This window comes from Caulobacter sp. 05L422 (assembly GCF_056397765.1).
This window is the reverse complement of sequence record NZ_JBFTOB010000005.1, coordinates 163,314-213,085: the sequence shown is the minus strand read 5'-3', so window position 1 is coordinate 213,085 and position 49,772 is coordinate 163,314. Positions and strand designations below refer to the sequence as shown.

Sequence of the window (49,772 nt, the reverse complement as noted above, 5' to 3'; positions counted from 1 at the left end):
GGGCCAATGGGCAATACACGCGCTTTGTCCCCGTTCGACGCCGACGGCGGGCGGGCTCCCCAACGACAGGAGTCCCCGGACACGCTGAAGTAACCCCCTCCAGCCCAGTCCCGCTCGATCGCCCCCCGCCGCCGCATCGGTCGCTGGCCATGCGCCCTTTCCCTGCGACGAGGTGGGATCAGGATACGGGCGGTTTGGAGGATGAGGATAAGTTCGGGTCGAGAAAGTTCAGGGCGTTGAAATCGCTGGGCTTCATCCGCTGAGCGCCGAGCATGGACGCCTCTTGTCCCCTCTCTCCAAGAGAGAGGGCGCCAATCAATCGGGCGCTTGTTTCGACGCCCACGCTCTGTCAGCCGCATGGTGGTTTCTGATGAAGTAAGTAAGAATTTCCTTCACGACTGAAGCCTGGGGTGCACGGCTGCAATCTTCGCGGCTTGCGCGAGGCGTTGCGGTCATCGCCGTCAGTCGTCGGGAGGGCTCGCATATCAAAGATATTTGAACTGTCCGTGGGCAGCTCAGATGTTGTCTCGGGGTTATCGTGAAAATCCCGCCGCGATGTGGTGTCCTGATGAAAGCGCCAATCCGAGAACTTGATCCGATTACAGCGGTAACTAGACTGTATTGACGGCTTTTGACCGCGATAACTAGATTGCGAACTGCTGAAAACTTCGACATCGTCCTGTCATCGAGCGTCCCTAGGCTGGATCAAGATCGCGGCCGTGCTGAAAGCGCCTAGAACACTCGGCCGACCCAATCTCAAGCTTAGCGGCCACCGCCCAGAATAAGACCCCCTTCGGAGGAAACGCATGACCACCCTGACCGTGGGCGATCTCGCCCTGATCGGCTACAGCGCCGACACCGCCGGCAAGTCGTTCTCGTTCGTGCTGCTGCAGGCGGTCGACGCGGGCACGGTGATCAGCTTCACCGACAACGGCTGGTTCGCGGCGGGCGGGTTTCGGGGCGGCGAGGGGACCTTCACCTACACCGCCCCGGCCGGCGGCGCGGCGGCGGGGACGGTCATTACGGTCACGGGCCTGACCGGCTCGTTCAATCCGTCGACCTCGGGCGACCAGATCATCGCCTACCAAGGCGCGGCGACCAGCGCGACGCCGCTGTTCGCCCTGGACTTCGCCGACGGCAACGCGACCTACGCCGGCGACGCGACCAACTCCAACACCTCGGCCATCCCCACCGGCCTGTCGGCGGGCGGCACCGCCCTGGCGTTCTCGCTCGACAACGGCGCCTATGTGGGGACGACCACGGGGACCAAGGCCGAGATCCTGTCGGCCATCGGCAATTCGGCCAACTGGTCGCTCGATGACGGCAACCCGGTGGCCTACAAGACCGGCTTCACGGTCACCGACGGCGGCGTGCCCAGCGCCAACGTTTCGATCAGCGACGTGACCCTGACCGAGGGCGATTCCGGCGACCAGGTGATGACCTTCACGGTCACCCGCACCAACACCACCGGGGCCTTCACCGTCGACTACGCCACCGCCAACGGCTCGGCCCTGGCGGGCGGCGACTATGACGAGACCCACGGGACCCTGACCTTCACGGCCGGCGGCCCCGCCAGCCAGACCGTCTCGGTGACGATCCACGGCGACGCGACGCCCGAGCCGAACGAGGCCTTCGCCGTCAACCTGTCGAACCTGGTGGTGACCAGCGGCGCGGCCGCCCTGGTCGACGCGGCGGGGCAGGGTTCGATCGTCAACGACGACTTCGCCCCGGTGGCGATCTACGACATCCAGGGCGCGGGCCACATCTCGGCCTATGACGGCCAGACGGTGTCGACCCAGGGCGTGGTGACGGCCATCGACACCAGCGGCTCGCGCGGCTTCTGGATCCAGGACGTGACGGGCGACGGAAACGACGCCACCTCGGACGCGGTCTTCGTGTTCACCAACGCCATCCCCACCGTCCATGTCGGCGACCTGGTGAAGGTGACCGGCACGGTCGACGAATATAACGGCGGCGTCGCCACCAACCTGACGATCACCGAGATCACCGCCCCGACCGTCAGCGTGATCGGCACGGGCGCGGTGGCCTCGACGGTGCTGGGCGCCGGCGGCCGGGCCATCCCCAACACCGTGATCGACGACGACAGCCTGTCGAGCTTCGATCCGGCCCACGACGGGGTCGACTTCTACGAGTCGATCGAGGGCATGGTGGTCACCATCCACAACGCCCAGGCGGTGGACGCCACGACCACGGGCCAGACCTGGGTGGTGGCCGACGGCGGGGCCGGCGCCACCGGCCTGAACGACCGCGGCGGGGTGACCATCTCGGACGGCGACTTCAATCCCGAGCGGATCCTGGTCTATGCCGACACCGGCGTGAACCCGGACTTCAACGCCGGCTACGTGCTGGGCGACCAGTTGGGCGACGTCACCGGCGTGGTCAGCTATTTCGGCGGCAAGTACGAGGTGATCCCGCTCTCCGTCGAGAACATGGTCAGCGGCGGCCCCCTGCCGCAGGAAACCACCTCCCTGACCGGCGACGCCAGCCACCTGAAGATCGGCGCCTACAACCTCGAAAACATCTCGCCGCAGGATCCGGACGCCAAGTTCCAGGCCCTGGCCGACGACATCGCCCACAATCTGGGCGCGCCCGACATCATTGGCGTCGAGGAGATCCAGGACGCCGACGGGTCGGGCAACGGCACGAACTACAGCGGGGCCGACACCCTGAACAAGCTGGTGGCGGCCATCGAGGCGGCCGGCGGCCCGCGCTACAGCTGGGTCGAGATCGCCCCGACCGCCAACAACACCACGGGTGGCGAGAGCAACGGCAACATCCGCAGCGCCTTCCTCTATCGCGAGGACCGGGTGGACTATGTCGAGGGCTCGGCCCGGCTGGTCCAGGACACGACCGGCCCCGCCAACGCCTTCAACAACAGCCGCAATCCGCTGGCCGCCGACTTCATCTTCCACGGCGAGACGGTCACCGCCATCGACGTGCACAACTATTCGCGCGGCGGCAGCGATCCGCTGTTCGGCGCCAACCAGCCCGCCGCCAACAGCGGCGACGACCGCCGGGTGGACCAGACCACGGCGGTGCGCGACTACGTCGCCACCCTGCTGGCCGCCAATCCCGACGCCCACGTGGCGGTGATGGGCGACTTCAACGGCTTCCAGTTCGAGCAGACCCTGACCCTGCTCGAGGCCAACGGCGCGCTCTACAACCTGGTCCGCACCCTGGCGCCCGAGGACCAGTACTCGTACCTGTTCGAGGGCAACACCCAGCAGATCGACCACCTGCTGGTCTCGCAAAGCCTCAAGGGCGGGGCGGTGTTCGACAACGTCCACCTCAACACCGGCCAGGCGGCGATCGACCAGCCCACCGACCACGACGCGGTGCTGGCCCTGCTGTCGATCAACACCGCCCCGGTGGCGATGCTGGACGGCGTGTTCACGGTCTCCGAGGACGCGATCCTGACGGTCGACGCCGCGCACGGCGTGCTGGCCAACGACAGCGACGTGAACAGCGACGCCCTGACGGCGGCTCTGGACCACGGCCCGACCTACGGGACGCTGGTGCTCAACGCCGACGGCTCGTTCGTCTACACGGCCAACGCCAACTACAACGGCGCCGACGCCTTCACCTACACGGCGCATGACGCCTATGGCGGCGTGTCGGGCGTGGTGACGGTCCAGCTGGGCGTCGAGGCGGTCAACGACGCGCCGGTCGGCGCGGCCGACGCGGCCTCGGTCGCCGAGGACGCCTCGATCCTGGTCAACGTGCTGGCCAACGACCACGACATCGACCTGGACGCCCTGAGCATCGCGGCCCTGTCGGGGACCAAGTCGGCCCTGGGCGCCTCGATCAGCATCGAGAACGGCCAGGTGCGCTACGTGGCGGACGCCGACAGCTTCGATCAGCTGGCCGCCGGCAAGTCGGTGGTCGACAGCTTCACCTACACCGCCTCGGACGGCCACGGCGGCTACAGCGCTCCGATCACGGTCAACATCACGGTGGGCGAGGCGGGCGACAACCGCACGCTGTCGGGCAATCTGATCAAGGCCAACAGCTTCACCGATGTGGGCGAGAAGGACACCAGCTACACCGGCGGCCTGCTCAACGACGTGATCAACGGCGGCGGCGGGTCCGACCACCTGTACGGCGGCGCGGGCGTCGACCGCATCAACGGCGGGACCGGCCGCGACACGCTGGACGGCGGTCTGGGCAACGACTTCCTGACCGGCGGGGCGGGAGCGGACGACTTCGTGTTCAACCTGCTGTCGGGGACCGACCACATCACCGACTTCAACCCGGGCGAGGACCACATCGTCACCCCGCTGCGCGGCCAGTTGGGCGGCCTGTTCGACAGCCATGGACCGGCCAAGGCCCTGGGCATCCTCGACGACCTGATCGATCAACTGCTGAAGCCGACCTTCAAGGACGTCGACACCAACGGCGACCGCCATGCCGACGCCGTGCAGATCAGCGCCATCGGCATGGGTTCGGTGATCCTCGACAACTGGACGATCACGTCCCTGACCCAGCAGGGCTACCTCGATCCGCAGCACCACGTGGTCGGCGACTGGCTGCTCTAAGCCGTCAGTGAACGGTTCCCGTCGGGGCGTTGGCCTCGACGGCGACGGTCGCCAACACGGCGCGTCGGTCGTCCAGCACCTCGACCAGCAGGCTGCCGTCCTGGGCGAACTCGTCGGCGTTGTCGCGCAGCCACTCGCCGGCGATCCGCGCCGCCTCGATCTTGGCGGCGTCGAGATCGTCGAAGACCTCGCCCTCGTCGTCGGTCAGCACATGGCCGTCGCTGAGCTGAAAGAAATAGCGCATCGGTTCGAACCTTCCTTGGGAAGGGAAGTCTCGCCGACGAGTCCGGTTCCGGCCGCTACTTCGCCCCCTCCCGCCGGGCCGCGTCGCGTTCGGCGCGTTCCTTGAGCTCCTCGTCGAGGGTGGCGGTGTCCCAGGCGCCGGCGGCGTCGCCGGGGCGCAGGCGGGCCAGGTCGGCGTTGAGCAGCTTGTCCATGGTCTGGGCCGCGTCGCGCGAGGCCAGGATATAGGCCTCCTCCTGGCCCCAGACGGGACGCAGGTCCTCGAACGACTTGCGGTCGTGGCGGCGGAAGATCGCGCCGGCCCGATGGGCGCGGTGGGCGCGGTAGCCCAGCTTCTGCAGGGCGGTGGTGCCCAGGGCCAGGGCCGCCTCGAAGGTCTCGCGCTCGACCGCGTCGGCGCCGTTGGCCAGCAGGTCGTAGGCGTGGCGGCGGTCCCAGGCCCGGGCCAGGATCACCAGGTCGGGGAAGGCCTTGCGGGCGGTCTCGACCAGCTCGACGGTCTTCTCGCGATCGTCCAGGGCGACGATCAGCATCCGGGCCCGCTCGATGCCGGCGGCGCGCAGCAGGTCCATCCGCGTGGCGTCTCCGTAGTGCACCCGGCGGCCGAAGCGGCGCAGCAGGTCGATCTGCTCGATATCGCTGTCCAGCACGGTCGAGCGGAAGCCGTTGGCGGTCAGCAGGCGGCCGGTGATCTGACCGAACCGGCCGAAGCCGGCGATGATGATGTCCGGCTCGCCGTCGTCGAAGGCCCCGGTGTCGGGGACCTGCTTGGGGATGGCCGCGTCCATCATCTGGGCGATGCGCTCGTAGAGGATCATCGCCACCGGGGTCAGGGCCATGGAGACGGCGACGGCGGCGGTCAGCAGGGCCGCCAGGGTCGCGCCGATCACGCCCGCCCCGACCGTGAAGCTGAGCAGCACGAAGGCGAACTCCCCGCCCTGGGCCAGGGCGGTGGCGACGGCGGCCGCGCCCCGCGCCGGGGCCCCGAACAGCCGCGCCAGGCCGAACACGACCAGGAACTTCAGGACCATCAGGCCCAGCACCAGGCCGATCAGCACCAGCGGCTGGCTGGCCACCAGCCTCAGGTCGATGCCGGCCCCGACGGTGATGAAGAACAGGCCGAGCAAGAGGCCCCGGAACGGCTCGATGTCGGACTCCAGCTCGCGGCGGAACTCGCTCTCGGCCAGCACCACCCCGGCCAGGAAGGCGCCGAGGGCGGGCGACAGGCCGACGGTCTGCATGATGCTGGCCACGCCGACGACGATCAGCAGGGCCGCGGCGGTGAAGATCTCGCGCAGCCGGGCCTCGGCGATGAAGCGGAAGATCGGCCGCACCAGGTAGCGGCCGCCGCCGACCACGGCGCCCACGGCGACGAACACCGCGATCCCTTGCGCCCATGGCGGCAGGTGGGCGACCAGGCTGCCGGCGCCGTGGCCGGCGGCTTCGGCGTGGATCGGCGGGGCGATGGTCGCCAGGGTGGGCAGCAGGGCGAACATCGGGATCACCGCCAGGTCCTGCAGCAACAGGATCCCGAAGGCGGCCCGTCCGACCGGCCCATGCCTCAGGCCCTTCTCGTCCAGGGTCTGCAGCACGATGGCGGTGGACGACATGGCCAGCACCATCCCGACGGCCAGGGCCGTCTGCCACGGCAGGCCCAGCAGCATCGAGACGCCGGCGATGGCGACCGTGGTGCCCACGACCTGGGAGCCGCCGAAGCCGAAGATCGCCTTGCGCATGTCCCACAGGGTCGAGGGCTGGACCTCCAGCCCGATCAGGAACAGCAGGATGACCACGCCGAACTCGGCGAACTTCATCACGTCGGTCTGCTCGCCGACCAGCGACAGGGCGAACGGCCCGATCACCACGCCGGCGATCAGGTAGCCCAGCACCGAGCCCAGGCCCAAGCGCTTGGCGATCGGGACGGAGATGACGGCGGCGCCGAGATAGACCAGGGCTTGCAGCAGGAACGGCATGGATCAGGCCCCCAGTTCGGCGTCGGCGGGCGCGGTCAGCAGCGAGGCGACGCGGGCGCGGTAGCGCTGGGCCTCGGCCTTGAGCTCTTCGTCGTCCTTGATCGCCGCGCCGTGCACCACGAAGGGCGTCTCCCAGACCATGCCGCACAGATAGGCGGTCTGCTCCAGCGGGCGCAGATATTCGTCCAGGGTGAAGCGGTTGTAGCCGTGGGCGTGATAGGCCTTGGCCGCCCCGCCGGTGGTGCAGGCGGCGAACAGCCGCTTGCCGGCCAGGGCGTTGCCGTCCAGGCCGTAGGCGAAGCCGTGCAGCCACACCAGGTCGAACCACTCCTTCAGGAGGGCGGGCGTCGAGTACCAGTAGAGCGGGAACTGCACGGCGATCACGTCGTGCGCCACCAGCCGTTCCTGCTCGGCCTCGATGTCGATCGCGAAGTCCGGATAGGTCTCGTAGAGGTCGTGGAAGGTGACCCCTTCGACGCCCTTGGCCGCCTTGGCCAGGGCGCGGTTGGCGCGAGACCGTTCAAGCGCTGGGTGCGCCAGGGTCAACAGCACGCCCGAGGTGGCGGGCGTCGCGAGCCCGATGCTAGCTTCCCCGGGGTTAGCCTGATCCGTCACGCCGAAACTCCACGCATCGAAATTTTATTCATCAAGGGTTGAATTTCTCCGTCCGGCGGCTCAGAGCAGTCGCCGAACGTCGCTCCGGGAGGAACCATGGTCGACAAGGTGAAGTCCACAGCCGCCGAAGCGCTGGCGGGTCTTTTATTCGATGGCATGACCATCATGGCCGGAGGCTTCGGCCTGTGCGGCATTCCCGAGAACCTGATCGCGGCGATCCGCGAAACGGGCGTCAAGGACCTCACGGTGGTCTCCAACAATTGCGGCGTCGACGGCTTCGGCCTGGGGATCCTGCTGGAGAACCGCCAGATCAAGAAGATGATCTCGTCCTATGTGGGTGAGAACAAGCTGTTCGAACAGCTCTACCTCAGCGGCGAGCTGGAGTTGGAGTTCAATCCGCAGGGCACGCTGGCCGAACGCATCCGCGCCGGCGGGGCGGGCATCCCCGCCTTCTTCACGCGCACCGGCTACGGCACCCTGGTGGCCGAGGGCAAGGAAACCCGCGAATTCGACGGCGAGATGTACGTGATGGAGCGCGGCCTGACCGCCGACCTGTCGATCGTCAAGGCCTGGAAGGCCGACGCCGAGGGCAACCTCGTCTACCGGAAGACCGCCCGCAACTTCAATCCGATGATGGCCACGGCCGGCAAGGTCACGGTCGTCGAGGTCGAGGCGGTCGTGGCGATCGGGGCCCTGGACAAGGACAACATTCACACGCCCGGCATCTATGTCGACCGCCTGATCAAGGGCGCGAAGTTCGAGAAGCGCATCGAACGCGTGACCACCCGCCCGAAGGAGCAAGCGTAATGGCCTGGACGCGTGACCAGATGGCCGAGCGGGCGGCGAAGGAGCTGCAGGACGGCTTCTATGTGAACCTCGGCATCGGCATCCCCACCCTGGTGGCCAACTACATCCCCGAAGGCATGTCCGTGACGCTGCAGAGCGAGAACGGCATGCTGGGCATGGGCCCCTTCCCCTATGAGGGCGAGGAGGACGCCGACCTGATCAACGCCGGCAAGCAGACGATCACCGAGCTGGACTCCAGTTCGTACTTCTCGTCGGCCGACAGCTTCGCGATGATCCGCGGCGGCCACATCGCCCTGTCGATCCTGGGCGGCATGCAGGTGTCGGAGACCGGCGACCTGGCCAACTGGATGGTGCCCGGCAAGATGGTCAAGGGCATGGGCGGGGCCATGGACCTGGTGGCCGGCGTCAAGCGGGTGGTGGTGGTCATGGACCACTGCGAGAAGTCCGGCGCCCCCAAGCTGCTGCACCGCTGCTCGCTGCCCCTGACCGGGGCTGGCGTGGTCGACCTGCTGATCACCGAGCTGGGCGTGTTCGAGATCAACCGCGGCAAGACGGCCGTGAAGCTGATCGAGCTGGCGCCGGACGTGACGGTCGATGAGGTGAAGGCCAAGACCGAGGCGGCGTTCGAGGTCGGGGTCTAGCGGCTCACTGACTTGCCCCCACCTGACCGCTGCGCGGTCTGTCCGCCCCGGGGGCGGAGGACGCACCTCTTCCCCCTCTGGGGGAAGACGGCCGAAGGCCCGTAGGGGGCAAGTGTTAGCCGCTGAAAAGTATCAAGGCGTCGGTTCCGGATCCGGCGGCAGCCCGGTCACCGGATCCCTCGGCACGGGCGCGAAGCCCTGGGCGATGAACAGGTCGGTCCGGCGCGAGCGCTTCTTGTCCAGCCGCACACGGACGATCTGCAGGTCGGAGGTCGCCTTGAAGTCCTGGCGGATCTTGGCCCGGTAGGTGCCTTCCAGGCTGGCGATCAGCGCCCGGCGGCCCAGGGCGGCGTCGAGCGGCGCCTCGGCCTCGGCCTGGTTGCGGGGGGCGATCTCGTGCACCCACATCCGCAGCGGCGGGGCGGCCGAGGTGCCGAAATAGTCGCGGCCGTAATAGGCGGCCACGTTGTAGAGGAAGCGGTCGTCGACGGCGACGGCGGTCACGCCGCCGCGCAGGGCCTGTTCCTCGCGCGTCCGCTCGATGATCGCCTGCACCGTCTGGTCCCAGCCGCGCGCCCGCTTGAAGGCGTTGGCCATGCCCATGGCCTCGGCCGTGCGCGGATCGATCACCCAGACCAGGAACAGCGCCGCCAGCACCGTCTGCAGGGCCAGACCGCCGATCAGCCAGCGGCGGGCGTCCCAGCGCAGCAGCCACGCCGCGACCAGCACCGAGCCGGCGACATAGGCCGCGCCCGCCCAGTTGGCGTTGGCCCGCGAGACGAACGCCTGGGCCGCCACGGTGACCAGCGGCGGCAGGGCGAAGCACAGCAGCATGATGTCGGCCTGCGCCAGGCGCCTGCGGAACGCCAGCAGCAGGGCGCCGCCGCCCAGCACGCCGAACGGCACGGGTCCGAACACGCCGAACTGCGAGCCGACGAACTGGACCAGCTCGATCGGGTTGAACAGCCTGCCGGCCTTCCAGTTGGCGTTGGCCGCCGTGTGCTCCAGCGTCGAGAAGTGGTGCTGGTAGTTCCACCACATGTTCGGGGCGAAGACGACGAACAGGGTCGCGAAGAAGGCGATCGCCATGACCGGGGTCCAGGCGCGCCGGGCCTCGCGTGACAGGAACAGATGAGCGGCCAGGCTGGCCAGGGCGTAGATCGCCGCGTACTTGCTCAGGAACGCCATGCCCAGCGCCGCGCCCATGCCGGCGGCGATCCAGATCCGGGTGCGGGGCGAGGCGTGCGGCAAGGCGACGCAGGCCCAGATCATCAAGGCCAGGAAGAACAGCAGCGGCGTGTCGGTGGTGATCAGCACCGACGACAGCTGGATGCCGGGCATCAGGATGAAGATCGCCGCGGCGGCCAGCCCGATCCAGTTTCCGTTCCGCTCGTCGCCGTAGAGCCGCGTGGCGATGCGCGAGATCACCAGGGCCGTGCCGGCGTTGAGCAGGGGCGAGCCGATGCGCAGCCAGGCCTCGGCGTCGCCGCCGATTCGCGTGGTCGCCCAGATCAACCAGGCGATGACGGGAGGCTTGGAAAAGTAGCCGAAATCGAGGTGGCGCGACCAGAGCCAGTACTGGGCTTCGTCCGGGTACAACTCCAGGGGGGTGACGAACAGCGCGACGACTCGCAGAACCGTCAGAACCCCGACCAAGATCAGGGTCAGGCGCCAGATTCGCGCCTGGGTCGCCCGCGCCGTTTCATCAAGGGCCACGCTGATTTCTCCCGCATAAGTAAGAGGACGCTGACTAAATCTTCCGCAAGCGGGCCCCCGGAGCGCGTTTATCCGCGATCGTGGCCTTTCCGTCACCAAACCTTCTAAATACGTCGCTAAAGAGCCTCTCAATGACATGGCTCGGCGGGCTTCATGCACCCCGTCGCGGCTTGAACGAGGGGATTAGATCAAGATGATGACGAAAAAGCTCGCCTGTCTGGCGTCGACCGCGCTGGTCGGCTGCCTGCTCAGCGCCACCGCCGCCATGGCCCAGTCGACCGGCACCGACGCCGTCGAACAGGTCGTGGTCACCGCTTCGAGCCTGAAGAACCAGAACGGCGCGATCGTTCAGCAAGTGGTTCCGAAGTCGCGCTCGACGATCACTCAGGACTTCATCGCCCGCCAGGTGCCCGGCCAGACGATTCTGGACTCGCTGAACCTGCTGCCCGGCGTGAACTTCTCCAACAACGACGCCTACGGTTCGGCCGGCGGCGACATCACCATCCGCGGCTTCGACTCGCAGCGCATCGCCCTGCTGCAGGACGGCATTCCGCTGAACGACAGCGGCAACTACGCCATCTATCCGAACCAGCAGATGGACTCGGAACTGATCTCGAAGGTCGACGTCAACCTGGGCACCACCGACGTTGACAGCCCCACGGCCGCGGCCGCCGGCGGCACCATCAACTACGTGACCCGCAAGCCCACCGACGAGTTCGGCGGCGTGTTCGAAGCCCAGGCCGGCGACGGCAACTTCCGCCGCTTCTTCGGCGTGATCGACACCGGCAAGGTCGGCCCCTGGGGCACGAGCGCCTGGTTCAGCTACGCCGACGCCATCAACGACGTGTTCAACGGCCCGGGCAAGATCCACAAGAAGCAGCTCAACGCGCGGATCTATCAGCCGATCGGCGACAACGGCGACTTCGTCAGCCTGATCGCCAACTACAACGAAAACCGCAACAACTTCATCAACCGCATGACGCTGGCCCAGTTCCAGGCCGGCACCGGCGTTGGCTACGCCCGCTCGACCTGCGCTCGTCCGACCCCGGTCGCCGGCACCGCGCAAACTGACTCGGCCTCGACCACGAACCCGCCCCCGACCGGCGGCGGTTCCTGCTACCTGAACAACATCAACCCGTCGAACACGGGCAACATCCGCGGTCAGTCGCTGTTCCACATCGGCGAAAACTTCATCCTGACCGCCGACCCCTACTTCCAGTACACCCTGGCCAACGGCGGCGGTCGCGGCCTGTTCAACGAAAGCGGCACGGGCACCGGCAGCGGCCTCATCCGCGGCAACCGCACGACGGGCGGCCAGGACCTGAACGGCGACGGCGACATCCTCGACTCCGTCCTGCTGTACGCGCCGAACACGACGAACACCCGCCGTTACGGCATCACCTCGTCGCTGATCTGGAAGTTCGCCGAAGGCCAAAGCCTCCGCGCGGCCTACACCTACGACGAAGCCCACCACCGTCAGACCGGCGAATACACGTCGTTCGCCACCGACGGTAAGCCGAACGACGTGTTCGGCGGCAAGGACGGCTACGGCACGCCGATCAAGCTCTCGGACGGCAGCATCCTGCGCAAGCGCGACCGCGTCTCGGTCGCCACCCTGAACCAGATCTCGGTCGAGTACCGCGGCAAGTTCATGGACGACAAGGTCCTGTTCAACGCCGGCCTGCGCGCCCCGTTCTTCAAGCGCGAACTGAACAACTTCTGCTACCAGGCCGACACCTTCACGGCCTACTGCACCAACCAGACCCCGACCGCGGTGGCCGGCACCGACGACGGCAACGGCCAGACCCTGGTCACCCTGCCGGGCCAAGGCACGACCCAGTACGGTCGCCCGCGCGAGTTCACCCGCAAGTACGACAAGCTCCTGCCGAACGTCGGCGCCAGCTACGCCCTGACCGACCACCAGTCGGTCTACGCGACCTACGCCGAAACCCTGTCGGCGCCGCGCACCGACGACCTGTACGACAAGAAGCTGACCAACCCGAAGGCGGAAGTCTCGCACGTCATCGACGTGGGCTACCGCTTCCAGTCGCCGACCATCCTGCTGTCGGCTTCGCTCTGGGCCAACAACTTCAGCAACCGCATCGAGCGCGCCTTCAACGAGCAGGACAACATCGCCTTCTCGGTCAACGTCGGCGACGTGAAGCAAAAGGGCTTCGACGCCCAGTTCGGCTTCAAGCCGGAAGACTACCTCAGCTTCTACGCCTCGTTCTCGTACCAGGACTCGGAACTGCAGGATAACATCCCGGGCACCGCCCTGGGTTCGCTGCTGCTGACCAAGGGCAAGCAACTGTACGAAGCCCCGAACTACCAAGGCGCCGTTCGCGTCGACTGGGACATCACCGAGGCGCTCAGCGTCGGCGTCCAAGCCAAGTACGTCGGCGAGCGTTGGACCAACCTGACCAACACCGAAAAAGTGCCGAGCTACGCTCTGCTGGACCTGGACGCCCGCTACATGCTGGACGGCTTCCTGGACGGCGTCGGCATGAAGAACACCTACATCCAGCTGAACGTGAAGAACCTGGCCGACGAGAAGTACCTCGGCGACCTGGCGGTGAACCCCTCGGGCACCGGCCTGGGCCAACCGGGTTATCCGCGCACGGCCAGCATCACCCTGCACGCCGCGTTCTAAGAACGGCGTACAGCGGACTAGAGAATGGGGGCGGTCCGGAAACGGGCCGCCCTTTTTCTTTTGTCGCAGCAGTTTGCTAGAAGAGCGGCTTGACCCGAGGGCCGTCCCGGCCCATTTGCGCCTCCCGTTTCGTTCCAGGTTCCGCACATGACCCCGACCGTCCCCGCCGAGTGGGCTCCGCACCGCGCCATGTGGGTGGGTTTCCCCAGCCACGCCGAGCTCTGGCAGGAAGATCTCGACCAGGCCCAGGACGAGGTCGCCGCCCTGGCGCGCGCCCTGGCCGGTCCCGGCGGCGAACGCGTGCGCCTGATGGTGGTCGGCGACGAGGCCGAGGCCGCCGCCCGAGCGCGCCTGGCCGACACCACGGTCGAGATCGTCCGAGGCCAGTTCGGCGACATCTGGCTGCGCGACACCGGCCCGATCTTCGTCGACACCGCCAACGGCCCGGTGGCGGCCGGCTTCCTGTTCAACGGCTGGGGCGGCAAGTACGAGATGGAGGGCGACGACCTGGTCGCCGAGCAGATCGCCGCCGCCAGCGGCGCGCCCCTGTCCCGCAACGCCTTCGTGCTCGAGGGCGGCTCGCTGGACCACGACGGCATGGGCTGTGTGCTGACCACCCGCCAATGCCTGCTGAACGAGAACCGCAACGGCGACTTCGACGAGGCCAAGGCCTCGGCCGCCCTGGCCGCCTCGCTGGGCGTCAAGAAGGTGCTGTGGCTGGGCGACGGCCTGCTGAACGACCACACCGACGGCCACATCGACAACCTGGCCCGCTTCGTCGCGCCGGGCGTGGTGGCCTGCCCGATGGCCTTCGGGACCGACGACCCCAACGCCGAGGTCTACGCCGAGACGGCGCGGACCCTGGCGGCCATGACCGACGGCCGCGGCTCGCCCCTGCAGGTGGTGCGCATTCCCTCGCCGGGCCGCATCCTGAACGAGGACGGCGAGATCGTCCCCGCCTCGCACATGAACTTCCTGATCGCCAACGAGGCGGTGATCGTGCCGATCTACGCCGAGGAGTCGGGCGCCTTCGCCGTCGAGGTGATCCAGGGCCTGTTCCCCGAGCGCGAGGTCATCGGCCTGCCCTCGACCGCCATCCTGACCGGCGGCGGCTCGTTCCACTGCATCAGCCAACAGGAGCCCGGCGAATGACCCGCACCCTCAGCGTCGCCGCGATCCAGACCTCCTACGGGATGGACCTGCAGGCCAACATCAAGAAGACGGAAGCCTTCATCCGCGAGGCCGCCGCCGGCGGCGCGCAGGTGATCCTGCCGTCCGAACTGTTCCAGGGGCCCTATTTCTGCGTCACGCAGGAGGAGCGCTGGTTCGAGCAGGCCCATCCGTGGCGCGAGCACCCGGTGGTCAAGGCCATCGCGCCGCTGGCCGGCGAGCTGGGCGTGGTCATCCCGATCTCGATCTTCGAGCGCGAGGGCCCGCACTATTTCAACAGCTTGGTGATGGCCGACGCCGACGGGTCGATGCTGGGCCTCTATCGCAAGAGCCACATTCCCGACGGTCCCGGCTACCAGGAGAAGTACTACTTCCGGCCGGGCGACACGGGCTTCAAGGTCTGGGACACGCGCTTCGGCCGCCTGGGCGTCGGCATCTGCTGGGACCAGTGGTACCCCGAGGCCGCCCGCGCCATGGCCCTGATGGGCGCCGAGGCCCTGTTCTACCCGACCGCCATCGGCACCGAGCCGCATGACCCCAGCCTCAACACGACCCTGCCCTGGCAGCGGGCGATGCAGGGCCATGCGGTGTCGAACGTGATCCCGGTGGTCGGCGCCAACCGCATCGGCTTCGAGCCTTGGGACGGCTACCCGAACGGCGGCCAGACCTTCTACGGCTCCAGCTTCGTGGCGGATCATCGCGGCGACCTGATCAGCGAGCTGGGCCACGCCGATGAGGGCCTGGTGACCGGGACCTTCGACCTGGACTTCCTGCGCACCCACCGCGCGGCCTGGGGCTTCTTCCGTGATCGCCGGCCGGAGCTTTATGGGGCGCTGGCGACGGGGCGGCCGGCGTAGCTCAGCAACTCACCCACTTGCCCCCACCTGGCGGCTGCGCCGCCTGTCCGCCCCCATAGGGGGCGGAGGACGTCCTCTTCCCCCTGTGGGGGAAGACGGCCGAAGGCCCGTAGGGGGCAAGTGTTAGCCGGCAGAGCACCCCGTCGGCGCGCCCTGCAGCCGCGACGCCGCCACCTCGGCCCGGGCCTTCTCCAGATCGCTCATGAACGCCGGATCCTGGTGCAGCCGCGACACCATCGCCGAGCCCAGATACCGCCCCGCCTCGATGTCGCTCTGATAGTGCACGCCGCAGATGATCCGGCTGTCGCCGAACTCGCGACCGCGCGCCAGGACGGCGCTGGCGTGCTCGGGCGCGACCTCGGAGATCACCAGGGCCCAGGACCAGCCGATCAGGCCGTGGCCGGACGGATAGGAGCCGTCCGTCTCGATCCACTTCTCGCGCGGCACGCAGATCGGCTTGGTGTTGCCCACCGGCGGGCGTGACCTTTGGAACGCCGCCTTGGCCGGCTGGTACAGGGTGGCGGCGTCGTCGGTCATCCGCAGCAGCAGGCTGGTCAGGGTCGGGGTGGCCTGCGGGCTGATGGTGACCCCGGCCGCGCAGGAAAAGCTCTTGAAGCCGTGCGCGCCCGACAGGTCGGCGTCGGCGATGGCCTTGCCCCAGGCCGGCGTGCCCGCCAGGGCGCGGGTGGCCTCGAAGGTGGCCTGGTCGGCCTTGCCGCGCGGCGAGTCCGGGGTCGGCGGCGGCCCGACGATGGCGGCCCCGTCCAGGTTCATGCCGGTCTTCAGATAGCCGGTCGGCGGCTTGCTCCAGCTGGCCGTGCTGGGGCTCATGGCGTAGGGCGCGGCTTTCGGGGCGGCGGCCTTGGAGAACATCTCCTGGACCGGTGAGCAGCCCATCAGCAGGGCGCCGCCCAGAGTGGCGACGAGCAGCATGTTGCGGGTCATGGGCGGCCTCCTTGCGGTCATCCGACCACAGAACGGCGACGAAGCGCGGCGTCAAGCTGGGTTTTGGCACGAAGCCGCTTGACGACTCGTAATGTTATTTCATAACACTTCGTCCAAGCCGCTCCCCCGGCCAAGGTTCAGGATCTCCCATGCCCCGTCGCGTACTGCTTTCCGCCGCGAGCCTGCTGGCGTTCGCCCTCGTCGCGCCGCTCGCCGCCTCTGAAGCCAGGGCCGCCGAAACCCCGGCTCCCGCCGACGCCCCCGCGGCGACGGGCGCGCCGGACGGGCCCGAGTCCAACGCCGTCGACAAGGTGGTGGTCACCGCCGCCCCCTACGCCGTGTCGCTGGATACGGTGACCAGCAGCGTCAACGTCGTGACCCGCGACCAGCTGGACACCCTGCCGGCCGCCGGCATCGGCGACCTGCTGAACGGCCTGCCGGGCCTGCGCTCCACCTTCTACGGCCCCGGCGCCTCGCGGCCGGTGATCCGCGGCCTGTCGGGCCCCCGGGTGATGGTGCTGCAGAACGGCGTCGGCCAGGTCGACGCCAGCGCCCTGTCGCCCGACCACGCGGTGGCCAGCGACCCGGGCGAGGCCTCGCGGATCGAGGTGCTGCGCGGCCCCTCCACCCTGGCCTACGGCGGCTCGGGCATCGGCGGGGTGGTCAACATGATCGACGACCGCGTACCCTCCAGCCCGGCCGCCAACGGCCCCGAGGGCCGGCTGTCGGCCTCGGCCTCGTCGGTCGACGACGGCTGGGCCTACAGCGGCGCGATCAAGGCCGGGAAGGGCCCGTTCGTGTTCGCGGCCGACGTCTCCAGCCGCCGCACCGACGACTATTCGATCCCCGTCGCCGCGGTGTCCGACCGCCTGGCGGCCCGCGACGGCCTGACGGTGGATCCCGACCACAAGGTCAAGAACACCGACGTCGAGGTCGACGCCTACGGCGCGGGCGTCTCCTACGTCCACGACCGGGGTTTCGTCGGCCTGTCGGTCAAGAAGACCGACACCACCTACGGCGTGCCCTACGAGCAGATCCTGGCCCCGATCGACCCCAACGCCGAGGGTCCGGTCTCGATCCACCTGCAGCAGACCCGCTACGACCTGCGCGGCGAGCAGGAACTGGACAATCCGTGGTTCGAGAAGGTCCGCGTCTCGCTGGGCTACGCCGACTACGAGCACGCCGAGGTCAGCGTCGAGGACGGCGAGGTCGGCACCCGCTTCCTGTCGGACGGGACCGAGGGCCGGGTGGAGCTGGTGCACCGCGAGCACGACGGCCACCAGGGCGCCATCGGCTTCCAGGCGCTGGAGCGCCACTTCGAAGCCATCGGCGACGAGGCCTTCGTGCCCTCGACCAAGATCAAGGAATACGGGGTCTTCACCCTGCAGCGCCTGGATCGCGGGACTTGGGGCGTCGACGCCGGCCTGCGCTTCGACACGCGCGAGCTGACCACGCCGACCCAGTCGCGCGACTTCGACAACGTCTCGGCCTCGCTGGGCGTGTTCTACAAGCCCAGCGACCCGCTGTTCCTGGCCCTGACCCTGTCGCGCAACGGCCGGGCCCCGACCGAATTCGAGCTGTTCGCCAACGGCCCGCACCCGGGCACCGGCGGCTTCGAGGTCGGCGACGACAGCCTCGACAACGAGACCGTCACCTCGCTGGAGGCCACGGTCCGCTGGAAGAGCGACCGCCTGCGGGCCGAAGGCCACCTGTGGGCGGCCAAGTACGACAACTTCATCGAGGAGGCCCCGACCGGCGCGGTCGAGGACGACCTGCCCGTCTACCAGTACTTCCAGACCAAGGCCGACTTCCACGGCGCCGAGATCGAGGCCAGCTACGACGCCTGGCGCGGGGCGACCCAGTCGATCCGCCTGGAGACCACCTTCGACTGGGTGCACGGCGACACCGACGCCGGCGTGCCCGCCCGCATCCCGCCGTGGTCGCTGGGCGGCTCGGTGGTCTGGACCGCGCCGCGCGTCGAGACCACGCTGGAAGTGCGCCGCGTGGCCGAGCAGGACCGGGTGGCGACCTTCGAACTGCCCACCGACGGCTACACGGTGGTCAACCTCAAGGCCACGTTCAAGCCGATCGCGGATTCGCCCCTGCGGCTGTTCGTCGACGGCCGCAACCTGACCAACGAGGAGATCCGCGAGCACGTCTCGTTCCTCAAGGACATCGCCCCGTCGCCGGGCCGTTCGGTGCGGGCCGGCGTGGCCTGGAAGTTCTAGAATCCGCTCGCCCAGGGCGGCGTTTCCAGCGCCGCTTTCCCGCCAGGGGTGAAATGGAAGCTCGACTTAACCACAAGGCGGAGGGGTCGATTGCGAGGCCCCTCCGGATCGGCTAGAAGCGCCGGACCTTTCAAAGGCCGCCTAAGCGCAATAGGCGTCCGTTCATTAGCCTTATGTCGAGCTGTTCATGGAAACGACCCAACCCGCCGGCGGCATCTCCGGCAACGTTCTGTTCTACTCCTCGCCGGAGCCGCTGAACCGCGAGCAGCACGCCAAGCTCGCTCTGGTCCACAAGGACAAGCCCTACGGCTTCGCCCTGAACGGCACCGCCGTGCCGCTGGCCGTCACCGAATTCGCCCCCGCCGCCCTGAGCTATCCGGTGATCTTCGCCGGCGAAGATCGCGTGCCGCTGGCCGTGATGGGCCTCAACACCGGTGAGAACCTGTTCATCGGCGCCGACGGCGGCTTCGAGCCGGGCGCCTACATCCCGGCCTATATCCGCCGCTATCCGTTCGTCCTGGCCAATGACGAGAACCAGGACCGTCTGATCGTCTGCATCGACCGCAGCTCGGACCTGCTGGCCGAAGGCGGCCAGACCCCGCTGTTCGACGAAAAGGGCGAGCCGACCGAATACACCCAGAACTGCATCAAGTTCTGTGACGACTTCGAAGTCGAGCGCCGCCGCACCGACTCGTTCGTGCAGCTGCTGAAGGACAACGACCTCTTCGAACTGAAGAAGGCCGTCTTCACTCCGCTGAACGCCGACGGCTCGGCCGGCGAACCGCAGACGGTGGCCGAGTACTTCGGTGTCTCGGAAGAGAAGCTGAACGCCCTGCCGGCCGACAAGATCAAGGAACTGCAGACCAGCGGCGCCCTGGCCCAGATCTATGCGCACCTGGTGTCGCTGATCGGTTGGGACCGTCTGATCGCCCTGGCGACCATCCGCCAGCAGCAAGCGGCCGCCAACGGCGCGCTGAACTAAGACAGACGCTTCACGGCGTTGAAGAGGCGGCGGGTTCGAAAGAGCCCGCCGCCTTTTTCGTTCTCGCTACCGCGCGAAAATGCTTCGCGTCAGGCACGAGAAGACCAGGCGGCCGGCCTCGTCCAGCAGGTCGTGCTGGGCGATGACGATGCCCTTGCCCTCGCCGACCGGGTCCTTGCCCATCACCGTCATGCGGCCGCGCAGCAGTTCGCCGGCCGGCGGGTTGCGCAGCCAGCGCAGGGCGTCGACGCCGACCCGCTTGGTCTGGGGCCAGGCGGCGCTGGCCTCGCTGTCCAGCTTGGACCAGATGGCGAAGACCATGGTGTCGGGCGCGCCGCTGGCCGCCGGCCAGCCCGGCTGGAACGACGCGCAGAAGGTCTCCAGCGCCTTGCCGTCGACGACCGTGGCGCCCAGCGACACCACCTGGCCGATCTCGATGTCGTCGAAGGAAGCGGGCATGGACGGGCGACTCTCTTGCGAACGCGGGTCTTCGACCTGATCACGACGGCTTGGCCATTGTCGAGAGCGCTTGGAGAGGTCATGTGTCTTGCGCCCCTTCTTTGCTTGGGGGGCAAGCCTGGAACTCGTTCATGTCGCTTCGAAAGCTGTTCGCCGTTCTCCCGGCGCTGGTAGTCGCCCTGTTGCTGGGCGCGCCGTTGTTCAGCGGGGACGCCAAGGCCGATCCCGTCCAGACCGGGCATATCGAGGTCGAACTGGTGTCCCAGGAGGCCGGCGTCGCCCCCGGCTCGACGGTCTATGTGGCCCTGCGCCAGAAGATCCAGCCCGGCTGGCACACCTATTGGCGCAATCCCGGCGACGCCGGCGACGCCACGCGGATCGTCTGGACCCTGCCGGCCGGCTGGACCGCTGGCGACATCGTCTGGCCGACTCCGGAGAAGAGCCGCGTCGGGCCGCTGCTGGACTTCGCCTATACCGGCGAGGTGCTGCTGCCGGTGCCGATCACCGTGCCGGCCAACGCCCAGGTCGGCTCGGTCGTCACCCTGAAGGCCGCCGCCGCCTTCCTGGTCTGCGAGCAGGTCTGCGTGCCCGAGGACGCCGTCGTCACCCTGACCCTGCCGGTCGTGGCGGGCATGCCCGGGACCGATCCGAAATGGGGCGCGAAGGTCGCCGAGACCCTGGCCAAGGCCCCCAAGCCGGCCGGGCTGAAGGCGGTGTTCGAACTGCAGGGCTCGGTGCTGAAACTGGCCGTGACCGGCGCGCCGCTGAAGGGCGCCGACGTCTCCGGCGCGTTCTTCTATCCCTATTCCGGCAAGGTCATCGAGCATCCGCCCGAGCAGGCGATCGAGCGCGGCCCCGAGGGCCTGACCCTGTCGCTGACCCCCGGCTACGACTTCACCCAGGCCGAGGCCAAGCCGACTGAGCTTTCCGGCGTCCTGGCCCTGAACGGCGCGGCCTACGAGATCACCGCCACCCCGGGGACCATCCCCGCCGCGGCCGGCGGCCTGGGCGCGCCGCGCGCCGCCCCGGCCAAGGCCCACGGGTCGGCTGAAGGCGCCAGCCTGGGCCTGCCCCTGGCCGTGGCCTTCGCCTTCCTGGGCGGCCTGATCCTCAACCTGATGCCGTGCGTCTTCCCGATCCTGTCGATGAAGGCCGCCAGCCTGACCGCCCACGCCCACGACGCCGGCAAGACCCGGGTCCAGGGCCTGGCCTTCCTGGCGGGCGTGGTCGTCACCTTCCTGGTCCTGGCCGGCCTGCTGATCGCCGTGCGGGCGGGAGGCGCGGCCGTGGGCTGGGGCTTCCAGCTGCAGTCGCCGGCCGTGGTCGCCGCTCTGGCCCTGCTGATGCTGCTGGTGGCCCTGAACATGTCCGGCGTGTTCGAGGTCGGCGCGTCGGTGCAGGGCGTGGCTTCGGGCGCGAGCGGCAACGGGATCGGCGGCTCGTTCCTGACCGGCGCCCTGGCCGTGCTGGTGGCCGCCCCGTGCACCGCGCCGTTCATGGCCGGGGCCCTGGGCTACGCCCTGACCCAGCCGCCGCTGCTGTCGCTGGCCGTCTTCCTGGGCCTGGCCCTGGGCTTCGCCGCGCCATTCGTGATCCTGGCCTTCGTCCCCGCCCTGCTGGGTCGCCTGCCGCGTCCCGGTCCGTGGATGGACGTGCTGAAGAAGGGCCTGGCCTTCCCGATGTACGCCACCGCCGCGTGGCTGGCCTGGGTCTACAGCCAGCAGACCGGCTCGATCCCCCTGGCCGCCCTGCTGGCCGCCAGCGTGCTGGTCGCCTTCGCCGCCTGGCTCTACGGCCTGGCCCAGGCGCGGCAGATCGGCGGCAAGGGCGCGGCGGTTCCGTTCGTCCTGGCCGCCCTGTCGCTGGCGGCCGCCGTGGCCCTGGTCGTGGTCGGCGTCCGCGCCGCTCCGGCCGCCTCGACGCCGGCCGCCGCCGCATCGGCCGAGGCTCCGGCCGGCCCGGGCCTGGCCTCCGAGCCCTGGAGCCCCGAGAAGGTCGCGGCGCTGCAGGCCGAGGGCAAGGTCGTGATGGTCGACTTCACGGCCGACTGGTGCGTGACCTGCAAGGTCAACGAGGGCACGGCGCTCAAGGGCCAGCGCCTGGTCGACGCCTTCAAGGCCTCCGACGCCGTGCTGCTGCGCGCCGACTGGACCAAGCGCGACGCCACGATCGCCGCGGCCCTGGCCGAGCACGGACGGGCCGGGGTGCCGCTGTACCTGGTCTATCCCAAGGGAAGCGGCGAGCCGGTGATCCTGCCCCAGCTGCTGACCGAGGGCCTGGTGATCGAGGCGATCGAAAAGGCCGCCAAAGGCTAGCGCGGTTCGGCGAACATTGCGTTTGGCGGGAGCGGCTGGCAGGTTCGGCGCATGTCGAGCGCGCCATCCAAACCCGAGAGCCAGCCCCGGTCGCGGGTGGTGTTCCACCACCTGCTCGGCAACAACCTGGTCGCCAACATCACCAATTTCACGGTCTGGTTCGCCCTGACCTTCTACGTCTATCTGGAGACCCGTTCGGTCTTCGCCACCGGCATGATCGCCGGCGTCTATCTGGTGCTGACCGCCGCGTCCGGCTTCTGGTTCGGCAGCCTGGTGGACAACCACCTCAAGAAGACGGTGATGCTGGGCTCGAGCATGGCGTCGCTGGTGTTCTACGGCCTGGCGCTGATCGCCCACCAGCTGACGCCGAAGGGCGGCCTGGCCGACGTCTCCAAGCCGCACCTGTGGATCTTCATCGGCCTGACCATGCTGGGCGTCATCGCCGGCAACATCCGGTCCATCGCCCTGCCCACCCTGGTGACGGTGCTGATCCCCGAGCCCGAGCGCGACAAGGCCAACGGCCTGGTCGGCATGGTCACCGGCATCGGCTTCCTGACCACCTCGGTGATCAGCGGCTTCCTCGTGGCGTGGGGCGGGATGTTCTACACCCTGATCTTCGCCATGACCTTCACCCTGGCCGCGTTCGCGCACCTGCTGGCCGTGGACGTGAAGGAGCCGCGCGCCGCGCCGCACCCCGACGCGCCCGCCGAGCCCCGACGGGTGGACATCGCCGGCACCCTGAAGGTGATCGGCGCGGTGCCGGGCCTGTTCGCCCTGATCCTGTTCGCCTCCTTCAACAACTTCCTGGGCGGCATCTTCATGGCGCTGCTGGACGCCTACGGCCTGTCGCTGGTCTCGGTGCAGGCCTGGGGCCTGCTGTTCGGCTTCCTGTCGACGGCCTTCATCCTCAGCGGGATCGTGATCTCGAGGACGGGCCTGGGCCCCAACCCGCTGCGCACCCTGCTGCTGGTCAACCTGGTCACCTGGTCGGTGTGCTGCGTGTTCACGGTGCAGTCGTCGATCTGGCTGCTGGCCGCCGGCTGCTTCGTCTGGATGCTGCTGGGCCCCTATGCCGAGGCGGCCGAGCAGACGACGCTGCAGAAGGTGGTGCCGTTCGAGCGCCAGGGCCGGGTGTTCGGCTTCGCCCAGTCGGTCGAGCAGGCCGCCTCGCCCCTGACCGCCTTCCTGATCGGGCCCCTGACCCAGTTCATCTTCATCCCGTTCATGACCACGGGATCGGGGGCCGACGCCATCGGAGACTGGTTCGGACGTGGGCCGGAGCGCGGCATCGCCCTGGTCTTCACCCTGGCGGGCGCGGTCGGGGTGGTCGCCACCGTGGTGGCCTTCAACTCCACCTACTACCGCCAGCTGGTCGCGGCCTATCGCAAGGGCGCGGAGGCCCAGCCCGAGGCGGGGGCGGCCTAGGCTACTTCTTCTTGTCGCCGACGCCGAACGGCAGGCGTTCCTTCACCTGGTCCAGCGGGGTGCGGGTGACCACGACCGGCGGCGGGGCCGCGATGATCGGGGTCCTGATCGGATAGGCCCGCCAGCCGGACTGGATCAGGGCGCCGAAGCCCTGGCAGCGCGGCAGGATTCGCACCGCGCCCGTCCTCGGCTTGGCGAACGGCGCGGGCTGGAAGAAGTCCTGGCGCTTGGGGTCGGTGAACTTCCAGTCGGTGATCAGGCCGTAGCCCTTCTCGCCGCCGATCCGCACGGCCTTGTAGGCGATGTTGGCCTGGAACGGCGGCACGCCGTATTTCAGCATCGCCCGCAGGAAGATGTCGTCGGCCTCCTGCCGCTTGCCCGGTTCGCCGATCGTGTAGAGCCAGTCGTGGACGATGGCCGCCCGCGCGGTCGGGCCCTGCGGATCGACGAAGCCCTGGCCGTACCAGGGCACGCTGGCGAAGTCGGTGACGTACCACCGAGGGACGACAATGAGCTTGCCGGTCTCGACGTCGCAATAGGGGAACTCGGCGTCCAGGGTGAACAGCTTGCGGCCGTCCTTGGTCTGGTTGAACAGCATCACCGGCTGGGGCGTCAGCGAGCTGGGCGGCGTCGGGGCCACGACCGGCACGAAGACCGTGGTCTTGGTCTCGGTGGCGCAGCCGGCCAGGACGAGGCCGAGGGCGGCGAGCGCGGCGGAGATCTTGAACTTCGGCGACATGGTCGGTGGGCGGTGCTCGGGAGGACGCGATCTTCTGAAGGGCTAGCTTGGCCTTATCAAGCCCGGATGGCGAAGGTGCGGCGATTACGTCAAGCCTGTTGCGAGTCTTTCGCGGAACGCGGTTTTGTGGAATCGTGAGGGCGGAGGGCTTTCAACGTTCGGGAGAACCGACATGCCGATCACTCGCCGCCTCGTCGCCGCCGGCCTGCCCCTGACCGGGCTGCTGCTGGCGCCGTCCCTCGCCCTGGCCAAGGCCGCGCCGGCCTTCACCGCCGTCGATGTCGACGGCAAGACCCGCTCCCTGTCCGAGTTCAAGGGCAAGGTGGTGGTGCTGGAGTGGGTGAACGAGGGCTGCCCGTATGTGAAGAAGCACTATTCGGGCAACATGCAGGGCCTGCAGCAGGCCGCCACGGCCGACGGCGTGGTCTGGCTGTCGGTCGCCTCGTCGGCGCCCGGCAAGCAGGGCTATTTCCCGGACGGCGCGGCCGCCAAGACCTGGATGAACGCCAAGGGCGCCAAGCCCACGACCCTGCTGCTCGATCCCCAGGGCGCGGTGGCCACGGCCTACAAGGCCAAGACCACGCCGCACATGTTCGTCATCGATCGTGAGGGCCAGATCGTCTACGAGGGCGCGATCGACGATACGCCCAGCGCCAAGGTCGAGGACCTGAAGACGGCCAGGAACTACGTCGTCGCCGCGCTCAACGACGTGAAGGCCGGCCGCAAGGTGGCCGTGGCCTACAGCCAGCCTTACGGGTGCTCGGTGAAGTACAAGGACGCGTGAGGCTGTGCGTCCTTCGAGGCCCGCTGCGCGGGCGCCTCAGGATGAGGAATTCAGAGCCAACCTACGGTCCTCATCCTGAGGTGCGAGCCGCAGGCGAGCCTCGAAGGACGCAGGGCGCCTAGGCCGCCGGCTGCGGCGGGGCGGTGATCACTTCGACGTTGTCGTTCAGCAGATAGACCATGTCCCGCAGGGCCAGGTCCTGGTCCTTGACGGTCTTGGCCTCGCCGACGGCCTTCAGCTTCTCGGGCAGGTCCTGACTGATGCCGCGCAGGATGCACTTGAGGTCGTCGACCGCGCCGCGCTCCTTCAGGGTCACGTGGCCCTTCATGTCCTGGGCCGCCAGTTCGGCGATCTTGCCCTGGAAGACGTCGAAGCCCTTCAGGGCCGCGGCGACGGCGGCCGGGTCCTTGGGCAGGCCGGCGCGATAGGCTTCGGACTGGGCCTTCAGCCGCTTGGCCCGGCCGACGATGTCGAGGAACAGCGGCTCGCCCGCTACCGAGGCCGGCGCGGGAGCCTGCTGGATCACGGCCGGGGCCGCGTCCGCCTGAGCGTCGGGCGTGAACGATGCGAACATCAGCATGGCGGAAAAAGCGACGGCGTCACACGACATGGAGCACTCCCCGCGAAAAACGTCATTGGTCTTCATGACGCGGCGGCAGGGGTTTGGTAAGCCCGCCCGGGTAAACGCCGATTTACCAACTCGACCGCCTTTAGTGTGAAGGCCCTCTATCGTGAAGGAATGTCGCATGGCCGATCTCGACGCCGCCTGGACCCGCCTGGAAGACGCCGCCAAGGCCGCCGGCGAAAAGCGCATCGTCGAGATGTTCGACGCCGAGCCCCGGCGTCTGGAGACCCTGACGCTGGACGTCGCCGGCCTGCACATCGACCTGTCCAAGCAAGCCTGGGACGAGGCCGGCCTCGAGGCCGCGCTCGACCTGGCCCACGCGGCCGACGTCGAAGGCGCCCGGGCCCGGATGTTCGGCGGCGAGGCGATCAACAGCTCCGAGGGCCGGGCCGTCCTGCACACCGCCCTGCGCGCCAAGGCCGATGCGGACTTCAAGGCCGGCGGCGTTCCCGTCATGGCCGAGGTCGAGGCCGTCCGCGCCCGGATGAAGGCCTTCTCCGAGGCGGTCCGCTCGGGCGAGATCAAGGGCGCGACCGGCAAGCCGTTCAAGGCCATCCTGCACATCGGCATCGGCGGCAGCGACCTGGGCCCCCGCCTGCTGTGGGACGCCCTGCGCCCGGTGAAGCCCAGCATCGACCTGCGCTTCGTGGCCAATGTCGACGGCGCAGAATTCGCCCTGACCACGGCCGACATGGATCCGGAACAGACCCTGGTCATCGTGGTCTCCAAGACCTTCACCACCCAGGAGACCCTGGCCAACGCCGGCGCCGCCCGCGCCTGGCTGGCCGCCGCCCTGGGCGAAGAGGGCGCCAATCAGCACCTGGCCGCCATCTCCACCGCCCTGGACAAGACCGCCGCCTTCGGCGTGGCCGACGACCGCGTCTTCGGCTTCTGGGACTGGGTCGGCGGCCGCTATTCGCTGTGGTCGTCGGTCAGCCTGTCGGTGGCCGTGGCCTGCGGCTGGGACGCGTTCCAGGGCTTCCTGGACGGCGCGGCGGCCATGGACGAGCACTTCCGCACCGCGCCGTTGGAACAGAACGCCGCGGTGCTGATCGCCCTGGCCCAGATCTTCAACCGCAACGGCCTGGACCGCCGCGCCCGCTCGGTCGTGCCCTATTCGCATCGCCTGCGCCGCCTGGCCTCGTTCCTCCAGCAGCTGGAGATGGAGAGCAACGGCAAGTCCGTCGGTCCGGACGGCAAGCCCGCCAAGCGCGGCACCGCCACGGTGGTGTTCGGCGACGAGGGCACCAACGTCCAGCACGCCTATTTCCAGTGCATGCACCAGGGGACCGACATCACCCCGATGGAGCTGATCGGCGTCGCCAAGTCCGACGAGGGCCCGGCCGGCATGCACGAGAAGCTGCTGTCCAACCTGCTGGCCCAGGCCGAGGCGTTCATGGTGGGTCGGACCACGCAGGACGTGGTCGCCGAGCTGCAGGCCAAGGGGGTCTCCGAAGCCGAGATCGCCACCCTGGCGCCGCAGCGCACCTTCGCCGGCAACCGCCCCTCGACCCTGGTGCTGATGGAGCGCCTGACGCCCGAGACCTTCGGCGCCCTGATCGCCCTCTACGAGCACAAGACCTTCGTCGAGGGCGTGATCTGGGGCATCAACAGCTTCGACCAGTGGGGCGTGGAGCTGGGCAAGGTGATGGCCGGGCGCATCCTGCCGGAGCTGGAAAGCGGGGCCGTGGGCAGCCACGATCCGTCGACCACGGCGCTGATCCAGCGGCTCAGGAAATAGGCCCGGAGGTTCCCGACATCCGCTCATCCCGGCGAATGCCGGGACCCAGATGGAATGACGGTGTGGCTGACGCCAACGGCTCTGAGTCCTTCCAATCAGCCTCTCCGCTATGGGATCTGGGTCCCGGCATTCGCCGGGATGAGCGGAGCTGGGAGGTGAAGCTTACCCCCAGTCGCCGGCCGCCAAGGCCGACAGGTTCCGGCCTTCCTCCATCTCGTCCGGCGTCTCCGGTCGCACGGTGGCGGTGACGACCATGGGCTGGCCGGTCGGCAGGCGCACGGTTCCAGTCTGGTTGGGGGCCAGGTCGATCGTGCCCGTCAGTTCCGGCCGGAAGGTGCGACCCAGGCTGACCGTGACCCGCAGGCGCTCGCCCTCCTGGACCACGCTGGTGAAGATCGAATAGCGGCTGCCGCTCCGCTCGTAGGCGCCCTTGCGATACAGGCGCTGCGAGCCAAAGGCGGTGAAGTCCGACCACAGCGGGACGCCGTCCGGCGACAGGCCGCTGGCCACCACACGCACCGCCGAGCCGGGCCGGACCAGCGAGCGATCGGCGACCGCGTGAATGATGCGGAACCGACGAAGCTCGCCGGGCGGGCGGATCGGCTCGAGAGGCGGCGTCGGGACCGGCGTCAGCGGGTCCGCGACCGGCTTGATCCCCGCGCGCGGGGCCGGCGGGCGAGGCTCAGCCGGCCGACGCGGCGGCGCCCGCCGGTCCGGACGCCGCGACGAAGACGAGAGGCTTGCGGCGGCGGGCGCCTCGGAGGCGACGGCCGGCGCTTCGTACGTCACGGCGACCTTGGCCGGGCGCGCGGCGTACGCGCCCACCGCGCCGGCCAGGCCCAGAGCGACGGTCAGGCCACCGCCGACCAGGCGGCGGCTTCGGCTGGGCGCCGGGCGGGTAAGCAGCCGCACGCGCTCGGCCAGCGGATGGCTGGACCAATGACAGCCCAGCGGCAGGGGGCGGGCGGCCAGCTGGGTCTTCAGCATCGCCTGGGCATAGGCCTTGCGGGCCTTGGGATAGGCGGCGACGACCCTGGCGTCGCAGGCCAGTTCCTGGTCGATCTTCAGCCAGCGCGACATCGCGTGGACGGCCGGGTTGAACCAGTTCACGCAGGTCAGCAGGGCCAGGGCGGCGTTGATCGGGGGATCGCCCCGCTCCAGGTGGACCCGCTCGTGGGCCAGCACGACCTCGCGCTCGGCCGGCGTGTAGCGCTGGGCGAAGTCGGCCGGCGTCACCACGCGCGGACGCAGCACCCCGACCACGGCCGGTCCCGCCTGTCCGGCCCGCGCGGCGCGGGCGAACTGGACCTGCCGCCAGACCTGCCAGGCCAGGCAGGCGACGACGCCGGTCAGCCACAGCGCGACCAGCAGCGGCTGGAGATCGAACGGCGCGGTCCCGGTGGTCGCCGCCGTGGGCGCGAAGGCGGCCTCCGCCTTTTCGATCGTCGCCGCGGGCAGGCGGATCGTCACGACCCGCGCGGGGGCCAGCATCGCCAGGGCGGCCAGCGGCGGCAGGATCCACAGGCCATAGGCGACCCGCGCGCCGAACAGCCGCCGAACGGGCAGGCGCAGCACCATCACCCCGACGACCGCGACCGCCAGGGCCAGGTTGGCGCGCAGGAGGGTGGCTAGGACGACGGAAAGCATCTCAGCCATCGTCCTCGATCTCCGCGATCAGGTCCTTAAGCAGCTGAACGTCCTTGGCCGTCAGCGCCCGGTGCTGGGCGAAATGGGCGACCAGCGGCGCCACCTCGCCGCCGAACAGCCGGTCGACCAGGCCCTGGCTCTCGGACTGCACGTAGTCGTCCCGCGAAACCAGCGGCCGATAGAGATAGCCGCCCGCTTCGCGCGCCCCGGCGATGGCGCCCTTGCGCAGCAAGCGGGTGATCAGGGTCTTGACCGTGCCGGGCGCCCAGTCGTGGGCCTGTCCCACCTCGGCGACGACGCCGTCCGGCGTCAGCGGCCCGCGCCGCCACAACGCTTCCATCACCTGGCTCTCGGCGCCCGAAATCCGCACGCTTCGTCTCCATTACCGAAAGTACATTTGTATTCTACCGCAAAATACAGCTGTATCATACGTCATGGCGGCGCGTTCGTCAGTGGTTTTCCAGGGGGTTCCCAAGTGCATATCGGCCTCGTCTGGGCGGCGTTCGCCGCCGCTCAAGCGGCTTCCACCGCGGCGCCTGTCGCGCCTCCCGCGCCGCAGAAGCCCGCGGAGGCTTCCACGGGCGTCAGCGCCGTCGAGGTCAAGGCCGACGCGCCGCAGGTGCGCACCTCGATCGACCGGCGCAGCTACAGCGTCTCGGGCGACCTGTCGGCCCAGGCGGGCTCGATCGCCGACGCCCTGCGCAATCTCCCCTCGGTGGACGTCGACGTGCAGGGCAATGTCAGCCTGCGCGGCGATCCTTCGGTGACCATCCTGATCGACGGCAAGCCCTCCAGCCTGTTCCAGGGCGAGGGGCGCGGCCAGGCCCTGCAGCAGATGCCCGCGGACCGCATCGACCGTGTCGAGGTCAGCACCAACCCGTCCGCCGAGTTCCGCGCCGACGGCACGGGCGGGGTCATCAACCTGATCACCAAGAAGGCAAGGGGGGCGGGACGCACTAGCGGGCTGCGGCTGACGACCGGCGATTCCGGGCGCGGCGGGATCAGCGGCAACATGGGCTACAACAGCGGCAAGCTGTCGGCGTCCGGCGATCTCAACTACCGCCGGGACACCGCCGACCAGGTCGACTACGAACGCCGCCAGCAGGCCGATCTCGACAGCGAAACCAAGGGCAAGACCCAGCTCGATTTCGAGAGCGTGACCAGCCAGGGCTCGGTCGACTATGACTTGAGCGACAAGCTGCATCTCGGCGGCGAGGCCCGCCTCAGCCGCTTCGACCTGGCCGTCGACAGCCAGGCGGACACGGCGCGCGAGGACGGGGCGGGCAATCCGACCCAGGCCTTCCAGCGCGACCTGACGGTCCGCCAGCGGCGCGACAACGCCATGGTCGGCGCCAACCTGCGTCGCCGCCTCGACGGGGACGGCCACGAGCTGACCCTGAAGCTCAGCTATGACGTGACCGACGACAATCGGGTGCGGGCCGGTCACACCCTCGCCACCTTGCCGGCCGCCTCCAGCGCCTTTGACGAGCAACGGCTGGGCTACGACCTGCGCCAGACCGACCTGAAGGGCGACTACGTCCGGCCGATGGGCGACAAGCGGACGCTGAAGCTGGGGTTCGACCTGCAGTTCGATGACAACGGCTACGTCAACCAGGGCTTCCGGGGCGCCAGCCAGGACGGGCTGGCGCCCGATCCGCTGCTGACCAACCAGTTCCTCTACGAGCAGGCCCTGAGCCAGGCCTACGCCACCTACCAGCAGCCGGTCGGCGACCTGACCGTGCTGGCCGGCCTGCGCTACGAGAAGTCGGCGCTGGACCTGGCCACCACCGGCCGGCGGGACGAGAACAACACCGCCGACTGGCTGCCCAGCCTGCACCTGTCCTATCCGCTGAGCGAGCGCCAGACCCTGACGGCCAGCTACAGCGAGCGCCTGCAGCGCGCCGGCCCGTTCGACCTGAACCCGGTGCCGTTCATGCTGGACCCGCTGAACTACCGCATCGGCAATCCGAACCTGAAGCCGCAGGAGACCCGGTCGTTCGAGCTGGGCTGGCAGTACCGCAAGGCCCCGCTGCTGGCGATGGCCACGCTGTACTACCGCCAGAACGACAAGGTGATGAGCGACGTGGTCGCCGATATCGGCGGCGGGGTGTTCGTCACCACCAAGGCCAATGTCGCCCAGAGCCGCAACGGCGGGCTGGAACTGGTGCTGAACGGCAAGCTCTCCAAGACCCTGACCTACAATCTGAGCTCCAACCTGTTCTGGGCGCAACTGGACGGGTCGAACCTCGGCTTCACGGAGGACCGCTCGGCCGTCACCGCCTCGGGCCGCGCCAGCCTCAGCTGGCAGGCCACGCCCAAGGACCTGCTCCAGGTCAACGGCTTCCTGAGCGGCAAGCGCCTCACGGCCCAGGGCTACGCCATGCCGTCCGCCGGGATCGACCTGGGCTATCGCCGCAAGATCGACGAGCGCCTGTCGCTGGTGGTCACCGTCCAGGACGTGCTGGGCCTCTATCGCGACAAGCAGGTGATCGATACGCCGGCCTTGAAGAGCCTGGTCGTCCGCGATGTCGACGCCCGGATGCTGCGCGTCAGCCTGGCCTGGACCTTCGGGACCGGCAAGGCCCGCAAGGACCCCGGCTTCGACTTCCAGGGGCCGGGCGGACCTCCCCAGTAGGGCATGGCCCAGTAAGGCATGGCCCAGTAGGGCATGCCCCAATGAGGGGCGGCCCGCCCGCGCCATGGCTAGAACGTCTTGCGCAGCCGCAGCGTCACGAAGGTGCGCGGGTTGATGTCGCGCTCCTCGGTGAAGGCCACCGGCCGGGGCGGGGTGCGGTCCGAATAGACGGTGCGGCGGATCACGAAGTCGTCCCAGATGTTCAGTTGGGCGCGCAGCGACAGGGTCGGGGTGGGCTTGTACTCCACGAAGCTTTCCACATAGCCCGCCCCGCGCCAGCCGCTGGTCTGGTCCGGGTCGTAGGTGCCCAGGCCCAGCAGCGGCAGCCAGTTGACGCCCCACTGGGTCTTCCAGGCCGCGATGTCCTGCTGGAAGCCGATATTGGCCTGGGTCGGGCGGATGTCCGAGATCGGACGGTCCTCGCCCGTGGTCGGATCGGTGACGTGGGTCTCGTTCCAGTCGTTCTTGAAGGTGAAGCGGCCGCCCTTGATCCCCCACTTGTCGGTGGGCACCACGATGTTGACCGACAGCTTGTCCAGCGTGCCGTTGCCGATGTTGCCCGTCGCCGACAGGCCGCCGGGCAGGGGCAGGCGGTCGATCACGTCGATGATCTCGTCGTGGCGATAGCCGATCGAGACGATGCCCTCGCCCCAGAAGCGGCGCTCGTAGGTGACTTCCGAGATCCAGCGCTGCTCGGGCACCAGCTCGACATTGCCGCCATAGACGTTGCCGTCGTCGAAGTCGGACGAGGCGACGAAGTCGTTGAAGTCCAGCTGGCCCAGTTCGCGTTCGAAGCGCACCCGCAGCTGGTGGTTGGCCTTGGGCGTCCAGGTCGCCTGGAAGCGGGGCTTGGCGTAGAAGAAGCTCTCCTTGTTCGAGGCGTCGCCCGACTGCTTGATCGTCGAGGTCTCCAGCCGCAGGCCGCCCTCCAGGGTCAGCCGGGGGTTCACCCGCCAGGTCGCCTTGGTGAAGGCCTCGCCGCGCAGCTCCTCCACCTTGACCGAGGCCGAGGGCAGGTCGATCGCCGTCCCGTTCTCGACATAGGCCTGCTGGGTGTCGAGCATGTTGTAGGCCACCTCGCCGCCGGCCTCGATGGTCAGGGCGGCGCTGCGCTCGTGGCGCACCAGGGCCCGCAGGATCGACTCCGAGGAGTCGCCCTTGGCGGTGAAGCGCTGCTCGACGCCCGCCTCGTTGTCGCTGCCGGTCGCCACCTCGTCGAAGTCCTCGAACTGGTGGATGACCCGGGTCTCCAGCGTCCACTTCGGCTTGATCGGGCGGATATAGGTCAGGCCCAGCTCGCCCGACTTGGTGTCCTCGGCGTAGTCGCTGTAGCGCAGCACGCCGGGCGAGGTGATCTTCTGCCACTCCTGCCAGTCGTGGATTCCGTACTCGGCCGTCGCCTCGATCTTGCCGCCGGCCAGGGGGCCCGAATAGTTCAGCCGCGCCGAGTCGCCGCCGCCCCAGCCGTCGTTGATGAAGGCCTCGTCGCGCAGCACCGCCCCGCCGGCGTCGCGGCGGATGTTGCGGCCCACGCCGTTGGAGTCGCTGGTCGAGGTGCCGTCGCTCAGCAGCACGCTCCAGCTGCGCTCGCCGTTCTTGGCGGTGAACTGGTAGCTGCCGCCCCACACGTCGTGGCCGCCGTCGAACAGGACGTTGTTCCAGGTGACGATCGACTGGCGGTTGGCGGCGGTCTTCAGGATGACGTTCACCACCACCGAATAGCCCTGCATGTCGATGCCGGCCGCGCCCCCGCGGATCAGCTCGATTCGGTCGACCTGGCTGGCCGAGGTGCGGTCCAGCACGTCGGTGCCGGCGTCGTTCTTCGAGGCCGGGCGGTTGTTGTTGATCAGGATGTTGCCGACCGAGCCCTCGAAGCCGCGGGTGCCGGCGCCGTCGTCGGGCGTGAAGCCCGGCACGCGCTCGACCATGTCCAGGGCGGTGTTCGGACGCTGGCTGGCGAAGAAGTCGGGGGTGAAGACCAGCACGCCCTTCTGGGTTGCGTCGTCCAGCGGCGCCTGGCTGGTCGGGCCCGTCGGGACCGGGGCTTGGGCGGCTTGCGGCGCGTCGGCGGCGTGCGCCAGGCCGGCGGTGAAAAACAGGGCGGCGGCGGTCGCCAGCAGCATGGTCTTGGTCATCGTGTCATCCCCTCAGATGTCGCGATAACTGCCGACCCCGGACGGTCATCTCAAGTTACAAGCCTGAAAGGTGGATTACTTCTGTGACAGATTACACGGCGTTCATGTTCGTGGACTGTGAGCGGCTGTGGATAAATCAGTAAAGGCGTCGTTAAGACTTGGATGGACCTGGAGAACATTGGGGACGTGGTCGGGGACATGCGCCGCGCGCACATCCCCGACGGTCAGGCGCCCGACGGTCAGGGACGGTCCTTGCTCCCCGTCGCCGCCAATCGGGCCACGGTCTGCTCCCGGAGGCGCAGGATCCTCAGATTGATCTCCCGCATCAACGCCTCGCCCGAGGACTCGAGCCGGGCCTGGATCTCCGCGTCGGTGAGGCGGTCGAGGTCGTCCGCCTTCCCGAAGGCGGCCAGGTGATCGTTGGCGGGCATAGGCGGCTTGGGCTTGCTCATCGAAATCTCCATGAAGGGTTGGGTGGAGGCGGCGCGTCCTCCGCCCCCTGTGGGGGCGGACAGACCGCGCAGCGGTCAGGTGGGGGCAAGTGGTCGCGGGCACGGCTTCTCGATCTCACGCGGAAGCCCGCTGAGGCTTGGGGAGGCGGCGGAGCGTCCGGGCCATGCCCGGTGTAGGATTGTGGAGTGTACCGTTTCGGCCTGGGCCGGAGCGCTCCGCGCGGCCTGTGCTCGAGAGCCTTCGGATCGCGGATTCTTAACCCGCTCCGATGGAGGCCCCCGGCGGGCAGGACGTTGGCGCGTCCTGGACCGCGCGGGCGATTTCAGCCCGCGCCTGGCGCCTTCGCCGATCCCTCGCCGCCTGGGCTTCGTCCCGATGTTTCAGGGAGCCTGCCCAGGACCATGCGAAGCGTCACTCAAGACCACCGACGAACGCTTCCCGCTCGACCGCCCCCGCCACCCGCCAGGTCGCCAGCTGGACGGCCTCCCCGGTGGTGGGGCGAGGAGTATTATGCGGGCGTTTTGGAGGTGAGGGATGAGATTGGGTCTGTGCTCGGCGTGAGCGGGGCTAGGGCGTTGAATTTGTTGGGGGCGGGGTGGGGCTGTGCTCGTGGTGAGATGAGGATGGATAGTGTTCTCAGGCCAAGATTGGGCCAACTGGGCGGATGACAAGGTAGAAATTTATGGAACGTGCTGGTTCGGGCCACCTGCTGCGCCTTATCTCCAAGCGCAGGACGAAATTTAAGCCCTCTCGGCTTGCGGAAATGGTCCGTAGTTGACAATTTTTCAGGAAATGCGGTTCTTGAATCCAGCGAAGCAATTCAGTCTTACGTTCACTTTGGGGTGAATGTCGCGCTGCGTTGTGGATAAGAATTGCAATGTATTGAAGGCGTTGAACTGGATCGCCTGCACGCGCGCAGCGCAGAGCGTTAGATCCTACGAGAGACCAGAAAGTCGAATGTACAGGATCGTCGAAGTCCGCTAGATCGCGTGCGCTAAGCAAAAGTGTCCCGGAAATCATCTGGGCAACTACCGACGCGGTATCGGCCGGTTCGTTTACAACTATGCGCATTGTGGGAAATAATTCAACCTGAGACAATTCTTCTGGATAGAAGATGCGGCTTTCACTGCCAATTGCATGTTTTAATTCGAAGTTAAAAGCTCCGCTTCCTCCCTCAACTCGCAGATCAATTAGATCTCTAGGGCCAATTTCTCTTACGACATTCCATCCAAGAATTTCGAGAAGATGGGGAATTCTAGAATGTATTTCCCCATTTTTAGACCTGGCGCGGGAGGAAAAATCAAAAAGTGCCGCCGCTGAGAACGGTGATTTTAATGTAATGATTCGGTTGGGCGGAATAGATCCTCCAAATAGAGCAGATACAAATCTAAAATCTCCGGATATCGATGATGATCTTGGGGATATAAGGGCTCCGCTGCAGAACTCCACCCCGAACTGCACCGCCCAGGAGTAAATCTGTAACCATGGATGTCGAACGGTCGGTATTTTCCGTGCGCTAAAGAAAATGGTAACCGGGTTTGATTGAGAGAAGTGGCTCAAGGTTGGCCAATCTGTTGAAAAAAATTCAATCGCGTCGCGAAGCCCCGTGGGCAAGCGCATTGCTTCACCTCCTCGGGACTGGCCAATTTCTTTTAATTGCGGAACAAGAACTCGAATCTCACTGTAATCAGAGCGTGATAATTGGGTAATCTCATTTATTGATCGATGATTTCTGGTATATATTAAGCTTATTATGTCTTTCGCGAGTTGTGGTAGCTTAATAACTAGAAATTCATCATCATCAAAGAGAATAAACTTCGGTCCTTGAAAATCAATAGCCTGTGATTTGAATGATAAAATTGTTTCTGGCGAGAAAAATTCGACCCCATCTATAAATGGTCCACCTCGACTTAGCATCTCCCAAAGTCGAGGGCTTGCCACGTAGACGAGTGCGGCGGCAATAAATTCTTCGGGGTTGTCCTTCAGTATTTCTGTAACTTGAAGGCTATTTTGATCTGTATCGTCTAGACGTGTTGCATCGTCTAGACGAACCTTTGCAAGATCAAGATTTGGCAGCAGCATGCCCCTAAGATCTTGCCCTCGAAGGTCTACGCCATCTAGAGAAGTGCCAATATAAAATGTACGAGGGTCGCCTTTAGCGATCAGTGCCAATTCGCGCAAATCTGCGGTTTGCGCGCATAGAATTCGCGCTATAGTTGCAATCCAATTGTCATCCTCGTCACCCAACACTATTCATCCTCACCAACGGTAACTTCGGCTAGGCACATTTGGGCGTACGGTTCATCCAGCGCTCCGTGAACTAGGCCCGCTTTCATCATTCGATCCCGTATTACCGCTTCGGCGGCCGCCACCCGATTCCTATGAGTTGGCGATTGCCTCAGCGATGCCCAACGTTTCTCATCCTTCAGGACGATATTGGTAATCTCGAGATCCTCTCTCAGGCATCGAACCTGAACGCGCACACTGGGTTCAATTCCGCGATTGAGATCTGGGCGTGTGTCGACGAGTTTCAATCGTGGCGCTTTATCGGCGTCCCAAGGGTGGCCGAGTAGTGGCTGCATGTCGATCGAACTTACGATCCAACGGTAGTCTCCGTCTTCGGTTCTACTTTGAACAACTGACGTATTAGATCCTGTAACATTGGTCCTCGTAATTTTCTCCGCTGAGGTATTCGCAGAAAATTCCGCCGAAGCACCTGCATCAATTCGAGGGCCCCGCGCATTTGTGCCGAGACCCCCTTTTACGTCTATGCCGCGCTTTCCCGCTTGCTTCTTCGTTGTGCTGATTGAGACTTTTGTCGTGTTTGTCTCGCCTCGCACGACAGATGTCTTATCGATTCTTGCGGGCTCCGTGGCGGGGATAACCACCACTACCTCCGCCCGCTTTAAACTCAGACGAAAACGTGCCCGCTCCTCGACCTCGCCGCCGACACGGGCTTCCCCGAAAACGACGTCCACATGTAAATCGGCCTTCGCACTCCGACGTTCGCCCCGCCAGGCGTCAAGTGAGACCATGTCAGCCAAGGCGCGTCGGCGGTTGTGCTCGTTCATGTTATTGGCCTCCGATAGTGCGATTGTAGCGATTTGGCTAAGCTTGGGCGAGCAGTTCGCTCGGTTCGGCTTCACCCCTTCCCCCCCGCCGCCTCATCCGCTATAGCCCGCCCCACCATGACCCGTACGCCGCACCATCACGGCCGCCACCACCATCCGACCTCGCCTCGCGGGATCGGCCGGGTCCGTTCGCTCTAAGCGACGCCCAGCCTGAGCCCCGCCCAAGGCGGATGGGGCTTCGTACGAGCGCCATCCGTCGAGACCTTGAAGTTCTAAGGACCCGACGCCGCGCCATGACCGACCCGACCAATACGCTTGCCGAAACCTTCCGTCCCGAGGCCCGCAACCCGCGCGGGTTCGCCGACAAGCGCGCCCGCGACCTGCGGGCCGAGCGGGCGATCCTGGAGGCGGTGTCGGCGGTCTATGAGCGCTACGGCTTCGAGGCGCTGGACACCGGGGCGTTCGAATATGCCGACGCCCTGGGCAAGTTCCTGCCCGACAGCGATCGTCCCAACGAGGGGGTGTTCGCCCTGCAGGACGACGACGACCAGTGGATGGCGCTGCGCTACGACCTGACCGCGCCCCTGGCCCGCTTCGCCGCCCAGAACTGGGAGACCCTGCCCAAGCCGTTCCGCCGCTACGCCTTCGGGCCGGTGTGGCGCAACGAGAAGCCGGGTCCGGGGCGGTTCCGCGAGTTCATCCAGTGCGACGCCGACACCGTCGGCTCGGCCCGTCCCGAGGCCGACGCCGAGATCATCGCCATGGCGGTCGAGGGTCTGCAGGCCGCGGGCCTGCCGCGCGGCGCGGCGGCGCTGAAGATCAACAATCGCAAGCTCCTGAACGGCCTGCTGACCGCGGCCGGGGTCGAGACCAACGGCCAGAAGCTGGGCGTGCTGCGCGCCGTCGACAAGCTGGACCGCCTGGGCGTCGAGGGCGTGCGCCTGCTGCTGGGCGAGGGCCGGCTGGACGAGAGCGGCGCCTTCACCAAGGGCGCGGGCCTGGTGGGCAAGGCGATCGACTCGGTGCTGGACTTCGTCCAGGCGGGATCCGGCGGGCGTTCGGACACCCTGGCCAAGATCGCCAATGTCATCGGCGGTTCGGCCGAGGGCGACGAGGGGCTGGAGGAGCTGGCCAAGATCGACGCGGCCCTGAAGAGCCTGGGCGTGGCCGACGACCAGGCGCTGTTTGAGCCCTCGATCGTCCGGGGGCTGGAATACTACACCGGCGCGGTGTTCGAGGCCGAGCTGCTGCTGTCGACCACGGACGACAAGGGCCAGAAGGTCTCGTTCGGCTCGATCGGCGGCGGCGGGCGCTATGACGACCTGGTGGCGCGGTTCACCGGCCAGGTGACCCCGGCCACGGGCTTCTCGTTCGGCGTCTCGCGCCTGGCGGCGGCGCTGCGGGCGGCGGGACACGAGCCCGGCGGCGTCGCGCGCGGGCCGGTGGTGATCATCAATTTCGACCAGGCCCACATGGGCGAGTACTTCGCCGTGGTCGGCGAGCTGCGCAACGCGGGCATCGCGGCCGAGGTCTATCTCGGGACCTCGGGCATGCGGCCGCAGATGAAATACGCCGACCGCCGCATGGCGCCGGCCGCCATCATGCTGGGCGGCGACGAGATCGCGGCCGGCACGGTGACCATCAAGGATCTGGACCTGGGCCGCGAGCTGGCCGCCGGGGTGGCCGACAACGCCGCCTGGAAGGCCGAGCGGCCCGGCCAGCAGACGATCCCGCGCGGCGAGCTGGTCGCGGCGGTCAAGACGATCATCGGGGGTTGATGTGAGGCTCGAGCGTTCCATTCCGACGGAGGCGCTCGACGCCATCCGCGCTCCCTTCCTGACGGCGGGGGCCGCGCCGACCGACGCCCCCGTGCTGCAGCCCCTGGGCCTGCTGCTAGACCTGGCCGGCGAGGCCATGCGCTCGCGGCTGTTCGTGGTCTCCGGCGACGTGGGCGAAGAGGCCTGCCTGCGCCCTGACTTCACCGTCGCCATCGCTCGCCAGCATCTCGCCGGTGGAGCTGTCGGGGGCCGCTACCTCTATGAAGGCAAGGCGTTCCGCGTCGCGCCGCGTGGCAGCGACCGGGCCGAGGAGTTCCTGCAGATCGGGGTCGAGGCCTTCGAGTCCGGCGACCCCGTGGCCGCCGACGCCGAGATCGCCGCCCTGGCCTGGGCCTCGGCCGCGGCCGGCGGGCGCGACGACCTGACCCTGCTGCTGGGCGACGTCGGCCTGTTCGGCGCCTTCGTCGACAGCCTGGGCCTGACTCCGCCGCTGGGCGCGCGGCTGAAGCGGGCCTTCACCAAGCCCCGCCAGCTGAAGATCGAGCTCGAGGGCGGATCGTCGGCCCTCGGACAAGCAGTGGGCGAAGAGAAAAGCCGGATCGCCGCCCTGCTCGCGGGCCTGCCGGAGGCCGAGGCCTCGGCGGTGCTGCAGGAGCTGTGGTCGCTGGCCGGCATCGAGCCGGTGGGCGGCCGCCGTCCCGCCGAGATCGCCCATCGCCTGGTCGAGCGCGCCCAGGCCGTCCAGGCCGGCAAGCTGTCGGCCGGCGAGGCCGACGCGGTGCGGGCCTTCCTGGCGGTCAGCGACCGTCCGGGCGCGGCCCTGGACGCCATCTCCGCCCTGGGCGGCCCGCAACGCGCGGCGCTGGACGCGGCCCTGGGCGGCTGGCGCCAGCGCCTGGCCGGCATGGTCGCGCGCGGCGTGCCGGAAGACCGCCTGCGCCTGACCGCCGCCTTCGGGAGGGCGTTCGGCTATTACGACGGCTTCCTGTTCGAGGTGCGCAGCGACGCCCTGGACGAGGAGCGGCCCGTGGCGGCCGGCGGCCGCTATGACGGCCTGCCCGCGCGCCTCGATACAACAAGAGTGGGCGCGGAAACCAAGACCGGCGCGGTGGGCTGCATGGTCCGTCCCGCGCGAGCCTATGCGGGAGGCGGCGAATGACTGCTCCGATGATCTTCGCCATTCCCTCGAAGGGCCGCTTGAAGGAGCAGGTCGAGGCCTGGCTGGCCGAGTGCGGCTTCCGGCTGGAGATGTCGGGCGGCTCGCGCGGCTATAGCGCCGAGCTGTCGGGCCTGCCGGGCGTGTCGGTGCGGCTGCTGTCGGCCGGCGACATCGCCGCGGGGCTGGACAGCGGCGAGCTGCACCTGGGCGTCACCGGCGAGGACCTGCTGCGCGAGCGCGGCGACGACATGGACGCGCGGGTCATGCTGCTGCGAGCCCTGGGCTTCGGCCGCGCCGACCTGGTGGTGACCGCCCCCAAGAGCTGGCTGGACGTCGACACCATGGCCGACATCGACGAGGTCGGTCACGCGCACCTTGCGAAGACGGGCCGGCGTCTCCGCGTGGCCACCAAGTACGTCACCCAGACCCGGGCCTTCTTCGCCCGCCACGGCGTGGCCGACTACCGGATCGTCGAGAGCAGCGGCGCCACCGAGGGCGCCCCGGCTGCCGGCGCGGCCGAGCTGGTCGTCGACATCACCACCACCGGGGCGACCCTGGCGGCCAACGGGCTGAAGGTGCTGAGCGACGGGGTGATCCTCAAGAGCCAGGCCCAGCTGACCGCCTCGCTGATCACGCCGTGGACGGACGGCCAGATCGAGTCGCTGGCGCGGCTGCTGTCGGTGGTCGAGGCCAAGGGGCGGGCGCGGAACATGGCCACCCTGGTGTGGCCGGCCGAGCAGGACGCGGCGGGCCAGGCGGCCGTGGCCCCGTTCGTCGGCCAGGGGGCTCGCCGGGCCAACGGCGCCCTGCTGGCCGCCTCGGACCTGTTCGAGGCCGCCGCCGCCCTGGGGGCGGCCGGAGTCGAGCCGGTCACGGTCTCGCGTCCCGACTACGTGTTCGAGTCGCGATCGGTCGTTCTGGACAAGCTTCGGGAGCGGTTGGTCCGGTAAGTTTTGACCGGATTGTCAAAAAATCGATAGGAGATCGGCGATAAGTTTGACCCGCCGGTCCAATCTAACGGTTTTATGTCAAAAATATCGCGAGCCCTTGCGGATTCACGATCGTTGCCGTTGACACCATCTCGGATTTGCCGTTTCTAACCCTTGCAAGGAAGAAACGAGCCCAAAGAGAGCTCCCTTCCTTCGGCGTTTCGGGGAGGAAACGCCCACCTAGATCGAATGATCGAGAAATAGCTGGACCCGTCGCGATTATCCCCCGCGACGGGTTTGGTGTATCTGGGGTCTAGCTCCAGTTTTTGACAGAATCGATAAAAACGGCGGCTCCGCGATGCGGGCCGCCGTTTTTGCGTTCTGGACTGGGGACATGCACTTGTGCGTGTCCCCAGTTTCAGGGCGTCGGTGGGGACACGCGCGAGCGCATGTCCCCAGTCGAAGTCACCAGATCCGGACCCGGTCCTCCGGCGCCACGTACAGCTTGTCGCCCGGCTTGACGTCGAAGGCCGAGTACCAGCCGTCCTGGTTCCGGATCGTGCCGTTGACGCGGTAATAGGCCGGCGAGTGCGGATCGCTGACCACCTGCTGGCGCAGCGCGTCGTCGCGGATCTTCGAGCGCCAGACCTGGGCCCAGCCGAGGTAGACGCGCTGGTCGCCGGTGAAGCCGTCGATCACCGGGGCCGGCTTGCCGCCCAGCGAGGCGTGATAGGCCTGCAGGGCGAAGGCCAGGCCGCCCATGTCGCCGATGTTCTCGCCCATGGTCAGCTGGCCGTTGACCTTGGCGCCGGGCAGGGGCTCGAAAGCGCCGTACTGGGCGCCCAGCTTGTCGGCCTGGGCCTTGAACTTGGCGGCGTCCTCGGCGGTCCACCACTCGCGCAGCACGCCCTTGCCGTCCGACTTGCGGCCCTGGTCGTCGAAGCCGTGGCTGATCTCGTGGCCGATCACCCCGCCGATGCCGCCGTAATTGACGGCCGGGTCGGCGTCCGGATGGAAGAACGGCGCCTGCAGGATGGCGGCCGGGAAGACGATCTCGTTATTGACCGAGTTGTAGTAAGCGTTGACCGTCTGCGGGGTCATGCCCCACTCGCTCTTGTCGACCGGCCCGTTCAGCCGCTCGACGTCGTGACGCCACTCGAAGGCCGCCGAGCGCAGGGCGTTGCCGTAGACGTCGTCGGCCTTGACCTCCAGCTTGGAGTAGTCGCGCCACTTGTCGGGATAGCCGATCTTGACCGTGAAGTTGGCCAGCTTGTCCTCGGCCTGGGCCTTGGTCTGCGGCGACATCCAGTCCAGCGTCTCCAGCCGGGCCTTCAGCACCGTGCGGATGTTGCCGACCAGGTCGATCATCTTGGCCTTGGATTCCGGCGGGAAGTAGCGGGCCACGTAGACCCGGCCGACCGCCTCGCCCAGCTGGCCGTTGACCGCCGCGACGCCGCGCTTCCAGCGGGGCTTCTGCTCGGGCTGGCCGGCCAGGGTCTTGTTGCGGAACTCGAAGCTGGCGTCGACGAAGCGCTTGGACAGCATCGGGGCCGCGCCGTCGGCCACCTTGAACGCCTGCCAGGCCTTCAGCGTGTCCAGCGGGGTGTCGGCATAGACCTTGGCGAACTTGGGGAAGGCGGTGTTGGTGGTCACCACCACGCGGTCGATCTTGGGCAGCTCGGTCCCGACCAGATAGCGGTTCCAGGCGAAGCCCGGGGTCAGGGCCTGCAGCTCGGCCAGGGTGGCGGGGTTGTAGGTCTTGTCGCGGTCGCGGCGCTCGGCGCGGGTCCAGGAGGCCTCGGCCAGCTGGGTCTCGAAGGCCACGACGGCCTTGGCGTTCTCGGCGGGCTTGTCCCAGCCGACCATGGTCAGCATCTGGGCGACATAGGCCTCGTACGCGGTCTTTTTCTCGGCGAACTTGGCGTCGAGATAGTAGTCGCGGTCGGGCAGGCTGAGGCCGCCGGTCGTGGCGTAGACGGCGTAGCGCGTCGGGTTCTTGGCGTCGGCGCCGATGCCCAGGCCCAGGATCGCCGAATAGCCCGTGGTCGGGTTGCGGCCCATCAGGGCGGTGAAGTCGTCCTTGGTCCCGACCTTGCGGATGTCGGCCAGCTCGCCGGCGATCGGCTTGGCGTCCAGCTTCTCGGCCAGGGCCTCGTCCATGAACGCCTTGTAGGCGGCGCCGATCTTGACCGTGTCGGCGTCGGGCGCGGTGCTGGACGCGGCCTCGGTGATGATCGCCTTGGTGCGGGCCTCGGACAATTCCGACAGCTTGTCGAAATTGCCGTAACGGGTGCGGTCGCTGGGGATGGCGGTGTTGGCGTCCCAGGTCCCGTTGGCGAACTTGTAGAAGTCGTCGCCCGGCTTGACCGAACGGTCCATGCCCGCCGCGTCGAAGCCCCAGGTCCCGTAGCGCGGCGACTCCAGCGACATCGTCGGCGCGCCGGCGGTCGGGGTGTCGGCGGCCACGAACAGCGACTGCAGGGTGCAGGCGTCGTTCAGGCAGGCGTGGTCGTGGTCTTCACGCGCTTGGGCGCCGAAGGCCGACAGGGACAGCGCGGCCATGGCGGCGGCGGCGAACCAGATTCGTTTCATGGAAGCAGCGATCCGTTGGAAAATCCGAACCGCGACTTGGCCATCCCCGGGGCCTTTTCGCCCCTTACTTTTTTGTCATGTTTGGGGGAGGCGGGCGAAGTGCGGCGGTATCGGGCGCCGAAAGTCGCTCCGCGACGGAGGCGGACACTATTCGCCCTCTCTCAAAGAGAGAGAGGGGTTCTGACGTGCAGGTTACGCCGTCTTCAGTGATCCATATGCATCCCGGCCATCGGATCGGCCTTTGGCGGACCCGCCTCGACCGACAGGTCGATGCGCAGCTTGCGGCCGCCGTCGAACACCAGGGTCAGGGGAACCTTGCCGCCCAGGGCCTGGGCCTTGGTCAGGCCCATCAGCATCAGGTGATAGCCGCCGGGGGCGAAGTCGACCTTGGCGCCGGGGGCGATGGTCAGGCCGCCGGTCACCGGCCGCATCGACGAGACGCCGCCGGCCATGCTGGACTGGTGCAGGGTCGCCGAACGGGCGGCGGGGGTCTCGACGCCGACCAGCTTGACCGGCTTGGCGCCGACATTGGCCACCGTCAGGTAGCCGACGCCGTTCATGCCGGCCTGGGCGGGGCGGGTCCACGGGCGGCGGACCTCGATCCCGCCGGCGCGGTAGTCGCCGGCGAAGGCGGGCGTGGAGAGGGTGAGGGCGGCGAGGGCCGCGAGGGCGAAGCGGTTCATGGCGTTTCTCGGCATCAGTGTTTCATGCCCGGCATGGAGGGCATTTGTTCGGCGGCGGCGGGGATCAGGCGCACGGTCGGGGCCGGGCGGGTCAGTTTCTCGCCGGGGCGTTCGGGATCGGGAATCTCGGTCCACTGGCTCTCGCCCTTCTCGCAGGACTGGATCACCGGGAAGACCAGCGCGCCCGGCTGAGCCGGCAGCTTCATCAGCAGGGCGAAGTCGTCGAACTGGTCGTCGGGCAGGCGACCGGTCCAGGTGACCGCGGTGGCGCGGTCACCGTCCTTTTCGACATCGATCGTCCAGCCGGTCTTGGGCTGCGGCCGGGCCGAGGCGACGCCGTCGGGGATCTCGACCCGCAGCTTCAGCGTCGTGTCGCCGGCCGCGCAGGCGTGGCCGACGCGGAAGGCGATCGCGGAATAGGAGCCGGCCTTGGCCTCGCCCGGCGCGGCGACGACGTGGGCCAGGGCAGGGAACGGAGCGGCCAGGGCCAGCAAGGCGATCAGCGGAGCTTTCATGGCGTTTCTCCTCAGAAGCCGACCGTGACGCCGCCGAACACCGACCGGCCATCGCCCGGCCAGAGCGTGGCGGTCGCCGCGGTCCAGGTCACGGCGGCCTGGGTGTTGGACACATAGGCCTTGTCCGCCAGGTTCCGCGCGTCGAGGAACAGCGACACCTGGCCGCTGACCTTCCAGCCGGCGTTCAAATTCAGGATCGCGTAGCCCGGCGCCTTCTTGGTGTTGGCGTAGTCGATCCATTGGTCGCTGGCCGACCACTCGACCGACGGGGCCAGGAACCAGCCGCGCGGGTCGTCGTAGCGGACCTCCGAGCGGTAGAAGTTCTGGGGCACGATCGGCAGGCGATTGTCGCCGAACTGGACGTCGTCCTCGAAGCGGAAGTCGGACCAGGTCCAGGTCTGGCGGATGCGCCAGCGCGGGGCCACGGCCCAGTCCAGCGCCGCCTCGATCCCCTGGTGGACCGTCTTGTCGGCGTTGAAGGTGGAGGCCGGGATCGACGAACTGACCGCATATTGCAGCATCTCGTCTTTCAGGTCGGTGCGATACAGGGTGACGTCGTAGGTGAACGGGCCGGTGTGGCCGCGCGCCCCGACCTCGCCGGTCCAGGCCTTCTGGGCGCTGACGGGCGTGAAGCCGGTGTTGGTCGGGGTCATCGAACTGAAGTTCGGCGGCTCGACCGAGCGGGTCAGGTTGGCGAAGATCTGGTTGCCGGTCTCGTCCTGCCAGAGCAGACCGATGCGCGGCGAGACCCAGTCGTAGGTCTTGTCGGCCTTCAGGTTGAACGTCGTCGCCACGCCCGGGACCGCGAAGCTGGTGTAGTCCCGCTCCGCCTGGCCCCAGGTCGCGCCCGCCACCACGGCCACGCGGTCGGTGACGAACAGGCGGCCCTCGCCGAACACATCGACGGCCTTGGCGTTCTGCTGCGTCCGCGAGGTCGGGGCGCCGCGAGCGCCGCGGACATTGACGTAGAAGTTGGAGTCCATGTCGCCGGTGCGGTACCAGGCGCCGAAGAAGGCGTCGGCGCGCTTGCCGCCGATCTGGCCGTCCCAGTCGAAGCGGCCGAAGGCGCCGTAGTTGCGGCTCTGCTGGTCGATGACCTGGAAGATCGGGTGGTCCAGGTCCTTCCACACCGCATAGAGCGAACCTTGGAAGACCAGATCGTCGCCGAGCCGCCAGGTCGTGCCCAGCGAACCGCGCACGCCGCGCTGATTGCGGCCCTGGTCGCCACTGGCGTTGCCCACGGCGGTCTGGCGCGGATTGGCCTCGAACTGAGCCAGGGTCAGCGATCCAGGGATCTCCTGGTTGATGTTCGAGCCGTTGACGATGAACCGGACCTCGCGGTCCTGGCCGAACGATCGGCCGATGTTCAAGGATCCGAACTGGATGTTCTGCTGGCTCTGCGAGCGCCAGCCCTGGCCGGTCTGGTTGGTCGCGGCGGCATAGACGTCCCAGTCGCCCGACTGGCGGGCGATGGCGACATGCTCGCGGAGCAGGCCGTAGGAGCCGCCGTCGATGCGGACCTGATTGTCGAACCCGGCGTCCTTGCCCGTGGGCGTGACCATGTTGATCGCGCCGCCCAGCAGGGCCCCGCCGAAGCGCAGGGCGTTGCCGCCGCGATAGACCTCGGCGTAGCGGGTGTTCAGCGGGTCGGCGACCTGGCTGTCGCCAAAGCCGTCGGCCTCGTTCAACGGCACGCCGTCCTGCGCCAGCAGCAGGCCGCGATTGTGGTTGGCGTTGCCGATTCCCGAGCCGCGGATCGAGATGCGGACATCCCCGCCCCACTTGCGCTGGGCGTAGACGCCGGGCGCGTCGCGCAGCATGTCGTCCAGACCCAGGGTCTCGCGATGGATGTAGGATTCCTGCGAGATCACCGACACGCCGCCGGGCGTTTCCGACAGGCGCCGGCGCGCGGCCGCCACGACCGGCGGATCCTCGGGATTGGGACGGGCGGTGACGATGACCGAGTCGACGGTGGAGCGTTGGTCGTCTTCGGCCGCGTACGCGGCGGATGACAGGAGGCAGAACGTGGCGCCGGCCAGAAGGGCCAGGCGGAAGGAATTGGACATGAAAAGAGCCCCGAAAGCATGACGACGCGCGTCGGCATGCGGCCGTAACGCGCGAGACGAAGGTCAGGCGATCAGGCGGTCGGTGGTCCTTGCCCCGGCGGACGCGGGGGCGCGCGGGCCAGGGCGACGCCGGTCAGGGCGGCGCGGGGCGCGGCTTCGATGCGGGCGCTGTAGAGCACCGGCGCGACGGCGATGTCCGGCGGGGTGGTGGTCGCCAGGGCGACGGCCACGCACTGGGCGCAGGGCAGGCCGCCGAATCCCTTGGGATCCTTCTTGCCGATGATGTCGCCCGCGACTTCGACGCTTTTCGCGCCGTCGGCGGTGCAGATCAGCACCGACTGGCCGGCGGCGTCGTGGGCCATGGCCGCGGCCGGCATCAGCGCCTGGACGAGCACGGCCAGCATCGCCAGCAGGGCGATGGGCCAGGTCGACCGGGTCTGGACGCGGCGGGGGCTCATGATGAGGCGGGGAGTAGGCGCTGGCGCGGGTTTGGTCAATGCGGCGCCGGGGACATGCACAAGCGCATGTCCCCGAGCCTAGTGCACGGACGCCGCCGGAGCCGCCCGCTTCGGCGCCAGGGCCAGCATGCCGCGCGCGATCTCCTGCTCGCCGATCAGGGCGTGGGTGGCGCCCATCTGGGTCAGCAGGTCGACGTCGGCGTCGGTATAGGCGCGGGCGATGATCTTGACCTTCGGGTTGGCGGCGCGGGCCTGCTCGATGATCCGGGCGGCCTCGAACGGGCTGGGCACGGCGACGAACAGGTGGGTGGCCTCGGCCAGGCCGGCCTTGAGCAGGATCTCCGGCCGCACGGCGTTGCCCTGCAGCACGTCGAAACCGCCGGCCCGCAGTTCGTCGGCCCGTTCGCCCTCGTCCTCGATCACCACCAGCGGCATGCGGCCCTTCAGCCCCTCGGCGACGGCCTTGCCGACCCGGCCGTAGCCGACCAGCACGCCGTGCGGCTGGGCGGCGATCGCCGGAGCCACCGGCTCGCCCGTCCGGCCGACCAGCTTGGGCAGGATCTTGTCGAGCACCGCGAACAGCAGCGGGTTGAGCAGGATCGACAGGATGGCGCCCGCCAGGATCAGGTCCTGACCCTCCTTGGGCAGCAGCTTCAGCGACACGCCCAGGCCGGCCAGGATGAACGAGAACTCGCCGATCTGGGCCAGGCTGGCCGAGATGGTCAGGGCCACGCTCTGCGGGCGCTTGAAGGCGATGACGATCATCCAGGCCGCCACCGACTTGCCGATCACGATGATCGCCAGGGTCGCCAGCACCGCCAGGGGCTCGCGCAGGATCACCGACCAGTTGAACAGCATGCCGATCGACACGAAGAACAGCACGGCGAAGGCGTCGCGCAGCGGCAGGGTCTCGTTGGCGGCCTGCTGGGAAAGCTCGCTCTCGGCCATGATCATGCCGGCGAAGAAGGCCCCCAGGGCGAACGACACGCCGAACAGCGCCGCCGAGCCGAACGCGACTCCCAGCGCGATGGCCAGCACCGCCAGGCGGAACAGCTCGCGCGAGCCGGTGTGGGCGATGCGGTGCAGGATCCAGGGGATCACCCGGCGGCCGACGATCAGCATCAGGGCGACGAAGGCCGCGACCTTGCCGATGGTGATGGCGAAGGCGCCGGCGACGCCGCCCGGTCCCGGCGGCGGGGCCTCGCCGCCCATCATGCCCGACAGGGCCGGCAGCAGCACCAGGGCCAGCACCATGGCCAGGTCCTCGACGATCAGCCAGCCGACGGCGATGCGGCCGCGGTCGGTCTCGATCAGCCGCCGCTCCTGCAGGGCCCGCAGCAGCACCACGGTCGAGGCCACCGACAGGGCCAGGCCGAACACGATCCCCGCCCCCAGGGTCCAGCCCAGCAGGTGGGCCAGGCCGATGCCCATGGCGGTGGCGGCCAGGATCTGCACCACGGCGCCGGGGATGGCGATCTTGCGCACCGCCAGCAGGTCCTTGACCGAGAAGTGCAGGCCCACCCCGAACATCAGCAGGATCACCCCGATCTCGGCCAGCTGCGGCGCCAGCTCCTGATCGGCCACGTAGCCGGGCGTGAAGGGGCCGACGACCACGCCGGCGACCAGATAGCCGACCAGCACGGGCAGCTTCAGGCGATTGGCGATGGCGCCGAACACGAAGGCCAGGCCCAGGCCGGCGCAGATGGTGGCGATCAGGGATGTGTGGTGCAAAGGCTCTCCTTGACGGTCAACATTTTCGGGCGTACTCAACCAATATGGGTGACAAAGCCCGGGAGCGCCAGATGCCCCACGCAAAAATTCTCCTGCCGGCCCAATGTCGCGGCGCGCGCGGCCTGCTGGGCTGGTCGCAGGGCGACCTGGCTGACAAGGCCGGCGTCTCGCGCAGCACGGTCAAGGACTTCGAGACCGAGCGCCACGCCCTGCACCATAGCACCGAACGCCTGTTGATCGACGCGTTGGAGACCGGCGGCGTCGCGCTGATCGCGCCGGACAATGACCACGGGGTCGGGGCCGGCGCGGGCGTAAGACTGAAACTCGCCAGCTAGGAAACGTTCAAAGAGGGGACTCCACCACGTGAACCACGCGATGTCGCCGGCGGACTACAAGGACCTGGTGCTGTTTCTGGCCACGGCGGGCATCGTCGCGCCGCTGTTCAAGCG

Annotated in this window: 38 protein-coding genes and 1 pseudogene (1 of these 39 only partly in view); 18 read left to right on the top strand and 21 right to left on the bottom strand. The window is 68.1% G+C overall.

Annotated features, from left to right (window positions below):
- The first annotated feature begins 806 nt into the window (after nucleotides 1-806).
- Nucleotides 807-4,556, top strand: a complete 3,750-nt coding sequence (locus tag AC1DMQ_RS07405) for an Ig-like domain-containing protein (RefSeq protein WP_477032907.1) — start codon at nucleotides 807-809, stop codon at nucleotides 4,554-4,556.
- Nucleotides 4,557-4,560: 4 nt separating this feature from the next.
- Here the strand turns inward: AC1DMQ_RS07405 and AC1DMQ_RS07400 are convergent, their stop codons facing one another.
- From AC1DMQ_RS07400 to kefF, 3 genes are read right to left on the bottom strand one after another with little or no spacing between them, the layout of a single operon-like run.
- Complete coding sequence (locus AC1DMQ_RS07400; RefSeq protein WP_477032906.1) at nucleotides 4,561-4,800, bottom strand: DUF6894 family protein; 240 nt, start codon at nucleotides 4,798-4,800, stop codon at nucleotides 4,561-4,563.
- A gap of 55 nt (nucleotides 4,801-4,855) precedes the next feature.
- Nucleotides 4,856-6,772: a monovalent cation:proton antiporter-2 (CPA2) family protein gene (locus AC1DMQ_RS07395; RefSeq protein WP_477032905.1), complete on the bottom strand. Its 1,917-nt coding sequence runs from the start codon at nucleotides 6,770-6,772 to the stop codon at nucleotides 4,856-4,858.
- 3 nt (nucleotides 6,773-6,775) lie between these two features.
- Nucleotides 6,776-7,387, bottom strand: coding sequence for a glutathione-regulated potassium-efflux system oxidoreductase KefF (gene kefF, locus AC1DMQ_RS07390; protein ID WP_477032904.1), 612 nt, complete (start codon nucleotides 7,385-7,387; stop codon nucleotides 6,776-6,778).
- A gap of 96 nt (nucleotides 7,388-7,483) precedes the next feature.
- Here kefF and AC1DMQ_RS07385 point away from each other — a divergent pair, with 96 nt between their 5' ends.
- Nucleotides 7,484-8,194 (top strand): CoA transferase subunit A, encoded by a 711-nt coding sequence (locus AC1DMQ_RS07385; protein WP_477032903.1) that lies wholly within the window; start codon nucleotides 7,484-7,486, stop codon nucleotides 8,192-8,194.
- Complete coding sequence (locus AC1DMQ_RS07380) at nucleotides 8,194-8,835, top strand: 3-oxoacid CoA-transferase subunit B (RefSeq protein WP_477032902.1); 642 nt, start codon at nucleotides 8,194-8,196, stop codon at nucleotides 8,833-8,835. Before AC1DMQ_RS07385 ends, AC1DMQ_RS07380 begins: the two co-directional genes overlap by 1 nt.
- Before the next feature lie 132 nt (nucleotides 8,836-8,967).
- Here the strand turns inward: AC1DMQ_RS07380 and AC1DMQ_RS07375 are convergent, their stop codons facing one another.
- Nucleotides 8,968-10,551, bottom strand: coding sequence for an ArnT family glycosyltransferase (locus AC1DMQ_RS07375; RefSeq protein WP_477032901.1), 1,584 nt, complete (start codon nucleotides 10,549-10,551; stop codon nucleotides 8,968-8,970).
- A 196-nt stretch (nucleotides 10,552-10,747) separates the two neighbouring features.
- Here AC1DMQ_RS07375 and AC1DMQ_RS07370 point away from each other — a divergent pair, with 196 nt between their 5' ends.
- From AC1DMQ_RS07370 to aguB, 3 genes are all read left to right on the top strand, one after another.
- Nucleotides 10,748-13,201: a TonB-dependent receptor gene (locus AC1DMQ_RS07370; RefSeq protein WP_477032900.1), complete on the top strand. Its 2,454-nt coding sequence runs from the start codon at nucleotides 10,748-10,750 to the stop codon at nucleotides 13,199-13,201.
- A 147-nt stretch (nucleotides 13,202-13,348) separates the two neighbouring features.
- Nucleotides 13,349-14,353, top strand: a complete 1,005-nt coding sequence (locus tag AC1DMQ_RS07365) for an agmatine deiminase family protein (protein ID WP_477032899.1) — start codon at nucleotides 13,349-13,351, stop codon at nucleotides 14,351-14,353.
- Complete coding sequence (gene aguB, locus AC1DMQ_RS07360; RefSeq protein ID WP_477032898.1) at nucleotides 14,350-15,228, top strand: N-carbamoylputrescine amidase; 879 nt, start codon at nucleotides 14,350-14,352, stop codon at nucleotides 15,226-15,228. Before AC1DMQ_RS07365 ends, aguB begins: the two co-directional genes overlap by 4 nt.
- Nucleotides 15,229-15,351: 123 nt before the next feature.
- Here the strand turns inward: aguB and AC1DMQ_RS07355 are convergent, their stop codons facing one another.
- Nucleotides 15,352-16,173 carry an acid phosphatase gene (locus AC1DMQ_RS07355; protein ID WP_477032897.1) on the bottom strand — a complete coding sequence of 274 codons (822 nt, stop codon included), beginning with the start codon at nucleotides 16,171-16,173 and terminating at the stop codon, nucleotides 15,352-15,354.
- Nucleotides 16,174-16,322: 149 nt separating this feature from the next.
- On the opposite strand from AC1DMQ_RS07355, the gene AC1DMQ_RS07350 reads away from it, so the two are divergent.
- Nucleotides 16,323-18,401 (top strand): TonB-dependent receptor, encoded by a 2,079-nt coding sequence (locus tag AC1DMQ_RS07350; RefSeq protein WP_477032896.1) that lies wholly within the window; start codon nucleotides 16,323-16,325, stop codon nucleotides 18,399-18,401.
- Nucleotides 18,402-18,588: 187 nt separating this feature from the next.
- A complete protein-coding gene (locus AC1DMQ_RS07345) occupies nucleotides 18,589-19,383 on the top strand; it encodes a SapC family protein (protein WP_477032895.1) in 795 nt (264 codons plus the stop codon).
- A gap of 66 nt (nucleotides 19,384-19,449) precedes the next feature.
- On the opposite strand, the gene AC1DMQ_RS07340 is transcribed toward AC1DMQ_RS07345, so the two are convergent.
- Nucleotides 19,450-19,842, bottom strand: coding sequence for an acyl dehydratase (locus tag AC1DMQ_RS07340; RefSeq protein ID WP_477032894.1), 393 nt, complete (start codon nucleotides 19,840-19,842; stop codon nucleotides 19,450-19,452).
- A 131-nt stretch (nucleotides 19,843-19,973) separates the two neighbouring features.
- On the opposite strand from AC1DMQ_RS07340, the gene AC1DMQ_RS07335 reads away from it, so the two are divergent.
- Nucleotides 19,974-22,157, top strand: a complete 2,184-nt coding sequence (locus AC1DMQ_RS07335; protein WP_477032893.1) for a protein-disulfide reductase DsbD family protein — start codon at nucleotides 19,974-19,976, stop codon at nucleotides 22,155-22,157.
- Nucleotides 22,158-22,208: 51 nt separating this feature from the next.
- Complete coding sequence (locus AC1DMQ_RS07330; protein ID WP_477032892.1) at nucleotides 22,209-23,582, top strand: MFS transporter; 1,374 nt, start codon at nucleotides 22,209-22,211, stop codon at nucleotides 23,580-23,582.
- Nucleotide 23,583: 1 nt separating this feature from the next.
- Here AC1DMQ_RS07330 and AC1DMQ_RS07325 read toward each other — a convergent pair whose 3' ends face one another.
- Nucleotides 23,584-24,321 carry a DUF1353 domain-containing protein gene (locus AC1DMQ_RS07325; RefSeq protein WP_477032891.1) on the bottom strand — a complete coding sequence of 246 codons (738 nt, stop codon included), beginning with the start codon at nucleotides 24,319-24,321 and terminating at the stop codon, nucleotides 23,584-23,586.
- Between the two features lie 172 nt (nucleotides 24,322-24,493).
- On the opposite strand from AC1DMQ_RS07325, the gene AC1DMQ_RS07320 reads away from it, so the two are divergent.
- Complete coding sequence (locus AC1DMQ_RS07320) at nucleotides 24,494-25,105, top strand: thioredoxin family protein (protein WP_477032890.1); 612 nt, start codon at nucleotides 24,494-24,496, stop codon at nucleotides 25,103-25,105.
- On the opposite strand, the pseudogene AC1DMQ_RS07315 reads toward AC1DMQ_RS07320, so the two are convergent.
- Nucleotides 25,072-25,198: pseudogene (locus AC1DMQ_RS07315) on the bottom strand (hypothetical protein). The gene AC1DMQ_RS07320 and the pseudogene AC1DMQ_RS07315 sit on opposite strands and share 34 nt — an antisense overlap.
- Nucleotides 25,199-25,223: 25 nt before the next feature.
- Nucleotides 25,224-25,715, bottom strand: a complete 492-nt coding sequence (locus tag AC1DMQ_RS07310; protein WP_477032889.1) for a hypothetical protein — start codon at nucleotides 25,713-25,715, stop codon at nucleotides 25,224-25,226.
- 136 nt (nucleotides 25,716-25,851) lie between these two features.
- Here AC1DMQ_RS07310 and pgi point away from each other — a divergent pair, with 136 nt between their 5' ends.
- Nucleotides 25,852-27,471 (top strand): glucose-6-phosphate isomerase, encoded by a 1,620-nt coding sequence (pgi, locus tag AC1DMQ_RS07305; protein WP_477032888.1) that lies wholly within the window; start codon nucleotides 25,852-25,854, stop codon nucleotides 27,469-27,471.
- Between the two features lie 162 nt (nucleotides 27,472-27,633).
- Here the strand turns inward: pgi and AC1DMQ_RS07300 are convergent, their stop codons facing one another.
- Together AC1DMQ_RS07300 and AC1DMQ_RS07295 are read right to left on the bottom strand one after the other, a co-directional pair.
- On the bottom strand, nucleotides 27,634-29,127 hold the full coding sequence (locus AC1DMQ_RS07300) for a M56 family metallopeptidase (protein ID WP_477032887.1): 1,494 nt from the start codon (nucleotides 29,125-29,127) through the stop codon (nucleotides 27,634-27,636).
- A complete protein-coding gene (locus tag AC1DMQ_RS07295) occupies nucleotides 29,120-29,488 on the bottom strand; it encodes a BlaI/MecI/CopY family transcriptional regulator (protein WP_477032886.1) in 369 nt (122 codons plus the stop codon). Before AC1DMQ_RS07295 ends, AC1DMQ_RS07300 begins: the two co-directional genes overlap by 8 nt.
- A gap of 105 nt (nucleotides 29,489-29,593) precedes the next feature.
- Between AC1DMQ_RS07295 and AC1DMQ_RS07290 the strand changes: the two genes are divergently transcribed.
- Nucleotides 29,594-31,753 carry a TonB-dependent receptor domain-containing protein gene (locus AC1DMQ_RS07290; protein ID WP_477032885.1) on the top strand — a complete coding sequence of 720 codons (2,160 nt, stop codon included), beginning with the start codon at nucleotides 29,594-29,596 and terminating at the stop codon, nucleotides 31,751-31,753.
- A gap of 68 nt (nucleotides 31,754-31,821) precedes the next feature.
- Here the strand turns inward: AC1DMQ_RS07290 and AC1DMQ_RS07285 are convergent, their stop codons facing one another.
- From AC1DMQ_RS07285 to AC1DMQ_RS07270, 4 genes are all read right to left on the bottom strand, one after another.
- Nucleotides 31,822-33,888: a TonB-dependent receptor plug domain-containing protein gene (locus AC1DMQ_RS07285; protein WP_477032884.1), complete on the bottom strand. Its 2,067-nt coding sequence runs from the start codon at nucleotides 33,886-33,888 to the stop codon at nucleotides 31,822-31,824.
- A 239-nt stretch (nucleotides 33,889-34,127) separates the two neighbouring features.
- On the bottom strand, nucleotides 34,128-34,340 hold the full coding sequence (locus tag AC1DMQ_RS07280) for a hypothetical protein (RefSeq protein ID WP_477032883.1): 213 nt from the start codon (nucleotides 34,338-34,340) through the stop codon (nucleotides 34,128-34,130).
- 637 nt (nucleotides 34,341-34,977) lie between these two features.
- Nucleotides 34,978-36,588 carry a hypothetical protein gene (locus AC1DMQ_RS07275; RefSeq protein WP_477032882.1) on the bottom strand — a complete coding sequence of 537 codons (1,611 nt, stop codon included), beginning with the start codon at nucleotides 36,586-36,588 and terminating at the stop codon, nucleotides 34,978-34,980.
- A gap of 2 nt (nucleotides 36,589-36,590) precedes the next feature.
- On the bottom strand, nucleotides 36,591-37,412 hold the full coding sequence (locus tag AC1DMQ_RS07270; RefSeq protein WP_477032881.1) for a hypothetical protein: 822 nt from the start codon (nucleotides 37,410-37,412) through the stop codon (nucleotides 36,591-36,593).
- 293 nt (nucleotides 37,413-37,705) lie between these two features.
- Between AC1DMQ_RS07270 and hisS the strand changes: the two genes are divergently transcribed.
- The 3 genes from hisS to hisG are packed head-to-tail and all read left to right on the top strand — an operon-like array spanning nucleotide 37,706 to nucleotide 41,299.
- Nucleotides 37,706-39,190, top strand: coding sequence for a histidine--tRNA ligase (gene hisS, locus AC1DMQ_RS07265; protein WP_477032880.1), 1,485 nt, complete (start codon nucleotides 37,706-37,708; stop codon nucleotides 39,188-39,190).
- A 1-nt stretch (nucleotide 39,191) separates the two neighbouring features.
- Entirely contained in the window at nucleotides 39,192-40,349 is a 1,158-nt protein-coding gene (locus AC1DMQ_RS07260; RefSeq protein WP_477032879.1) for an ATP phosphoribosyltransferase regulatory subunit, read from the top strand.
- Nucleotides 40,346-41,299, top strand: a complete 954-nt coding sequence (gene hisG, locus AC1DMQ_RS07255) for an ATP phosphoribosyltransferase (protein WP_477032878.1) — start codon at nucleotides 40,346-40,348, stop codon at nucleotides 41,297-41,299. The genes AC1DMQ_RS07260 and hisG overlap by 4 nt, the downstream gene beginning before the upstream one ends.
- A 444-nt stretch (nucleotides 41,300-41,743) precedes the next feature.
- Here the strand turns inward: hisG and AC1DMQ_RS07250 are convergent, their stop codons facing one another.
- The 6 genes from AC1DMQ_RS07250 to ybaL form a co-directional block, all read right to left on the bottom strand.
- Nucleotides 41,744-43,870 carry a M13 family metallopeptidase gene (locus AC1DMQ_RS07250; RefSeq protein ID WP_477032877.1) on the bottom strand — a complete coding sequence of 709 codons (2,127 nt, stop codon included), beginning with the start codon at nucleotides 43,868-43,870 and terminating at the stop codon, nucleotides 41,744-41,746.
- 203 nt (nucleotides 43,871-44,073) lie between these two features.
- On the bottom strand, nucleotides 44,074-44,553 hold the full coding sequence (locus tag AC1DMQ_RS07245; RefSeq protein WP_477032876.1) for a copper chaperone PCu(A)C: 480 nt from the start codon (nucleotides 44,551-44,553) through the stop codon (nucleotides 44,074-44,076).
- A 14-nt stretch (nucleotides 44,554-44,567) separates the two neighbouring features.
- Entirely contained in the window at nucleotides 44,568-45,068 is a 501-nt protein-coding gene (locus AC1DMQ_RS07240) for a YcnI family protein (protein WP_477032875.1), read from the bottom strand.
- A gap of 11 nt (nucleotides 45,069-45,079) precedes the next feature.
- Nucleotides 45,080-47,134, bottom strand: a complete 2,055-nt coding sequence (locus AC1DMQ_RS07235; protein WP_477032874.1) for a TonB-dependent receptor family protein — start codon at nucleotides 47,132-47,134, stop codon at nucleotides 45,080-45,082.
- A gap of 71 nt (nucleotides 47,135-47,205) precedes the next feature.
- A complete protein-coding gene (locus tag AC1DMQ_RS07230; protein WP_477032873.1) occupies nucleotides 47,206-47,592 on the bottom strand; it encodes a DUF2946 family protein in 387 nt (128 codons plus the stop codon).
- A gap of 78 nt (nucleotides 47,593-47,670) precedes the next feature.
- Nucleotides 47,671-49,323: a YbaL family putative K(+) efflux transporter gene (ybaL, locus tag AC1DMQ_RS07225; protein WP_477032872.1), complete on the bottom strand. Its 1,653-nt coding sequence runs from the start codon at nucleotides 49,321-49,323 to the stop codon at nucleotides 47,671-47,673.
- A 71-nt stretch (nucleotides 49,324-49,394) separates the two neighbouring features.
- Between ybaL and AC1DMQ_RS07220 the strand changes: the two genes are divergently transcribed.
- Nucleotides 49,395-49,658: a helix-turn-helix transcriptional regulator gene (locus tag AC1DMQ_RS07220; RefSeq protein ID WP_477032871.1), complete on the top strand. Its 264-nt coding sequence runs from the start codon at nucleotides 49,395-49,397 to the stop codon at nucleotides 49,656-49,658.
- Nucleotides 49,659-49,698: 40 nt separating this feature from the next.
- On the top strand, nucleotides 49,699-49,772 hold the beginning of the coding sequence (locus AC1DMQ_RS07215; RefSeq protein ID WP_477032910.1) for a cation:proton antiporter domain-containing protein. Its footprint extends 1,699 nt past the window's final position; only the first 74 of its 1,773 coding nucleotides appear in the window; its start codon is at nucleotides 49,699-49,701; its stop codon lies off the right edge, out of view.

Excerpts from the sequence above, each read along its gene's own strand:
- AC1DMQ_RS07380 (WP_477032902.1), top strand. The coding sequence starts at position 8,194 with ATGGCCTGGACGCGTGACCAGATGGCCGAGCGGGCGGCGAAGGAGCTG.
- AC1DMQ_RS07235 (WP_477032874.1), bottom strand. The coding sequence starts at position 47,134 with ATGTCCAATTCCTTCCGCCTGGCCCTTCTGGCCGGCGCCACGTTCTGC.
- AC1DMQ_RS07310 (WP_477032889.1), bottom strand. The coding sequence starts at position 25,715 with ATGTCGTGTGACGCCGTCGCTTTTTCCGCCATGCTGATGTTCGCATCG.
- AC1DMQ_RS07345 (WP_477032895.1), top strand. The coding sequence starts at position 18,589 with ATGGAAACGACCCAACCCGCCGGCGGCATCTCCGGCAACGTTCTGTTC.
- AC1DMQ_RS07340 (WP_477032894.1), bottom strand. The coding sequence starts at position 19,842 with ATGCCCGCTTCCTTCGACGACATCGAGATCGGCCAGGTGGTGTCGCTG.
- AC1DMQ_RS07335 (WP_477032893.1), top strand. The coding sequence starts at position 19,974 with ATGTCGCTTCGAAAGCTGTTCGCCGTTCTCCCGGCGCTGGTAGTCGCC.
- AC1DMQ_RS07330 (WP_477032892.1), top strand. The coding sequence starts at position 22,209 with ATGTCGAGCGCGCCATCCAAACCCGAGAGCCAGCCCCGGTCGCGGGTG.
- AC1DMQ_RS07300 (WP_477032887.1), bottom strand. The coding sequence starts at position 29,127 with ATGGCTGAGATGCTTTCCGTCGTCCTAGCCACCCTCCTGCGCGCCAAC.
- hisS (WP_477032880.1), top strand. The coding sequence starts at position 37,706 with ATGACCGACCCGACCAATACGCTTGCCGAAACCTTCCGTCCCGAGGCC.
- AC1DMQ_RS07320 (WP_477032890.1), top strand. The coding sequence starts at position 24,494 with ATGCCGATCACTCGCCGCCTCGTCGCCGCCGGCCTGCCCCTGACCGGG.
- hisG (WP_477032878.1), top strand. The coding sequence starts at position 40,346 with ATGACTGCTCCGATGATCTTCGCCATTCCCTCGAAGGGCCGCTTGAAG.
- pgi (WP_477032888.1), top strand. The coding sequence starts at position 25,852 with ATGGCCGATCTCGACGCCGCCTGGACCCGCCTGGAAGACGCCGCCAAG.
- AC1DMQ_RS07270 (WP_477032881.1), bottom strand. The coding sequence starts at position 37,412 with ATGAACGAGCACAACCGCCGACGCGCCTTGGCTGACATGGTCTCACTT.
- AC1DMQ_RS07325 (WP_477032891.1), bottom strand. The coding sequence starts at position 24,321 with ATGTCGCCGAAGTTCAAGATCTCCGCCGCGCTCGCCGCCCTCGGCCTC.
- AC1DMQ_RS07230 (WP_477032873.1), bottom strand. The coding sequence starts at position 47,592 with ATGAGCCCCCGCCGCGTCCAGACCCGGTCGACCTGGCCCATCGCCCTG.
- AC1DMQ_RS07385 (WP_477032903.1), top strand. The coding sequence starts at position 7,484 with ATGGTCGACAAGGTGAAGTCCACAGCCGCCGAAGCGCTGGCGGGTCTT.
- AC1DMQ_RS07285 (WP_477032884.1), bottom strand. The coding sequence starts at position 33,888 with ATGACCAAGACCATGCTGCTGGCGACCGCCGCCGCCCTGTTTTTCACC.
- AC1DMQ_RS07395 (WP_477032905.1), bottom strand. The coding sequence starts at position 6,772 with ATGCCGTTCCTGCTGCAAGCCCTGGTCTATCTCGGCGCCGCCGTCATC.
- AC1DMQ_RS07240 (WP_477032875.1), bottom strand. The coding sequence starts at position 45,068 with ATGAAAGCTCCGCTGATCGCCTTGCTGGCCCTGGCCGCTCCGTTCCCT.
- AC1DMQ_RS07220 (WP_477032871.1), top strand. The coding sequence starts at position 49,395 with ATGCCCCACGCAAAAATTCTCCTGCCGGCCCAATGTCGCGGCGCGCGC.
- AC1DMQ_RS07365 (WP_477032899.1), top strand. The coding sequence starts at position 13,349 with ATGACCCCGACCGTCCCCGCCGAGTGGGCTCCGCACCGCGCCATGTGG.
- AC1DMQ_RS07245 (WP_477032876.1), bottom strand. The coding sequence starts at position 44,553 with ATGAACCGCTTCGCCCTCGCGGCCCTCGCCGCCCTCACCCTCTCCACG.
- AC1DMQ_RS07400 (WP_477032906.1), bottom strand. The coding sequence starts at position 4,800 with ATGCGCTATTTCTTTCAGCTCAGCGACGGCCATGTGCTGACCGACGAC.
- AC1DMQ_RS07370 (WP_477032900.1), top strand. The coding sequence starts at position 10,748 with ATGACGAAAAAGCTCGCCTGTCTGGCGTCGACCGCGCTGGTCGGCTGC.
- AC1DMQ_RS07280 (WP_477032883.1), bottom strand. The coding sequence starts at position 34,340 with ATGAGCAAGCCCAAGCCGCCTATGCCCGCCAACGATCACCTGGCCGCC.
- AC1DMQ_RS07355 (WP_477032897.1), bottom strand. The coding sequence starts at position 16,173 with ATGACCCGCAACATGCTGCTCGTCGCCACTCTGGGCGGCGCCCTGCTG.
- AC1DMQ_RS07350 (WP_477032896.1), top strand. The coding sequence starts at position 16,323 with ATGCCCCGTCGCGTACTGCTTTCCGCCGCGAGCCTGCTGGCGTTCGCC.
- AC1DMQ_RS07405 (WP_477032907.1), top strand. The coding sequence starts at position 807 with ATGACCACCCTGACCGTGGGCGATCTCGCCCTGATCGGCTACAGCGCC.
- AC1DMQ_RS07250 (WP_477032877.1), bottom strand. The coding sequence starts at position 43,870 with ATGAAACGAATCTGGTTCGCCGCCGCCGCCATGGCCGCGCTGTCCCTG.
- aguB (WP_477032898.1), top strand. The coding sequence starts at position 14,350 with ATGACCCGCACCCTCAGCGTCGCCGCGATCCAGACCTCCTACGGGATG.